The 57671-nt window shown below is 54.9% G+C and carries 43 protein-coding genes and 2 pseudogenes; 24 read left to right on the plus strand and 21 right to left on the minus strand.

Annotated features, from left to right (window positions below; all coding sequences use genetic code 11):
• A partial coding sequence (locus tag BLX89_RS20390) for a Ku protein (protein WP_143523701.1) occupies positions 1 to 315 on the minus strand: 315 nt, incomplete at its 3' end.
• Positions 316 to 881: 566 nt separating this feature from the next.
• Between BLX89_RS20390 and BLX89_RS25495 the strand changes: the two genes are divergently transcribed.
• The 3 genes from BLX89_RS25495 to BLX89_RS20405 all read left to right on the plus strand — a co-directional run bounded on the left by BLX89_RS25495 (position 882) and on the right by BLX89_RS20405 (position 3391).
• Positions 882 to 1160, plus strand: a complete 279-nt coding sequence (locus BLX89_RS25495; protein ID WP_425348628.1) for an ATP dependent DNA ligase — start codon at positions 882 to 884, stop codon at positions 1158 to 1160.
• A gap of 123 nt (positions 1161 to 1283) precedes the next feature.
• Positions 1284 to 1688 carry a response regulator gene (locus BLX89_RS20400; RefSeq protein WP_075292818.1) on the plus strand — a complete coding sequence of 135 codons (405 nt, stop codon included), beginning with the start codon at positions 1284 to 1286 and terminating at the stop codon, positions 1686 to 1688.
• A 71-nt stretch (positions 1689 to 1759) separates the two neighbouring features.
• Positions 1760 to 3391, plus strand: coding sequence for an HWE histidine kinase domain-containing protein (locus BLX89_RS20405; RefSeq protein WP_143523702.1), 1632 nt, complete (start codon positions 1760 to 1762; stop codon positions 3389 to 3391).
• A gap of 453 nt (positions 3392 to 3844) precedes the next feature.
• Here BLX89_RS20405 and BLX89_RS20415 read toward each other — a convergent pair whose 3' ends face one another.
• Positions 3845 to 4081, minus strand: coding sequence for a DUF6894 family protein (locus BLX89_RS20415; RefSeq protein WP_075292821.1), 237 nt, complete (start codon positions 4079 to 4081; stop codon positions 3845 to 3847).
• Between the two features lie 251 nt (positions 4082 to 4332).
• Positions 4333 to 4563, minus strand: coding sequence for a 30S ribosomal protein S21 (rpsU, locus tag BLX89_RS20420; RefSeq protein WP_075292822.1), 231 nt, complete (start codon positions 4561 to 4563; stop codon positions 4333 to 4335).
• Between the two features lie 279 nt (positions 4564 to 4842).
• Here rpsU and BLX89_RS20425 point away from each other — a divergent pair, with 279 nt between their 5' ends.
• A complete protein-coding gene (locus BLX89_RS20425; protein ID WP_075292823.1) occupies positions 4843 to 5832 on the plus strand; it encodes a YihY/virulence factor BrkB family protein in 990 nt (329 codons plus the stop codon).
• A 183-nt stretch (positions 5833 to 6015) separates the two neighbouring features.
• Here BLX89_RS20425 and BLX89_RS20430 read toward each other — a convergent pair whose 3' ends face one another.
• From BLX89_RS20430 to BLX89_RS20445, 3 genes are all read right to left on the minus strand, one after another.
• Complete coding sequence (locus BLX89_RS20430) at positions 6016 to 6735, minus strand: Crp/Fnr family transcriptional regulator (RefSeq protein WP_075292824.1); 720 nt, start codon at positions 6733 to 6735, stop codon at positions 6016 to 6018.
• Positions 6736 to 7245: 510 nt separating this feature from the next.
• Complete coding sequence (locus BLX89_RS20440; RefSeq protein WP_075292825.1) at positions 7246 to 7755, minus strand: response regulator; 510 nt, start codon at positions 7753 to 7755, stop codon at positions 7246 to 7248.
• A 144-nt stretch (positions 7756 to 7899) separates the two neighbouring features.
• Positions 7900 to 10686, minus strand: a complete 2787-nt coding sequence (locus BLX89_RS20445) for a GAF domain-containing protein (protein ID WP_075292826.1) — start codon at positions 10684 to 10686, stop codon at positions 7900 to 7902.
• A 564-nt stretch (positions 10687 to 11250) separates the two neighbouring features.
• Here BLX89_RS20445 and BLX89_RS20450 point away from each other — a divergent pair.
• On the plus strand, positions 11251 to 11496 hold the full coding sequence (locus BLX89_RS20450; protein WP_075292827.1) for a hypothetical protein: 246 nt from the start codon (positions 11251 to 11253) through the stop codon (positions 11494 to 11496).
• Between the two features lie 415 nt (positions 11497 to 11911).
• Entirely contained in the window at positions 11912 to 12406 is a 495-nt protein-coding gene (locus BLX89_RS20460; protein ID WP_075292829.1) for a YciE/YciF ferroxidase family protein, read from the plus strand.
• Positions 12407 to 12502: 96 nt separating this feature from the next.
• On the opposite strand, the gene BLX89_RS23975 is transcribed toward BLX89_RS20460, so the two are convergent.
• From BLX89_RS23975 to BLX89_RS25380, 3 genes are all read right to left on the minus strand, one after another.
• Positions 12503 to 13448, minus strand: a protein-coding gene (locus BLX89_RS23975; protein WP_425348629.1) for an IS630 family transposase whose coding sequence is annotated in 2 segments (ribosomal slippage) — positions 12503 to 13108 and positions 13110 to 13448 — 945 coding nt in all. Because the reading frame shifts where the segments join, the coding sequence is not laid out codon by codon here.
• A 129-nt stretch (positions 13449 to 13577) separates the two neighbouring features.
• On the minus strand, positions 13578 to 13817 hold the full coding sequence (locus tag BLX89_RS20475) for a hypothetical protein (protein WP_143523703.1): 240 nt from the start codon (positions 13815 to 13817) through the stop codon (positions 13578 to 13580).
• 467 nt (positions 13818 to 14284) lie between these two features.
• Entirely contained in the window at positions 14285 to 15100 is an 816-nt protein-coding gene (locus tag BLX89_RS25380; protein ID WP_075292833.1) for a calcium-binding protein, read from the minus strand.
• 210 nt (positions 15101 to 15310) lie between these two features.
• Here BLX89_RS25380 and BLX89_RS20485 point away from each other — a divergent pair, with 210 nt between their 5' ends.
• Both BLX89_RS20485 and BLX89_RS20490 read left to right on the plus strand, forming a co-directional pair.
• The gene (locus tag BLX89_RS20485; protein WP_075292944.1) at positions 15311 to 17377 is read left to right on the plus strand and encodes an ATP-dependent helicase; all 2067 of its coding nucleotides are present in this window, start codon (positions 15311 to 15313) and stop codon (positions 17375 to 17377) included.
• A 246-nt stretch (positions 17378 to 17623) separates the two neighbouring features.
• Complete coding sequence (locus tag BLX89_RS20490; protein WP_075292834.1) at positions 17624 to 18235, plus strand: alpha/beta hydrolase; 612 nt, start codon at positions 17624 to 17626, stop codon at positions 18233 to 18235.
• Between the two features lie 504 nt (positions 18236 to 18739).
• Here the strand turns inward: BLX89_RS20490 and BLX89_RS20495 are convergent.
• Together BLX89_RS20495 and BLX89_RS25110 are read right to left on the minus strand one after the other, a co-directional pair.
• On the minus strand, positions 18740 to 19018 hold the full coding sequence (locus tag BLX89_RS20495; protein WP_245292884.1) for a hypothetical protein: 279 nt from the start codon (positions 19016 to 19018) through the stop codon (positions 18740 to 18742).
• Between the two features lie 94 nt (positions 19019 to 19112).
• Positions 19113 to 19277 (minus strand): annotated as a pseudogene (locus BLX89_RS25110) (DUF3072 domain-containing protein); the annotation flags it as partial.
• Between the two features lie 183 nt (positions 19278 to 19460).
• Here BLX89_RS25110 and BLX89_RS20505 point away from each other — a divergent pair.
• Positions 19461 to 20153: a DUF72 domain-containing protein gene (locus BLX89_RS20505; RefSeq protein ID WP_075292836.1), complete on the plus strand. Its 693-nt coding sequence runs from the start codon at positions 19461 to 19463 to the stop codon at positions 20151 to 20153.
• An 82-nt stretch (positions 20154 to 20235) separates the two neighbouring features.
• On the opposite strand, the gene BLX89_RS20510 is transcribed toward BLX89_RS20505, so the two are convergent.
• Positions 20236 to 23382: a DEAD/DEAH box helicase gene (locus BLX89_RS20510; RefSeq protein ID WP_075292837.1), complete on the minus strand. Its 3147-nt coding sequence runs from the start codon at positions 23380 to 23382 to the stop codon at positions 20236 to 20238.
• Positions 23383 to 23970: 588 nt separating this feature from the next.
• Here BLX89_RS20510 and BLX89_RS20515 point away from each other — a divergent pair.
• The gene (locus tag BLX89_RS20515) at positions 23971 to 24657 is read left to right on the plus strand and encodes an EAL domain-containing protein (RefSeq protein ID WP_280950596.1); all 687 of its coding nucleotides are present in this window, start codon (positions 23971 to 23973) and stop codon (positions 24655 to 24657) included.
• Positions 24658 to 24776: 119 nt separating this feature from the next.
• On the opposite strand, the gene BLX89_RS20520 is transcribed toward BLX89_RS20515, so the two are convergent.
• Positions 24777 to 27419, minus strand: a complete 2643-nt coding sequence (locus BLX89_RS20520) for an ATP-binding protein (RefSeq protein ID WP_075292838.1) — start codon at positions 27417 to 27419, stop codon at positions 24777 to 24779.
• 153 nt (positions 27420 to 27572) lie between these two features.
• Here BLX89_RS20520 and BLX89_RS20525 point away from each other — a divergent pair, with 153 nt between their 5' ends.
• On the plus strand, positions 27573 to 28727 hold the full coding sequence (locus BLX89_RS20525; RefSeq protein ID WP_075292839.1) for an EAL domain-containing response regulator: 1155 nt from the start codon (positions 27573 to 27575) through the stop codon (positions 28725 to 28727).
• Positions 28724 to 29992 (plus strand): pilus assembly protein TadG-related protein, encoded by a 1269-nt coding sequence (locus BLX89_RS20530; RefSeq protein ID WP_143523704.1) that lies wholly within the window; start codon positions 28724 to 28726, stop codon positions 29990 to 29992. The genes BLX89_RS20525 and BLX89_RS20530 overlap by 4 nt, the downstream gene beginning before the upstream one ends.
• A gap of 479 nt (positions 29993 to 30471) precedes the next feature.
• On the opposite strand, the gene BLX89_RS20535 is transcribed toward BLX89_RS20530, so the two are convergent.
• Positions 30472 to 31344 carry a LysR family transcriptional regulator gene (locus BLX89_RS20535; RefSeq protein ID WP_075292841.1) on the minus strand — a complete coding sequence of 291 codons (873 nt, stop codon included), beginning with the start codon at positions 31342 to 31344 and terminating at the stop codon, positions 30472 to 30474.
• 187 nt (positions 31345 to 31531) lie between these two features.
• On the opposite strand from BLX89_RS20535, the gene BLX89_RS20540 reads away from it, so the two are divergent.
• The 7 genes and pseudogenes from BLX89_RS20540 to BLX89_RS20570 all read left to right on the plus strand — a co-directional run bounded on the left by BLX89_RS20540 (position 31532) and on the right by BLX89_RS20570 (position 40654).
• Positions 31532 to 32389, plus strand: coding sequence for a sodium-dependent bicarbonate transport family permease (locus BLX89_RS20540; RefSeq protein ID WP_280950597.1), 858 nt, complete (start codon positions 31532 to 31534; stop codon positions 32387 to 32389).
• Positions 32390 to 32482: 93 nt separating this feature from the next.
• Positions 32483 to 33370: a MerR family transcriptional regulator gene (locus BLX89_RS20545; protein WP_075292842.1), complete on the plus strand. Its 888-nt coding sequence runs from the start codon at positions 32483 to 32485 to the stop codon at positions 33368 to 33370.
• A 255-nt stretch (positions 33371 to 33625) separates the two neighbouring features.
• Positions 33626 to 35572 carry a methyl-accepting chemotaxis protein gene (locus tag BLX89_RS20550; protein WP_075292945.1) on the plus strand — a complete coding sequence of 649 codons (1947 nt, stop codon included), beginning with the start codon at positions 33626 to 33628 and terminating at the stop codon, positions 35570 to 35572.
• Positions 35573 to 35801: 229 nt separating this feature from the next.
• Positions 35802 to 37055 carry a cation:proton antiporter gene (locus tag BLX89_RS20555; protein ID WP_075292844.1) on the plus strand — a complete coding sequence of 418 codons (1254 nt, stop codon included), beginning with the start codon at positions 35802 to 35804 and terminating at the stop codon, positions 37053 to 37055.
• Between the two features lie 227 nt (positions 37056 to 37282).
• Positions 37283 to 38983, plus strand: coding sequence for a putative bifunctional diguanylate cyclase/phosphodiesterase (locus BLX89_RS20560; RefSeq protein ID WP_075292845.1), 1701 nt, complete (start codon positions 37283 to 37285; stop codon positions 38981 to 38983).
• Between the two features lie 525 nt (positions 38984 to 39508).
• Positions 39509 to 39810: pseudogene (locus tag BLX89_RS25115) on the plus strand (YkvA family protein); the annotation flags it as partial.
• 331 nt (positions 39811 to 40141) lie between these two features.
• Positions 40142 to 40654, plus strand: coding sequence for a ferritin-like domain-containing protein (locus BLX89_RS20570; protein WP_075292847.1), 513 nt, complete (start codon positions 40142 to 40144; stop codon positions 40652 to 40654).
• A gap of 76 nt (positions 40655 to 40730) precedes the next feature.
• On the opposite strand, the gene BLX89_RS24885 is transcribed toward BLX89_RS20570, so the two are convergent.
• Both BLX89_RS24885 and BLX89_RS24685 read right to left on the minus strand, forming a co-directional pair.
• Complete coding sequence (locus BLX89_RS24885) at positions 40731 to 40898, minus strand: hypothetical protein (protein ID WP_210187157.1); 168 nt, start codon at positions 40896 to 40898, stop codon at positions 40731 to 40733.
• A 109-nt stretch (positions 40899 to 41007) separates the two neighbouring features.
• Positions 41008 to 41175, minus strand: a complete 168-nt coding sequence (locus BLX89_RS24685) for a hypothetical protein (RefSeq protein ID WP_158025978.1) — start codon at positions 41173 to 41175, stop codon at positions 41008 to 41010.
• Between the two features lie 1640 nt (positions 41176 to 42815).
• Between BLX89_RS24685 and BLX89_RS24405 the strand changes: the two genes are divergently transcribed.
• Positions 42816 to 43133 carry a hypothetical protein gene (locus BLX89_RS24405; protein WP_143523705.1) on the plus strand — a complete coding sequence of 106 codons (318 nt, stop codon included), beginning with the start codon at positions 42816 to 42818 and terminating at the stop codon, positions 43131 to 43133.
• Between the two features lie 180 nt (positions 43134 to 43313).
• Positions 43314 to 43547 (plus strand): DUF6894 family protein, encoded by a 234-nt coding sequence (locus tag BLX89_RS20585; protein WP_075292850.1) that lies wholly within the window; start codon positions 43314 to 43316, stop codon positions 43545 to 43547.
• A gap of 191 nt (positions 43548 to 43738) precedes the next feature.
• Here the strand turns inward: BLX89_RS20585 and BLX89_RS20590 are convergent, their stop codons facing one another.
• Together BLX89_RS20590 and BLX89_RS20595 are read right to left on the minus strand one after the other, a co-directional pair.
• On the minus strand, positions 43739 to 44302 hold the full coding sequence (locus BLX89_RS20590; protein WP_342587605.1) for a hypothetical protein: 564 nt from the start codon (positions 44300 to 44302) through the stop codon (positions 43739 to 43741).
• Positions 44303 to 44332: 30 nt separating this feature from the next.
• Complete coding sequence (locus tag BLX89_RS20595; protein WP_075292853.1) at positions 44333 to 45508, minus strand: zinc-dependent alcohol dehydrogenase; 1176 nt, start codon at positions 45506 to 45508, stop codon at positions 44333 to 44335.
• 409 nt (positions 45509 to 45917) lie between these two features.
• Here BLX89_RS20595 and BLX89_RS20600 point away from each other — a divergent pair, with 409 nt between their 5' ends.
• Positions 45918 to 48086: a bifunctional diguanylate cyclase/phosphodiesterase gene (locus BLX89_RS20600; protein ID WP_075292946.1), complete on the plus strand. Its 2169-nt coding sequence runs from the start codon at positions 45918 to 45920 to the stop codon at positions 48084 to 48086.
• A 396-nt stretch (positions 48087 to 48482) separates the two neighbouring features.
• On the opposite strand, the gene BLX89_RS20605 is transcribed toward BLX89_RS20600, so the two are convergent.
• Genes BLX89_RS20605 through BLX89_RS20615 form a run of 3 tightly spaced genes read right to left on the minus strand, consistent with a single transcriptional unit; the run spans position 48483 to position 49518 of the window.
• Complete coding sequence (locus BLX89_RS20605) at positions 48483 to 48746, minus strand: DUF5985 family protein (protein ID WP_075292854.1); 264 nt, start codon at positions 48744 to 48746, stop codon at positions 48483 to 48485.
• Positions 48743 to 49012: a DUF5985 family protein gene (locus BLX89_RS20610; RefSeq protein WP_143523706.1), complete on the minus strand. Its 270-nt coding sequence runs from the start codon at positions 49010 to 49012 to the stop codon at positions 48743 to 48745. The genes BLX89_RS20605 and BLX89_RS20610 overlap by 4 nt, the downstream gene beginning before the upstream one ends.
• Entirely contained in the window at positions 49009 to 49518 is a 510-nt protein-coding gene (locus tag BLX89_RS20615; RefSeq protein ID WP_143523707.1) for a hypothetical protein, read from the minus strand. The genes BLX89_RS20610 and BLX89_RS20615 overlap by 4 nt, the downstream gene beginning before the upstream one ends.
• A 105-nt stretch (positions 49519 to 49623) precedes the next feature.
• Here BLX89_RS20615 and BLX89_RS20620 point away from each other — a divergent pair, with 105 nt between their 5' ends.
• The gene (locus BLX89_RS20620) at positions 49624 to 55923 is read left to right on the plus strand and encodes a HAMP domain-containing protein (protein ID WP_075292856.1); all 6300 of its coding nucleotides are present in this window, start codon (positions 49624 to 49626) and stop codon (positions 55921 to 55923) included.
• Positions 55924 to 55932: 9 nt separating this feature from the next.
• Positions 55933 to 57606, plus strand: coding sequence for a response regulator (locus BLX89_RS20625; protein WP_075292949.1), 1674 nt, complete (start codon positions 55933 to 55935; stop codon positions 57604 to 57606).
• Positions 57607 to 57671 lie beyond the last annotated feature (65 nt).

The following is a 57671-nucleotide window of genomic DNA, read 5'->3' on the forward strand; positions in this document are numbered from 1 at the left end:
GTCGATCTTGCCGCATGGGATGAAGGCTTCGATGTCGAGCATTTTGTCAGCATCAGGTACAACGGCAGCGACTTCCTCGGGATCGATCATGAGGTATTCCCCGTTCTCGATCTCGAATCCTTTAACCTGATCTTCGCGGGCGACACGTTGGTCTGTTTCGGAATCGACGAAGTCGCGTCTGACCCGATTGCCGGTGGCCTTGTTGATAGTGTGAAAGCTGATGCGCTCGGACGTCGATGACGCCGTGTACAGGCCGACGGCGCATTTGAAGTCGCCGATTTCGATGTGTCCTTTCCATTGAGCGCGATGTGCCATCCGTATCCTCCAGCCGGTTAGATGAGAAACTTAAAACGGGTGCGTTTCGTTCCGCCGCGATTGTTGGAAACAATGCTCCGTGAAGCATCGAGACGCGCCGTTATATCGACCCCGGTCCGCTGCAGGCACTACAGTCGTATTCACAGGCATTCATAAGAATTGTCTGAAGCAACCGCGGCATGTTAAAGCCACTGCGATCACCCGGTATTAAACCTCTGAGTAGATGGCGGCCCGCTGAAAAGTCGCCGCCGCTGGAAGCAGGACCTCACTCAGTCATAGCTGCTCATTGAACCAATGCCAGAGCATGTTGAGGTGCGCCTTGCGGCGTTCCTGACCCCGCCAAGAACGGCAGACGAATGGTCTTAGGAAATAAAATCAAATCGTAGTCGCATATGTGCTTTCATCGGTGCCAGTTGCGGGGAAGTCCACGCACGAGGTGAGCACGGTTAGACATACAGATTTCTTGGCATCGTCCGACCCGGTGAATATCAAGTGCGTAGCAGGCGTTTTCAGCGTCGGATACGGGCCGGTTGGAGGCGCGCGAAGTTTTTGCCCGCTTCTGCTGGGTGTATCGCGATGACCAGGTCGTTTGCGTTGGCAGCGTCGGGACCGTTCAGTCCGAAAAGTGCGAACTGAGCCACGACAAGTTATGGACACCGTCCGACGCAAGACGAAGAACCTTCCTGGCGTTCACGAGTCAGATCAAAAAGCGCGTGTGGCTTCAACCCACGTCCGCCTCGCAGATCGAATATCGGGCGTGGACCCATGAAGTACGACAGCGGCATCCCGCGTATATAGAGTTGAGAGAGCGGCAAGACAGTGCTGATGTGCGCCGGATCGATTAACCTTGTCGCCGAACATTAACCAGCTTGAGACCTGGTCTGGACATTATCTTTTCAAGCGCTAATTCATGTCTGCATGTGTCTCGAGTTTAAATCATTCTCCTCATGAGCTGTTGTGGTCGGTAAATGGATGTCTTCGAAAAACAGCGGGTTCTTATCGCGGAAGATGAAGGTCTCATCCTGATAGCTGTAGAGCAAATGGTGGAAGATGCTGGTTTCATCGTTGTTTCAGTTACAAACGGGGACGATGCAGTACGTGAACTTGAACGTGATGACGCGAATTTCAGCGCCTTGATCACGGACATCCGCATGCCCGGTAAAGGAAGCGGTTGGGATGTCGCTCGCCGTGCAAGACAAATTTCGCCCACGCTCCCCGTTGTCTACATGACAGGTGACAGTGCAAGCGAATGGGCAGCACAAGGGGTGCCTAACAGCACGTTGCTGCAAAAACCGTTCGCTGAAGCACAACTCGTCACGGCTCTCAGCCTACTTTTGAACCAAGTGCCTCCCACAGGTGACAATACAGTCTAAGCTATCCATCATATATTGAGCCGATATGCGCGATATAATTCTTTTGGCAACACGCGCTCGGGGGAGCACGCTTGGTCCGACTAAAGCTATCACAACGCTTGGTTTTGCTGATGTTCGCGGCGATGACCCCGCTGCTGATAGCTCTCGTCTATATTCTGGTTTCGCTCACCGCAACGCGCAACAAGGAGGTTACGGACCAAGCGTTTCAGGATGGAAGGCTCGCGACCCTAGAAATCCAGCGCATTCTGACAGGCTTTGAGAGCGTTCTTGTTACACTTTCGTCAGCCCCTGCTGTGCGGCAGCTCGAAACCGATAGGTGCGCCCTGCTTTTGGCTGAGACGAATCGACGTGTGGCTGGCATTGAAACACTCGGCTTTATTGACAAGGACGGCGTTATCAGATGTCGACATGATGGCCAAGGTTTAGGGGTGATTGTGAAAGACCGTTCCTATTTCCAGGAAGCGTTGCAAACACATCGCCTCGTTATCGGCACCTATCTTGAAAGCCGGGTTACGGGCAAGAAGACACTTCCAATTGCCCTTCGCGTGATGGACAAGGAACGCACTGTTCTCGGCGTTATGGCGCTTTCAATTGATCTTAAATGGCTCCAGAGCCGACTTGCTGAGCGGAGTTATGCTCCTGAGGCGTCCATTACGGTGGCTGATAAGGAAGGTGTTATTATCGCCCGCTATCCTCATCCCGAGCGCTTCGTAGGGACGCCGATACCGGGCACTTACAAGCACCTTGTCGACGCCGGAAAACCGGGTGTCATCGAGGTGACGAGTCAGGACGGAACTGAGAGGATTTTGGCTTATTTTCCGGTTTCGGCGGTTCCGACTGGCCTATACGTCAGTACAGGGGTTTCGACTGATAGAGCATTTGCGCCTGTGAGGTCCGCGAGTACCGCCGCAGTCGTCGCAGCCGTCGCCGCGACGGTCTTGACCCTTTTCCTGTCATGGCAGACCAGCCACGCTGCTATCGGGGTGCCTTTGGCGAGGATCACCGATACGTTGGATCGTTGGCAGCAAGGCGACCACAAACAACGAACCAACATGTCGGCCGAAACCGAACTAGGCCAAATCGGTTTTGCCATTGATAATTTCATTGATCGCTTAGAAGAGGCGCGTCGGCAACAGGAGCTTCTTGTCGGTGAACTTAGCCATCGCGTTAAGAATATCTTGGCCGTCGTCACATCAGTAGCTCGCCAGACATTTGAGACGGGTGCTTTAGGTCAGGAGAAGTTTTCGGCGCGTCTCGCGGCTATGGCGACCGCTTTCGACTTGTTGGCTAACGGCTCTGGACAGTCTGCTAGTTTAAAAGATCTGGTGCTCGCGACGATACAACCGTTTGGGGATCTTGCGCGCTTCAAGATCGATGGTGATGGCTGCCGAGTCGATCCAAAAGCTGCGCTCGCGTTCACCATGGCCGTTCACGAGCTTTGTACAAATGCCGTCAAATACGGTTCGCTATCAGTTCATCAGGGATGGGTCAGTATTGCCTGGAAATCTGGTGCAGACGACAAGCTGAAGTTTGTATGGGCAGAGCATGACGGACCAGCCGTTCAGTCGCCTTCGAGGAAGGGTTTTGGGACGAGTATGATCGAGCGTGTTTGGGCCGCTCAGGTCGGAGGACAAGTCACTACCCATTATGAAGTCAGCGGTTTTCGTTGCGAGGTCATTGTGGAGACAGCGGCGACACACTAAAGCTCCGAGCTCCTGTTGCTATTTCGAACAGCACCGGTACCCCGCCAACCAGGCCATGAACTTCGACGAATCATTTTGGACACCGTAGGGACATGCTCCAATACCAGCGCCTTGTTGGGCCGCGAGGGTTCCCTGCTCAAACGCGCTAGCCAGGTCCGCCTTTCCAACGGGAAGGTCTTGTGCCTTGCTTTCGGTGACATAAAACGTGTTGAAGACGCCTCTGCAGCGATGGCCAAGCATGCTTGGGTTTCCCGGTTTGATTCAGATCAGAATGCAATCATCCACGATGATTGCTGAATCCGGGATGAACTGGGTCTGACAGGAAACTCAGAGCGACACCATTTCACTGCAAGGTTCAATGAATTGACCTTTTGGAGGCTCTGATTTGCAACAAGGCGCAGTTGTGCCTTCTATTGGCGCTACCCGCCACCCTTTGTTGGTTGCACTTTCGGGTCACTGCACCCGTAACACAGAGCGAAATGGCACCGTAGCAACAACGTTGCCGGCCTCATCCGTTATCTCGAACGCCTCGCCATCGATAGATTCTCCTGCGAGCACCATGTCAGACAAAATCTCCCTGGCGGCTTCCGCTGCGTCGGATAACGCGGCTTCTATGGAAGGGAAGTCGATACCGGTCGGATCGGGTTCAATGGCCGAACCTGTGCGAACGTGAAAGTAATATCTGGGCATGCTCTCACCTCCGGCTGCTCAACTAAAGTCTCCCTCGATTGTTCCGATGAGCGAAAACTATCGGTGGCTAGAGGAAGGTTCGCCGTGGAAAAGCAAGGTTTGCGGCGTATTTTAGAGTTAGGAGGGCACGCGCCGGAGGTGCTTTCCACCGCCCTCCGTCAACTCAACCGCTTTCGAGTGTATCTCTACGTTCGTCTGAACTCCCGTTGGCAGATTTCTCCAGCACAAGATGGGTGACTGTAGCGGTAGCGTTACCTGACTGTCTTCGGTGTGGGGGCAATAAGGCCCTCCCGCTGCATTTGTTTGCGGGCGTTTTTCCGGTGACGCCTGACCGCTTCCGCCTTTTCACGAGCACGCTTGACCGATGGCTTCTCAAAAGCTTCACGCATCCGCATTTCGCGAAAGATGCCTTCCCGCTGGAGCTTCTTCTTCAAAACTCTGAGTGCTTGATCAACGTTATTGTCGCGAACCAGTACCTGCATGATTCCTCCTGGAATTTAGTACGGGCAACATAACGTGCTGCGTGTGAAAGCCAAGACCGGTGGTGGAGCAATTAACATGGCGCGGCAACTTCGCTTTAACAGGTTGGGTCTTTGTCTCCAACGCTATCTTTGAAAAAATTCGCAGCGCGCCGGTTGATGGGAACCGCATGTAGCATTTCCCATGTCAACCTTTATTCCAGACAGGCTCGATTTCATGAGCTCCAGGATAGACGAACCGAGCCCGCGCACTACTTGCCCACGAGGAAAGGATGGGAAAGTATGGTCAGCGAAACTAATGGCGTCGTAGCGGCAGAAGCTAGCGAACCGGGCCGGGGCCGGAGCGCAAGAACGCCGAACGAAATTCCTGCCAAGGGTCTCAGGGATGTCGCCTGGCGCGTTTTCACAGGGGCAATGGAAGAACGCGTGACTTTAATTGCCGCCGGGGTGGCATTTTACTTAATGCTGGCGCTTTTCCCCGCTCTTGGTGGGCTCGTTTTCGTTTATGGATTGGTCGCTGATCCCGTCACGATGGCTAAACATATCGCGTTCGCCGCTGATATACTGCCTCCAGGCGGATTTGATATCATCGTCGCACAGCTTAACGCTCTTGTTCAGGCCCGGACGTCTTCCCTCAGCATTGGCGTTTTCGCGGGTTTCGCCGTCGCTCTGTGGAGTACAAACAATGCAGTCAAAGCGATATTTGATGCATTGAACGTTGTATATGGCGAAACTGAAAAGCGGGGGATCATCCGTTTAAATCTTATGTCGCTAACATTTACGGGCTTCGCGCTCTTGTTTGCAGCTGTACTCATACTAGTCATTGGCGGAGTTCCCGCTCTCCTGTCTTATCTTTGGCTAGATCGATGGCAGGAGACACTCATTCGTATCGTCCGGTGGCCTCTGGTCCTTCTGTTCGTAGGTGTCGGCGTTGCGATGGCGTACCGGTTTGGCCCAAGCCGAGAAAAAGCAAAGGGGCGATGGCTTACGTGGGGGGCTGTGTTCAGCACACTCGTCTGGTTTTTAATCTCTCTGTCATTCAGTATCTATTTGCAAACGTTTGCCAATTACCAAGCGACGTATGGTGCTTTGGCAACGTTGATCGGTTTTATGATCTGGATATGGCTAGCGGCTATTACAGTTATCATTGGCGGTAAGCTTAACGCAGAGCTTGAACATCAAACCGTGCGCGATACGACCACTGGGGTTTCGCTTCCTATGGGCGAAAGAGGGGCATTTGTTGCCGACACCGTTGGAGAAGTTATTGACTGAGACAGCCAATAATTCTGGCGATCGGCTTGCTGTTTTAATAATACCGAGAGATGGCCGCTTCCTCCAATACCCCGAGCAGTTTTTTACGTCGGCATGCGGGGACGATAGCGGACGGCGCGAGAGGTTCATTGCTATTTTTGATTATTGAAAGGTCCGTCAGAGCGGGCAATTACCCTTATTTTTTTACCGAGGTTCGTGCGAAAGATTCAGATAGCGTCCGTCAAATTCGGCAATTTCGGCAAGGCGCTCCCAGTTGAGTATGGTGACGATGCGGTCAACCCATCTTACAACACCGTCTAGACGCAAAATCTGTAGCGTCTTATTCAGGTGCACAAGTGAAACTCCCAGGGCATCGGCAACTTCAGCCTGAGACATTGGTAGATGAAAACTCATCTCGCTCACCATTCCAACAACGGTAAGCCGGACGTATAGCTCGCATATCAGGTGAGCCAGATGCGACTTCTTACTGCGACGGCCGATTGCCACAATCCATTCACGATGAATCGCACCGTCGATAACTGTTGACAACCATAACATTCTGGTGAGGTGAGGATTGGTGGCGCTTATTTCGCACAAGTCCCTATGGGCTGCGGATGCAATCCTGCATGGTGAAAGCGCGACGACGCTGTGGTCCATTGTCTTAAGCAAGAAGGCGTGGAGGTCGACGAAATCGCCCGGCACATGGAGGGCAGTGATTTGTCTTTTTCCATCTTCTAGCACCCGGTACCGTGCTGCGACGCCGTCCAACAGCAAAGTACTTTCTGTTGGGCGAGAGCCCTCAATGACAATATCCTCTCCACTTGGAACAACCCGGTCTCGTTTCACGACGCTTTCCAAGGTCGCGATCTCATCCGTCGTTAGGGCATCGCGGGTGCTTAGGGTGAGAATTAGCCGGTCAATCATAGGGTTTTGCTTCTTCTGATCATTTGCACGAAATGGGAAAATCGCGGCTTCTCTAAATCACCCTGCCAGACGAGAAAATGAACATGGGCAGGTTTCTTCGACCTTTATAGTGGAAAGGTGAACCGTGATCACCCGATCGTCAACAACCATCAAAACAGCGACATTGAGGAGCTGTTGCCGTAGTTATATCGCTCGGACAGAATTGTGGAAGAGCTCCACCAACGGGTGTTTAATGACTGAAAAGCGTCTCTTGGAAACAGGATGGAACTGATTCCGGCTGGTTCTTTGCCGAGGATGTCTGATCGATGCGAAGCAACGTCAGCTATCGCTCCGGCGGCGGGTAGTTCTTGGAAACGTGGCTGCCCTATACCGCGGAGCACGATATCAGGCCACTCAAAACCAAAGCTGCGATGGCCGCAGCGGAGCGTCTCGCGGCCCGTAATCGATAATAGAATCGTTAGCTTCCCAACGATTTGAATCTGATTTTTGTGAAGCGGTGGTGCTCTTCACCTAGCGCTTCAGCAGACTGACAATTGCCTCATGGGTATAGGGCTTCGGGACAAAGGAAACTCCGCTCTCCAGGTCATATACGCCGAGCTGCACATGACCGGACGTAACGATAACTCTGGTTTTAGGAGAACGTGCTCGCACGAGCTTGGCAAGCGCCAGCCCATCAGTTGCGCCAGGCATATTCACGTCGGTGAAGACCGCATCAACCGGCGTGCTGTTTAAAATCACCAGTGCTTCATACGCATTGGCTGCTTCCATCACCTCGAAACCAGCGTCTTCCAAAGCGTCCAGGGTCGCAAATCGGATGAGTGGTTCATCATCAACTACGAGCACCTTCCGAATTGGGGTCACGTGAGAGGGCGTTATCGGCGATTGTTGCCTAAGCGATAGATCGCTCCATTCCTGCGCCGCTTGAGACCAATGTTCGCGATCTCGTCCGTTGGGGTGTCCTTCCTCCTGCCACAGTTCGTGTGCACGGCGGCTGATCCAATTGTAAGCTTCGTGATCCATGTTCTTCCTCCTGCAGCGCAGAACGTATTCTGCGGGCCGGAGTTCCTGCGGAAGTGCAACGTGTTCCTTTCAGCAGGTTTGGATCCAAGGTTCGTTTCCGCAACGTCGTTCAATCCCCAAGGAGCATGCGGGCGCGCTTAATCGCTACACGCTGTCCATCTTATTCTTGTCGAGCAACATTTCCACGCGTTTTGCCATCGACGCCATGTCAAATGGCTTTGTCATTACAGCCATACCCGGTCCTAGGTGTCCCTGGTTGAGAACTGCGTTTTCCGCGTAACCGGTGATGAATAGTATAGGAAGATCAGGCATTCGTTCACGCGCCAGATCAGCGAGCTGCCTCCCGTTGATGCCATTGGGCAAGCCTACGTCCGTCAAAAGCAGTTCAATCTTGTGTTCTGCTTCTAAGATTTCAAGCGCCTCCCAAGCATTTGCAGCTTCCAATACCGTGTATCCACGCTCCTCAAGCTCTTCAGCCGTAACCATGCGGATGAGGGGCTCGTCGTCCACAAGTAGGATCCTTTGGCTGTGGGTCTTGGCAGACACCGCTTCTGGCAAGCTCGTCGTTTCAGCATCGACTTTGCCAGCGAATCTCGGAAGAAAAATGGATACCTTCGAGCCTTTGCCCAGCTCAGACTGGATGCTAACGCCGCCTCCAGATTGTCCAGCAAAACCCCACACCATAGAAAGGCCTAGCCCTGTTCCCTCTCCGATAGGCTTCGTTGTGAAGAAGGGATCAAATGCGTGGGATATAACGTCTTGCGTCATCCCCGTGCCGGTATCTGAAACCGAGATCGATACATACTCACCGGGTGTCAGTCGCAGAGTTGCAGCAGCGCGTTCATCGATCGCCTGATTCTCTATGGCTATGGTCAATTTACCAGCAGCCGCCATCGCGTCTCGGCCGTTGATGCACAGGTTGAGGACGGCGCTTTCCAGTTGACCTGGGTCAGCCATGACTGGCCAAGCGGAGGTGGAGTACATAACCTCAATATCCACGGCAGGCCCGACGCTTCGCCTGACAAGCTCTTCCATCGAACCGATCAGCTTGTCCACGTCTACAGGCTTGGGGGCGAGGGTTTGGCGTCTTGAAAACGCCAGCATACGTTGGGTTAAGGAGGCTCCACGCTTAGCGGCGCCCGTGGCTGCAGTCAGATAGCGATCGATCTCGCTTATCCGGCCCTGAGCTAGGCGCGACTGCATGATCTCAAGACTGCCGAGGATCCCGCCGAGCAAATTGTTGAAATCATGGGCAAGGCCACCTGTAAGTTGACCCACCGCCTCCATTTTCTGTGCATGACGGAGGGATTCCTCCACTGCCATGAGTTCACCTGTTTGCTCCACTACGGTTGCCTCCAACGCGAGGTTGGCGCGGCGCAATTCCTCTTGACTGGCTCGTAACTCAGCCTCTGATCTAACGCGCTCAACGTGAGCCCATGACCGGTCGGTGACTTCCTTTACAAGAGCAAGTTCGTGCGAAGACCAATAGTGGGGTTTTTTTTGATGCACGGCCATCAGTGCTGTCAGCCTGCCGCTTTTGACGAGTGGAATACAGATAGTAGCGGCAATCCCAATGTTGCGAAAAGTCTTCGCCTCCTCGAGTGCGATTTCCTCAAGATTGTTGTTGATGACGAGCGGACGTCCCGCCGACAGTTCAGCGACGGCGAGTGTTCCGAAATCCCTTAATCGGTAACGGCCTGTGATGTGCTGGGCGTCGGGTGCTGCCCAATCGCCCCTAATGGTAAATCCATCTTGGTCATCGTCCATATCCGCGTAGGCGCAACTGGAAACTCCTAAGTACTCGCCGAGCATTTTCGTCGTGGCGCTGAGCACCGCGTCGGCATCATTCAGAGAAGATGTTGTTTTCCCGAGGATATCAAGAAAGCCTAGCCGCTCAGTGTACCGCGCCTTGTCGGCTTCCGATTTCGCTCTTTCGACGGCTGACCAGGTCCGCTCTGCAACTTCTGTCGCTAGCGCGATCTCACCGCTTGTCCATCTGTGCGGAGCGGGGTCGTGAGCAAATAACATCGCTCTAAAACGGCCACTCTTGACAAGAGGCACAGCAAGAACAGTGCGCGATCCAATAGCGTGAAATGCTGGTGCCATTCCCCCAACGCGAGCGTCTAAATCGACATCGTCAACGAAAATAATCCGCCCAGCCTTTAGCTCCTTGATAATCGGAGGCCCAAAATCGTTCATCCGATGCATGCCTGCGACACTGGCGATTCGACCATCGGTCCAATCGCCCTTTACAACGACGTGCTCAGCCTCGTCATCAATCTCTCCATATCCAACACGCGCGACTTTCAACGCCCTACCCAGCGCCTCGGCTGCCGTGGCCATAACCGCTTCCGGATCCGCTAGATCCTTGAGGGCTTCCTCGAGCGCAAGATGAAACGACTGTTTTTGTTGAAGCAAAACTCTGTCGGTCGTCTCAGTGACGGCGCAAAACATTCCCCGAACCGCACCGGCGCGGTCTCGAACCGGTGAATAGGAGAATGTGAACCAGCTCTGCTCGTCATATCCAGCGCGGTTCATGATTAAAGGCAGATCTTCGCTATAGGTCGCAATCCCATTGGTTGCTTTTTCGATCAGCGGGTAGATGTCGTCCCATATTTCAGACCAGACGTCCTGGAACCTCGCACCAAACGCTGCGGGATGCTTGTTACCAAGGATTTCGGCATAGGCGTCATTGTATAGAAAAGTTAGTCCGTCACCCCATGCAACAAACATTGGGAAATGGCTCTCTGCCATGAGGCTTATAACGGTCTCAAGCGAAGGGTCCCAACGTTCTCTAGGGCCTAAGGAGGAACTCGCAAACTGGGTCGACGCCAGAAGCTCCACGACTGGATGGCGACGGGTACTCGCCCGATCACTTTCCGAACCAGTCCGCATAACCACTTGGCCATTGCTGATCCATGGATCAGTCATGTTATCCTCCGCTAAGAGTTTTCCTTTCGGTTAAATAATGCCCAAGCGCGCGGTGACTAGTTCAACGACTTATTTTTTGAGCACGAAACCAGGGCGGATAAACTTGGGGCTGCTCGGATCCAGCGCGTGGCTGTTCCCGTCCGGCGACGGGAGTCCCTACGATAGTTTACTTGGCGGTAACTATTCGCGAAACAGCAGGTGAACCATCGGTTCAATCGCACGTTCCGCCACCTTAAGGGGGAAGCATGGACATCGACAGAATCGAATGGTTAAGGAAAGCGCGATGCGTCGGCGGCCATCGGCCTATGTATAGCCTCGCAGTCTTGATAGCGTCCAATACATCCTCCACGCGGGTGGAGCAGCGGTGTGCGGAAATTGCTACGCGCCTCTTAAGCAGTGTAGTTGGGCTTGCACTCGCTGAAGCGACGGATCTGGAGCGTGGACGGGTTGCTTTTTCACAACTGGTTGAAATCGTAGCTGTCGCCGCGTGCCAACCGGAGGAATTTCCTCCATTGCCGGAGAGCAGCTCAGCCCTACCTCCATTGCTGAACTAAGGAGGAGCTAATGCAGAACATTGATAAGTGGCTGGAAAAGCATGTTGACGGTTACCTCAGAGACACAGGTTTCTGTCAATCAAAAGCAGAATTTAGGGACGCTGCTCAAGCGCTTGTCGCACAGGCGCAGGAGCACGGCTTCACAGTCCAACAGGTTAAAGTTGCCTGTCGCGGAGACGTTGAAACCTTCCTGATGGAACGGCAAAACGCGAAAATCGATGCTGAAACGAGCCGGCGGGTCGACGAGGATCGGTAGCCGGCCTAGTGAGCGAACCATATACACGCCGCAATGAGAAGTGCTAGCGCTGCGTTGAGCCCGACATATAAGGCAAGGTCATGATTATTTTGCGAATTCCGTTGCATAGACATTCCTCCTGTAGCGATAACTGAATTAAACGCTTTCAGTTCCCAGTGGTTCCCCAAGGAGAACGATCCATCCCAGCTGTTACAGAAATCAAGAACCTTCTGGCACTCGTGCGTACCGTCAGGGGCGTACATGGCAGAGAGGCCATGGGAGACGATACTGCCGAGCCGTTGCAGCCGCGAGACAAGGTCTTCACTCTTGCTCCTCACGTCCACTGGTGAGGTATTCAATGCTGTGGTGATGTTTACGGAACGATTCCGCGTCCGAAGAATTTCTGGTGCTGATTAAACCGTGAAGGAGACGCACTATGAAAACTCTGGCTGAAATTTTTGAGCACACGCTGCAGGACGTATTCTATGCCGAAAACGCGATCACGAAGGCACTGCCCAAGGTGGCAAAGGCGGCCAAAAGCGCGGAGCTGAAGCAGGCTGCCGAAGATCACCTCGCGGAGACCAAAGACCAGATCAAGAAGCTTGAGCTTGTCTTTAAGTCGATCGGTAAAAAGGCGTCTGGCGAAAAATGCGACGCCATTGAAGGGCTGATAAAAGAGGCAGACGGCCTTATCGAAGAAGCTGAAGGCACCGCACTAGATGCAGGTCTTCTGGCAGCTTGTCAGGCTGTTGAGCACTACGAGATCGCGCGGTATGGCTCCCTGCGTGAATGGGCAAAAGATCTCGGCCACGACGAGGCACATAAAATTCTCAGCGAGATTCTCGACCAGGAGAAGGCCACGAACAACAAGTTGACCAATCTGGCGGTGACTTCGATTAACAAAACGACGGGTCGTGCAAAGGCGGCATGATAGCCCCAAGCCAGTCTCGAGAGCCGGTCAGAAATGGCCGGCTTTTTCGGGCGCTCCTTGTTTTTTTCAATCCACGCACGCTAGAGTCTGTCAGTTTTAGTTTGAACCGTATCCCGCATGTCTGAGGTAGTTGGAGCACTCTTGGGGGCTGAAAGTCTTCAGGAGTTCTCCGATGCGCCTCCATGTTGTTTCGACGGTTCTTTCGTCCGCCTTTCTGACGAGTGTCTTGAGCTTGGCGAACATCATCTCGATGGGATTGAGGTCGGGACTGTATGGCGGCAGGAAGAAGAGGTGCGCGCCGGCATCCCGGATCGCATCTCGGGCCGGTTTTCCTTTGTGGCTCCCCAGATTGTCGAGGATGACGATATCGCCGGCTTTCAGAGTTGGCACCAGGCATTGCCGGACCCATGCTGTAAAAGCGATGCCATTGATAGGGCCATCGAGGACGAAGGGGGCAACGATGCTGTCGCGGCGCAAGCCGGCCAGAAAGGTCAGCGTCTTCCAGTGACCGTGAGGAACTTTCGCGATGAGAGGCTCTCCGCGCTGACACCAGCCGCAGGTGCGCGTCATGTTGGTCTTGACCCAGGTTTCGTCGATGAAGACGAGACGGTCCGGATCAAGCCGATGTTGATGGGTCTTCCATCGCATCCGGAACCGGGCCACCTTCGGGCGATCCTGCTCGCTTGCCATCAGCGTTTTTTTTGAAGGTCTTGCCCTCGTTGCGCAGGAAGCGCCAGACGGTGTCGTGAGACACGTCGATCCCCGCAGACTTCAGCTCCGCCGACAGTGCACGCACCGTCCAGTCGGACTTGACCTGCAGCCGCTGACGCACGGCATCGGCCGCAGCGCCCCTCAGTGTCGGTTTGACATACCCGCCAATCTTCGCCGGCATCAAACCTCGGCCGGACCGATCGAGTTGCCCAATACGGACCGCGGTTGCAGCCGATATCCCGAAACGCTCCGCTGCGGCACGAACCGTCATGCCATCGCTCAACGCTGCCGCAACGCGCGTTCGCAAATCAAGAGAAAGGGGTCGCACCATCATTGCTGGCCTCCAATCCAGCAATGATCTTGAATCACAAAATCAAACCCGAGGGAATCTCATCGCGATTCCGAGTAGCGTTGACAGACTCTAGCGGCATCTTTGCGCTGGGCGATTCTTTACTCCTTCTCATTCGATCACCCCTGCGAGCGGCTTAATGATCAGGCCGGCAATTTTTTCCGGTTTGAGCAGCTTCATAGCTTTGTTGACGTGCTTTGCCGCGTTTGTCTTCTCCCACGGATCAAGCCGATGGTAGAGGGCCGCGCAAGCAAGCTCGATGTGCCGTGGCGGGTTGCCGTGTTGGTACTCAGCGAATTGCTGCTCTGTGATCCCAAGCGCTGCCGCGCCGGCTCGCGGCGAGAAATCCATGGCAAGAAGCCATATGGTCAGCGAGTTATGTTGCAAAGGCTACCTCCTAATTTGACTCACTTGAGTTAACTCCATCAAGGATCCTGCTGCCTCGCACCCTACGCTGACGAAAGCTCAAGAGCGGCAAGTTCCTTGATCTGGAAGGTGCCCATGTGTTGGCTTGCAATGACAGCTAGCTCTCTTAGTCTTCAGTCTTCTGAGGTATCCGGTTGATTCGAATAACGCCCGCCGCAACCATGAGCGCAATCTGCGCTTCATCGTCCGTCGGCTGTTTTACGATCAATGCTTTCCCGCCCTTCCTTCCGCGGCTTCGACATGCGTCGCGGCAGTCGCGATATCGGTTTTGCTACGGAACAATAAGAGCGTGTGTGCTGCTCGTTACAGCAGCCGACCCTTCTCAAACGTTGAGAGCTTCCCGACCTCCCTGCCTGCCCTGAACAGTTCAGCGATGAAGTCGGTGATGCTGGTCACAACACGAAGTACCCCTTTTGCAACGTAATCGCGTCATCTAGGTGAATAGAAAAGTCCGCTTTCCCGTCGCCGTTAACGTCGCCGTAGATGTAGGTGTCGTCGGCCTTTTTGACGTAACGCAACTCACCGGCTTTCTCGGTAAAGGCTTTGCTGCCGATAAACGAAAAAGCGTTGTTTGTTGCGGTCTTTGAATTGGCGTCAATCGCAGACAAGTCAAACCTATCGCCTTTGGAACCGGAAAACCCCCAGATCGTGTCCCGGGTCGATTGGGACGAGCCGTAAGAGTCTTTCACGGATTTGTAGATGAAGGTGTCCCTGCCAGCCTCACCATTGAGGAAGTCTCCTCCGGCACCTCCAGTGAGCTTATCGTCGCCTGAACCTGCTATAAGAGCGTCCTGGCCGCCATTACCCCCGAGCGTGTCATTTCCGCCGTAGGTATAGACAAAATCAGTGCCCTTGCCACCGGAAACGGTGTCCTTGCCTGCCAATGCCTTGCTGATGAGGGCGAAGTCGTCTGTCTTCGAATAGGTTCTTGCAGCTTTCACGATATCCGTTGCGGCAATGCTGATTCCCTCAACGATGAAGGCTCTCACGCCGCCGACCGTGGCTGCGTAGCTTTTCACAGTGCCGGCAACGGGCTCCCCGGACGAATTGTATTTGAAGCCGTTACCTCGGAACTCGTCCGATCCACCGCCGTAGTTCGCCCGGAAGAGCGATGAGCTATACGCGTAAGAAGATGCCTCGTAGATTGCGCTGAAATCGATATCGCGAATATCCAGCGCATAGGCGCTGTTTACAGTAATTGTTGCCATCAAATCCCCCTGGGTGAACTAAGAATGTCATATGACAGTTCTGGGTTGCAGGCAATTTGTTCTGCAACGTAAAAATAATTTCGCTTGGATCTCCACAGAGCTACGTTTGAAAAATGTACTTCACTAGTTCCCTTTTTGTTCGCTTTCTCCTACAACGATGACCACTGCCGCCCTCACTGGTTTTCGGCGGCATACAAACGGTGCCGGACTATGACAGCCTACCTGACCGAACTGAACGACCGCCAGCGAGAGGCCGTGGAATATGGGATTGGAACATCGCACGGTGCGGCCAGTAATCCGTTGCTGATTATCGCCGGTGCTGGATCTGGAAAGACCAACACCCTGGCTCATCGCGTGGCTCACCTGGTCGTCAACGGCGCTGATCCGCGTCGAATCCTCCTTTTGACCTTCTCCCGCCGTGCTTCGTCTGAAATGGCTCGCCGTGTCCAACGCATCTGCCGGCAGGTGCTTGGCGAGAACGTAGCGATCATGGCCGATGCACTCGCCTGGTCCGGCACCTTCCACGGTATCGGCGCGCGGCTGGTGCGAATGTATGCCGAGCAAATTGGCGTCGGCGTTGACTTTACGATTCACGATCGTGAAGACAGCGCCGATCTTATCAATCTTGTTCGACACGAATTGGGTTTTTCGAAAACCGATGGTCGTTTCCCGACGAAGGGGACATGTATTGCGATTTACTCCCGCGTCGTAAACTCTGAAAGTTCTATCACTGAGGTTCTGAAATCGGCCTACCCTTGGGCGACAGGTTGGGAGGAACAGCTCAGGCAATTGTTCGCATCCTATGTCGAAGCAAAGCAAGCGCAGGGTGTCCTGGATTACGACGACCTGCTGCTTTACTGGGCACAGATGATGTCGGACCCGGAGCTCGCTGCAGATGTGGGCGCCCGTTTCGATCATGTACTTGTTGATGAATACCAAGACACAAACAAGCTTCAGTCATCGATCCTGCTCGCAATGAAACCGGATGGCCGTGGATTAACCGTTGTTGGTGACGACGCTCAATCGATTTACTCGTTCCGAGCAGCGACGGTTCGAAACATTCTCGACTTTCCGACGGCGTTCTCGCCTGAGCCTGCCGATGTGATTACACTTGACAGGAACTATCGCTCCACACAACCAATCCTTGCCGCGGCAAATGGCGTCATCGATCTCGCTCGAGAGCGTTTCACTAAAAATCTTTGGACAGACCGGGCTTCCGAACAACGTCCTTGGCTGGTCACGGTGAAAGACGAAACTGAACAGGCAAATTACATTGCCGAGCAGGTGCTGGCAAACCGTGAGATTGGCATCGCACTCAAAAATCAAGCCGTTCTTTTCCGCGCATCAAATCACAGCGGAGCGCTTGAGGTTGAATTAACTCGCCGCAACATTCCCTTTGTAAAATTTGGCGGCCTCAAGTTCCTTGACAGTGCACATGTGAAGGATTTGCTTGCCGTCCTCAGATTTGCACAAAACCCGCGAGATCGCGTCGCGGGATTCCGGTTGCTGCAAATGTTGCCAGGTGTCGGGCCACAGATCGCCGGCAAAATCCTGGACACGATCACAGCAGATCCGGAGCCGCTCCAGTCGCTGGCCGAGATACCTCCACCACCCAAGACAGGTGAGGCTTGGCCGACCTTTATCACGATGGTGGCTTGCCTGCGGGCACGGGATGGCGCTTGGCCGAGCGAACTTGAAACTGCCCGCACCTGGTATGAGCCTCATCTGGGCAGAATCCACGAGGATGCCGAGGTGCGTAAAGCTGACCTGCTGCAGCTTGAGCAGATTGCGGCTGGCTATCCAAGTCGCGAGCGTTTTCTGACCGAACTCACTCTCGATCCGCCCGATGCCACCAGCGATCAGGCGGGAGTTCCCTTGTTGGATGAGGACTATTTGATCCTCTCGACGATTCACTCGGCCAAAGGTCAGGAATGGCGCTCTGTCTTCATGCTGAACGTTGTCGATGGTTGCATCCCATCTGATCTCGGCGCGGGGACTACGGCTGAACTCGAAGAAGAACGGCGCTTACTTTACGTCGGAATGACCCGCGCACGTGACAATCTGGCACTTGTAGTTCCGCAACGGTTCTTCACCTATGGTCAGAACTCGCAGGGTGACAGGCACGTATATGCATCTCGAACTCGGTTCATTCCGGCAACGCTTCTGCAGTTCTTCGAGGTCACCAGTTGGCCGAAAATCTCTCCACACGTCACAGAGCGCAGCGCACGCCAGACGAGAATCGACGTAGGTGCTCGCATGCGTTCAATGTGGAAGTAACTTCTATCGCCGTTTACGTTGAACGTTTGCGTGCAAGCTATCCAGGTGTTACCGATGAGTTGTCGTTGTGGGTGGAACTGATCTTGAATTCCACCATAACTTCTCCTACCTACGGCTCACCTCCCACATTGCCGATAGCCTCCAGCAACCGTGACGGCTGTGCGTTGCTGCCGTGGGTAAAAAGGGGCGCTCCCTGCAAAGGGTCGAGTGCTCTCATTCCTCTACCTCCAACGACATTGAGACCGAATGACTGCAGATCACCTCGTAATCATGTTTCATGGCATCGGCGGTTCCGGAGCACAGCTCGAACCACTTGCCGCATCCTGGCAGCGACATCTTCCTAAGGCGCGGTTCTTAACGCCCGATGCGCCGTACCGCACGAGCTACGGTGGCCATCAATGGTTCAAAGTAGATGGTTTGCAATTTGATCCGGTACGTGTCGTGGAGGTACAGCAGGCGCTCGACCGGATAATAGCCGATGCTCTGAAGCGAGAAGGTTTCGCTGATCATTTGGATCGTGTTGCGTTCGTTGGTGTTTCACAGGGGGCGATCGTTGCACTCGATGCTGTTGCTTCTGGAAGATGGAAGGTCGGGGCACTCGTGGCATTCGCCGGACTACTTCCACTGACATCCCTCTCGACCCGGGATAACACGTCTCAGATGCTGCTTGTCCACGGAACAGACGATCGAACGATCCCTCCAATCGCCTCCACCAGCGCCGCGAGAAAGCTTTTTGACGCCGGGTTTTCTGTCGAACTGGAAATTGAGCCGAACGTAGGGCACACGATTTCGTTGACAGGCGCCGAGAAAGCATTGGGCTTTCTGCAAAGGACCTTGGCCGGCTCGACGACCCGTTAATCATTTGGCCTCGCGGGCGTTAGATTATGTCAGCGGAATGCGGAGAGGGTTCATGAGATCAACAAGGATCAGACTGAGCAACTCCCGGCATTGCCGCCCTTCGCATCCGTTATCGGCTTGAAAGCCATTCCGCGCTCAGGTTCAACAGAGTCTCTAATTGTTCGCTGACCAGTCGGGCGGCGCGAAGCGTTGAAATTCCGACCACCTTGTGGCCGTCATCCAATCCCGATATTTGAAAGACATTCTCGGCATAACGACGCCGAAAAGAATTGTAGGGTCGATCGGTTGACTGTTAATCTCGTCGAGGAACCCCGCGATCGGCTATGTAAACCTGGTGGCGGTTGCTGGCGGCCGGCCGAATTACATCCGGCCGCGGTTCGTCGGGACGATCCGAGCTCTTTCAACGCCGACAGGGGATACGTGGCGGCGCTCTCCGAGCCAAATAAAGTCAAAACGCCACAGGCAGCTCAGTGGTCGGATCTCATGTAACGGAACAGGCGCCACTTATTGAGTGATGCCAGACGCCTCCAGCCGCTTTGCCACAGAGACTGGGATTCCGAGCATCGCCGTGGAGGCCAACGCTATCGACAGACCCAGCTTCATCGGGAATAAAAGCAACTGATCGAACAATGCACCGTCAGCGTAAACAGGGGCATCTACGCGGGCCGCTTGTTGAAAAGGCTGGACCACCGCGTCGGCAGCATCTTGTATGTCTGTGCTGCTGACCGGTTCGATACCGGGAATGCCTTTAGGAATCGCTTCACCAAGCTTCAGGTCTGACATAATCGTTTCCTTTCGTGGTTGACGATCCATAAGTACTGCGATGCACAAAAGTTCCAATTGGTGGTGTAGGCGCGTCAAGTTGACGGCGGATGGATTACTCCAGATCAAGCGATTGCTTGAGCTCATCGATTCGTTTTGACGCTTCGGCCTTGGTAACTTCCGCTCCATACGCGTAGGGCTGGTACGCTTCTTCCGACAACGTTTTCAAGTAGGAGCGCTGCGCGCCCGTTATCGGGTCATCACTGCTGACCCAGTCGCCTGGGTCCTTCTGCGTGTTCGACCATGTATCGGTTTAGGCGTTGTCCATTATAACGATCTCCTGAATTTGTTCTCTAAAGGTTCTTTGCTGCTTGATGGTTCCGACGTTTGAGCTATCGGCGCACGGAACTCGTGTGTGGTCTTCTCGTTTCGCCCGTACATTCCAACTTCAAGGAGAAGGGTATTGGCGATCATTGCTACCGCCGCCTGGTCCGTTCCTAAAAAGGTGGCCAACCGGTTTACGCAGGAAGGAAGTGGCCTTACCCGATATGCATCGGTGTTCGACGGTGTTGAGATCAATTCAACTTTCTACCGTCGGCATAAGACGTCTACCTTCGCGCGATGGGCCGCATCCGTCCCGGAAAACTTTCGCTTCGCGGTCAAGATCCCCAGGGAAATCACCCACGTTCGCGCGATGGAGGACATCGCCGAGCCGGTCGATACGTTCCTCAAGGACATCGCACCTCTGGGAGCGAAACGCGGACCGCTGCTTTGCCAGCTGCCGCCCTCGCTGGTCTTCGACGCTGACAAGCTCGATCGCGCGTTCAAGGTGATGCGGACTGCAGATGCCGGTCCAATTGTCATTGAGGTTCGGCATAAAAGTTGGGCATCAGCTGAGGCATTGGACCTGCTGAAGCGATACGCCATCGCGCAGGTTCTTGCTGATCCTGCGGCGGTGTGGCAAGCGAAAGATTTCCAGACGCCACCGAAGTACGTGCGTCTACACGGCAAGCCAAAAATCTATTATTCACGTTACACCGACGGCGAGATCAAGACGTTCCGGGACTTCTTGGCCGCAGACGGCTGGTGCGTGTTCGACAATACCGCGTCGGGGGCTGCGATCGAAAACGCGCTAGGCATGCTCGACATGCGCTGAAGCATACTCCTCATTCTCCGATAAGTGGTGCCGACGCAGCGGTCCATGCGGCAGCAGGCCCTCGACTGTACCGCGACCGGTATTAGCATTTTCGAATTGCCATCACTTGGGTGACAATGCGCTCGAAGAAATTCAGTTGCTCCTCTGCGGTTTCGGTCGAGATCTCAAATATGATCCGATCTTCGCGTCGAACCGCGCTTTTGTGCTCTGCCAGTAAGGCGATCACCTTTGCCGGCGTTGCTCCCGTCAGCGTCACTGCCAGTGCTTTGGGCCCTGCCTCTAGTTTGGCGATCCCGAGCCGTCCTGCAGCTAACTCCAAACGGGATGTTTGAAGTAGCGACAATACCTCCCGTGGTGGCTCGCCGAACCTGTCCTCGATCTCGTCTTCAAGGTCGCACAAGTCGCTTGGTGCGGATGCGCGAAAGAGCTTGGCGTAAAGATTGAGTCTTACAGCCGGATCAGGCACATAGTCCGCCGGTATTATTCGCAAGACACCGAGATTGAGAACGGCGCGCTGCTGGCTGGCCGAAGGCTGCTTACGCAATTTCGCGACGGCGTCTGCCAGCAGCTTTTGATAGAGACCTGTGCCGATAGTCTTCATGTGCCCGGCCTGATCCTCGGCAGCGATGTCGCCGCTGCCGCGTAGGTCGAGATCTCGAAGGCTGATCGCAAGGCCAGCGCCCAGACGATCATTCTCGACCACAGTTGAGAGACGCAGCCGCGTTTCCTCAGCTAACTCCTTCCCTTCTTCCGTTAGAAGCATTGCCACGCCCTGAACTGATGAACGGCCGACACGTCCGCGCAACTGATGGAGCTGTGCCAGACCAAATCGTTCGGCATGCCAAACGAACATTGTATTGGCGCGTGGTACGTCGAGGCCGTTTTCGATAATGTTGGTGGCGAGAAGGACATCGCCGCTACCTTCGGCAAAGCCGACAACCGCCTCGTCGATAACTGCTGCAGGCATCTTGCCATGAACGACTTTGACCGACAGTTCGGGAACTATTTTCCGCAAGATTTTCCCCACGCCGTCGATATCTTCGATCCGGGGAACGACAATGAAGCTCTGCCCGCCACGACGATACTCCCGCATCAGGCCGGTTCGCAGCGACGCATTGTCAAACGTCGCAAGCGAGGTGCGAATGGGTTGGCGCCTGGCGGGGGGTGTCGTCAGAAGGCTTACCGCGTGCACTCCAACCATAGCCATCTGCAAGGTTCTTGGGATCGGTGTCGCCGACATTGTGAGCGTGTGAAGAGACGGGGCTAACGCGTTCATCGCCCGCTTGTCCTTTATGCCAAACCGGTGCTCTTCATCCACGATCAGCAGTGCGAGACGAGCAAAGCGCACGTCTTTCGCAAGGACCGCCTGGGTTGCGACGATCACGTCGATTTCCCCCGCCTCCAGCGCCGCCTTTGCCCGCTTAACCTCGCTTGGCTTGAGCACGCGCGAGAGCATCCCAACCGAGACACCGGTTCCCTCGAAACGCCGCTCAAACGTTGCAAAGTGCTGGCGGGCTAAGACCGTCGTCGGAGCGATGACAACCACTTGCCCACCGGCAAACGCGACGGCTGCTGCGGCGCGCAACGCAATTTCCGTTTTGCCAAAACCGACATCGCCGCAGACTAGCCGATTCATCACCTTTCCGGATGCTAGATCGGAAAGGACAGCCTTGACGGCTTGGGTTTGATCGGGAGTTTCGGCGAAAGGAAAACGCCGTGTGAAAGCAGTAAATTCAGCGTGAGGTGGCACGAAAACCGCTGCCCGCGAAGCCTGCCTTTGCTTTGCGACCTTGAGTAGGTGACGCGCTGTGGACCGGACATCTGCTGCGATCTGTTCGCGTTTTTTCTGCCATGCATCGGTGTGAAGGCGGTCGAGCGTGACAGCCTCGGGTTCAGAGCCATAGCGCCACAGCTTTCCAAATTCCAGCATTGGGACCAGTACGGAGTCCTCGTCGCGATACTCCAAGCGGGCGGCGTCGCGAGAAACACCGTCGACTAAAATGCTCTCCAGGTTTTTCAGAACTCCAACACCATAGTCCTCGTGAACAACGACATCACCTATCCGAAGCTCTGGCTCCGCCAGAAGTGGAACGGAGTTGCTAATCCTGCTGGTTCCGTCGGAAACAGCAACGACGACGACATTCTGCGCCGCATCGATAAACCCTTGTCGTAAGCCAGCGGTGATCTTCAGCAGGCTTCCCGGTTCGGTCTTCACCACGGCTTCCCAGCTCTCAATGGCTGAAGCTGCCGCACCGGTTGCGTTGAGCACGCGCCGGCAAAGTGCACCAGAGGCTTTGCCATTTCCGGCTATCACAACCCTTGATCCGCGTTGGAGGCAGTCCTGCACGAACCTCACCAACACGTTGCGCGTGTTCGCTTTGGCTTTAAGAGGGGGCAGCTCACTGCCTCCCTCGATATCTATTGTAGATGCACGCTTGGCGCGCCGCTCCCAAGCGTTTCGATCAAGGTAAAGGGAGCGAGAGAAGGGAGTGCCCATTTCACCCAAATTTTTGTGCGACTCGTGAGCGTCTTCGATGATCTCCAAATACCGCATAAGCTGATCCGTTGCTCCCGGTGCGAGAAGCATGGGTGCATCGTCAATGATATCGAACACGGTCGGCATATCTTGATAATGGCGCAACAGCCGGCGTTCCATGGTGTCGGTCTTGAGGGGAGCAGCACCTGCGCTGCCCTCGTCAAGAATGGCTTCCGACGCAGGACCGAAAGTTACGCTTTCGAGATAGCTCTCCGTCCGTTGGGAAACGCGGTCAAAGCCACGCAATTCCTCAACTCGATTGTCCTTCGAAAGAACGATCCGCATCGGACCGGGGGCGCCCGCAGGATAGATGTCGATAACATCGTCTCGAACCGCCACTTCACCAGGATCGTCTGCAACGCCTTCTTGCACGTAACCCGTTCTGTGAATGAACATAAAGAACGCATCACGATCAAATGGTTTCCCCACCTCGAGTTCGAACCGGGTGTTTGCAATGACTGATATTGGCGCAATACGTTGAAGCGTGGCGTCGAGGGAGGTCAACAGGATTTTTGGAGCATCACCGAGCGCCTGCCATATCCGCATAGCATCCATCCGCCGACCCATACAATGCGCAGAAGGCGGCACACGATCATAGGGTAGGCAGTCCCAAGGCGGTAAAATAACGAGCGCGAGATTGGGAAAAAGGGCGTTGAAGAATTCTGCAATCTCGGCTGCTTGGCCCTCGTTCATCGCGACATAGCAGAGAGCGCGTTGCGTGCGTTGTAACGATGTGCCTAATCTTGTCGCAATGAAACCTAGCGGGACGTTACCAGCTTGCACGGTCCCAAGCGGAACTTCAGGCACTGACACGGTTCCGATTCCAGACGCAACGCTCACCTAAACCTGCCACTCCATCTATCAGCGCCTATTGCAACTGACTCGCGGTCATTCTGTTCCACTCGCGTGTGGTGAAGTGACGAACGTTGACCCCTAGCGCCGACAACTGACCCTTGTGCGGAATTCGTGATACCGAAATCTACGAAGACGAACGAAACGATACGGTCGCTGCTTACGAGCGTGCATCGGGTTCCGAGGATGTAAACTCGCAGTCTCACGCGTGCTTTATCAAAGTGCGCCAGGATGAGCTTCCCCGCGAGACTAGATTGAGACGACCGCGATTGGCGACGTGACCTCGCGAACTCCAATGACAAGTCTCATTCCAGAATAATCGCCTGCATTTCGTTCGCTGCAGTTGCCATGAATGGATGCGCGTTCGCTGTGGTCGTGTCGCCAGCATGCACGATTGCTACCTGGTAACTGGGATCAGCGGCATCTTCCGTGGAAAAGGATATCAGGTTTTCGTGGGCCGGACGCTGGCAGCGAGACGACAAGTCCTTTGCACCGCCTGATCGGTTCATTCAGGTTGCCGAGGAAACAGGGCTCATTACCGCCTTGTGCGAACACTTGCTACGTCAAGCGTGCACGGACGCGTCAGGATGGCCCGACGGGCTTATTCTATCATTCAACCTCTCGCCCATACAAATTGAAGATCGACTCCTGGTCAGCAGAATTGGCCGAATTTTGCAGGAGACCGGATTGCCAAGTTCCCGGCTCGAAATCGAGATTACTGAAAACGCGTTGATCGGTGATCCTGATCGAGCTGCCAATGTTATCGAGCAGCTTCACGCCGTTGGGATACAGGTGGCACTGGATGATTTCGGGACTGGCTACTCCAGTTTATCACAACTGGCGCGTTTCCAGTTCGACAAGATCAAGATCGATAAAAGCTTCGTCTCCGGGTCCGCTGCAAACCAAAAGAACGAAAAGATCATCGATGCCATCATGGGGTTGGGTCGTAGCCTCAATCTAAAGATCACTGTCGAAGGGATCGAGGAAAACAAACAGCTTGCCTACTTCATGGGGCACGGATGCGACGTAGGACAGGGATATTTGTTAGGAAAAGCAATGCCGTCATTTGAAGTGCTGTCATTCCTAGACGCTTACAGTCAGGCGTTGAAAGCCTGACATGAAAGAGCATCATCCAAAATGAGCAGGAAAGTCTCTTCCATATGGCATGAAGCTCGGAGTTCCAGCGCAAATAGGTAAGCCAACCTGAGGCGTAAGGAGGTTGCCTCGAATACGAGTTAATCCATACCGATGCTTCCGAGCGGCTCTAAGTCATTCATGGCGTGTATAGTATCGGCAAGCACTGATTGAAGATCGTAAACAAGCGCAAGGTCGACTGGACGAAAGTTGGAAAGCAGATCCTCGACCCCCTGGCAAATCGTCGTCGCTCTTGCTGCCCCCGCGCTCGAACAGTTCGACTTCAGGGCGTGCACGAGTTTTTTTGCGTCCGGACCCATGCCGATGATTTCGGCTTTTGCTACATCGAAGGACTGCATAACGTTGTCACGGAACATCCTGAAGACCTTGGAGCGAATATCTGTGCCCGTTGCCGTTCTGATAGTGTCAAACATCTCCAATGCTTCGGGGGACAGAAGCGGCGTCGTTTCGGACCTGTTGCCTGCGTCGTTGGCGACCGCAGATGCAACTTCCGGGCTTTCGCCTATGCCGAGCTCCTGAAACAGAGCTGTAAGCTGGGTGATGTTGAACGGCTTTGAAAGATAGCCGTCCATGCCTGCGTCCCGCCACGGGCCGCTATCTTTACCCATCACATAGCCAGTCAGGGCGACGATGCGGCTCGCGATTGCTTTCATGTTTTGTTCGACCATTCTAATGTGGCGGACCGTTTCAAAGCCGTCCATGCCTGGCATAGAGCAGTCCATAAAAACGATATCGTAGGCTTTATCACGGCAGAATCGGATGGCTGCCTCGCCACTATCGGCAAGGTCGCAGACGATACCGAATGTGCCGAGGGCTTCGCTCAGAACCTCCCGATTGACGGCAATGTCATCAACCGCCAGCACTCGCAGATGGGAAAGATCGATCGGCACGGGCTTTGCGCTTTGATGAGCCTTGATATCAAGCTCGGTTATCATTCCGGCTTCTATGGCGCGGCAAAGCTGATCGAACATTTGTCTTGAAATCGGAGCAGGCAGATCTATTACCGTATGCCCTCCCGGCAAGGGTCTTGTCGTTGCGGCAAAGGGTCTAACTAGCAGCACGGGTACAGAAGCGTCGCCACAGAAGCTCGCAACATCATCGGCCGCTCCGAGGATCAGCACATCATGCGGATCCTGCACATCGGTAGTCACCTTCAATCCTCGGGCTTCCAGAGCGCTGGCAAGTGCGTTCCGGCTAATTTTGTCATTATCGACAATTGCCGCCGTCAGGTTCTTTATCGCCGTGAACGGTGCTGCTTTTTCCACAACTTGGAGCGGCAAGGCGACGATGAATTTGGAGCCAAGACCGACCGTGCTTTCCACGCGAATTTCACCACGCATCAGTTCGGCAAGCTGCTTTGAAATCGATAGCCCGAGCCCCGTTCCGCCAAATCTCCGGGTGATGCTGGAATCGGCTTGGGAGAAGCGGGTAAAAATGCGATCTATTTGCGATGCTTCGATGCCAATACCGGTATCCTCGACAACGACCGTGATCCCATCTCGCGGATCGGTTAAGACATTAACTGCAATCTTAACCCCGCCGCTTTCGGTGAATTTGAGGCCGTTATTGACGAGATTGCTCAGTATCTGGGTCAGCCGGACAGGATCGCCCAAAACTCTAATCGGCACATCCGGCGCGACGAAAACCGCAATAGACAGACCTTTTTCCCGGGCTCGCTCAGCGAAAAGACAGGCAACATCCTCGACGATCGCATCGAGCGAGAATTCGATGTTCTCCAGCTCGATCTTCCCGGACTCGATTTTCGAGAAGTCGAGGATGTGGTTGATGATGTGCAGAAGGTTTTTACCGGAGCGGGTGATGATATCCGCATAGCGCAAATGCCGAGGCGATAGAGGAGCTGCCGCAAGCATTTCGGCCATCACCAGCATACCGTTCATCGGAGTGCGTATTTCGTGGCTCATTGTCGCAAGGAACGTCGACTTCGCCTCGTTAGCGGCATCGGCCTCTTCCTTGGCGAGACGCAACTCCGCGGTCCGTGTCTCGACTGTCTCTTCTAGGGTCTCGCTGTGTTTGCGCAAAAGTTGGTCCCTGTCATCGATATGACGGAACATCTCGTTGAAGGCATCGACAAGAACACCAACCTCGTCATTACGGGTCTTGCGCAGTCGCCGGGTTAGATCCGAGCGAAGGCCGATGTCACGAAACTCGTCCGAGAGAGCGGTAAGCGGTCGTACAACGCGAGCGATCTGCCTGCGTGCGATGAAGGAAGTCACAAACACCAGAGAAAGTCCGAGCGATACAGAGTAACCGAAAGCACGCAGATATCGGTTCAAAAGGCCAGTGACTTCGGCATGAAGGACGAGCGACCCGATCTTTCTTCCGGCTTTGCGGATTTCCGCATCTACTTCGACGGATGTCGGTAGTGCAAACATCGATGTGCCAGAGCCAACGAGACTCGCACCTGCCCCGATCTCAGCCAGAACATCACCTCGTTCCGTCCTAGCCGCGATATAGACGACGTCCGTAAGCTCCCGGACGCCACGCAGGACTTCCATAACCTTGCGCGGGTCATGCGCAAGCGCCGCTTCACTGGAAGCTGCCGCGAATGCATATGCGGCGCTCTGGTAGCGAAGGGTCTCGTTCTTTACCGCCTGTCGATAGTCAAGGAAGAGAAAAAGGCCGACACTCGCAGTCACACCAAATGTGGCGGCCGTGACGACGACCGTAGAGACGCGCGTGGCAATGGAATTGCTTTTCTTCACCGGATCATCCCTCGTCTTTTCTGTAAGATGACAAAGAAGCGTTAATCCTTCTTAGAAGATTGGCGTTCCTTGAGTGACGGCACTCTACCGCGCCAGCGTTCCGTAAGGACTTATTAGACTTTATCCGGTTGTCTGACATGGGTAGGAGATGCCATGCCGAAGCCGCTCAATTGTCTCATCGTTGATGACGATCCGATGTACTCGGTCGTGGCGAGCAGCATATTGGCGTCGCTCACCACAGGCTTTATCGAGACTGCCGGCAGCGGAAGCCTGGGTCTAGAAAAATTGCGCGGTTCGCTCAATCCAGTCGATCTCGTATTCCTTGATCTCAACATGCCCGATGTCGACGGGCTAGCTTTCATGCGCGCTGCTGCCGAAGCAGGCTATTGGGGGCATGTCGTTATATCCAGCGGTGAATCAAATGCGGTTCTTCGCTCCGCAGAGGCAATGGGGAAGATGCTGGGCATTTCCCTGTTGGGTACGCTCAAAAAACCTCTAACTGTCGAAAGTGTTGCCGACATTCTCGATCGGTCCAAGATTGCGAATGCGAAACCAGCGTTTGACGTTGGTGATGGAGCCACCGACTTTGAGCTAACGCCCTACTATCAGCCTCAATATCAGTTGCAGGGACATCGTCTCGTCGGGTTTGAAGCACTCATTCGTTTAACGGCCAAGGATGGGCAGGTAAGTGGCCCGAACCAACTTTTCGCAAACATCAAACAACCGGGTGAACTCGCCTCAATATCACTGGCCATAGCGGAAAAGGTTCTGACGGAATCCCAGGATTGGCTTCGGCGGGGAGGCGGACCTGACATTTCGATAAATTTCGATGCCTCCGTGCTGGAAATGCCTGATGTCGTTCTAGCGCTTCAAGACCATGTGAAGAAGTTTAATGTCGTGCCTGATCGACTTTGTCTTGAGGTAACGGAGAAATCATTACCAAAGGATCCTTCCCGGCTGGTTGAATCACTGACAAGATTGCGGATGGCGGGTTTTCGGTTGTCGCTCGATGATTACGGCATGGGGGCATCCAGTTTTGAGCTGCTTCGGCTCTGTCCTTTCTCTGAGATCAAGGTTGATCGATCCATCATTGCGGCATGCACGACCGACCACGTCACTCGAAAGTTTCTGCATGCGGTGGCAGGGTTGGCGCGCGACCTTGAACTTGCTTCCGTAGCGGAGGGTGTAGAGACTCGGGAAGAACTCGCCGAAGTAGAGGCCGCTGGAATGCAACGTGTGCAGGGCTTCCTATTCTCACGACCAGTTCCACCCTATCAGGCTATCGATTTGATAGGTGAGACGCTGTGAACACCGGTCTGTTATGCCAGCTGTTGTCTAAACTTCCAAGCTTGGTACGCTCTCGTGATGGCAATTTTGCATTGATGGGCGCTTTGACATTGCCACTTCTACTGGCGCTAGGGGGAGGTGTAGTCAACGTCAATTCTTACTTTGCCGACAGATCAGCGTTACAGAGCGTGGCAGATGCTGCAGCGCTTGCTGCAGCGAAGGAAGCCTCGCTAAACGGCTGGTCCAAGACGTCCGCGCTTTCGGTCGCGCAAGGTTATTTGATGGCTCATCGGGATGCGCGGGAGCCGCTGCCTTTGCTTGAAGTTGAGGTAGATCCGACGCTCAAGCAGGTTAAGGTCACGGTCGTACAGGATCATAAGTCTTATTTCGTTGCGGGATTCTTCGCCGACACCCCAAATATTGTTGTTTCCTCTACCGCCCGCACGAACAGTTCATCCAATATTTGCGTTATCGGCCTTGAGAAAACGGGCACGGCTACAATATCGCTTGAAACAAATGCGGTTATCTCTGCGGACCGCTGTGCAGTTTATTCGAATTCATCAAGTGTGTCGGGGTTGACGTCTACAGGAAACGCAAGCTTGTCCGCGCAATTGACGTGCACAACAGGTGGATACGTCGGCGCCTCAAAAAATTTCAAGAACGGACTGCCACTGACAGATTGCCCGGTCGTAATCGACCCTCTGGCCGACCGGCCAATGCCGGAGGTGACCTCATGCACAAAACAGAATGCCGACTATCAACATTACAGGGGAACGCTTCAGCCGGGGACTTATTGTGGCGGTCTAATTATTCGATCAAGCTCCCAGGTCAGTCTTCAGCCGGGAGTTTACATCATCAAAGATGGTCCGCTGGTGGTTGAAGCAAACTCTGCAGTCAATGCCAAGGGTGTCGGATTTTTCTTCACGGGTGAAGATGCAAGACTGCTATTTGCCAGTGGTTCAAGCGTCGACATAGAAGCGCCTGTCAAGGGGCCGCTTGCCGGCATAGCAATGTTTCAGGATCGGGAAAGTGCTGAACAGGATTTCGTAATTACCAGCAACGATGCAAGAAAACTCATCGGTACCATCTATCTTCCAAATGGAAACCTCATCATCGATGCCAATAATAAGGTGGCAGATGAATCAGCTTACACTGCAATTGTCGTGAAGCGTCTGCGCCTTTCCAAAGGACCCAATCTGGTGCTGAACACCGACTACGAGCAAACGCTCGTCCCGGTTCCGGAAGGCGTTGGCCCCCAGGCATCAAATGTTCGGCTGCTTCGATAGACCTAGAGTTTTTTCTGCGATGCCAACATAACGTGATGGAATCTTCACCTCTGATAAACACGATAGAACGTGTTCGCGTTTTGAAGGCGTAAACAGGTATACCGGCTGACGGCTAGTCTCGCCTTGGAATTGGTAGAGATCCCTATCTCGCAGTTTCGGCAAAGTTTGCTTTGCGAGACTGTTTGAAGGCAACGAACTTGCTATCGTCGTTCCTCTGGAAGACGGCCGCACTAGGCAAACCTGCGGTGGTTCCGCAGCCTTGATTGCCGCAAGCGGCCTGATAGCTGGCATTTGAGCATCGATCATTAACGCGGTAAGCCGGTCCGCCGTTTGCTTAATCATCTAGCTGAACGAGCCTGAAAAATTGGCGATCTGTACTCAAGGCAATCAATTCGCAACCACTAAGAGGTGCGGGGCATGCGACAGAGCCCACATCGCTACGGCGACCATATTTCGTTGTTTCGGCGAGCCGCCGGACACTAGGCTCGCCACGCCGCAGAGATGAGTTCCTTGACCGCGCGGTTGGGAAACTGGCGCTTGACGGTGAGTGCGACGAAACTTTCGCGAATTCCTGGCAAGGGCACGACTTCTACCAATGCATTCGCGAATAGCTCGTCGCGGACCACAATCGGAGGTAACGGCGCGATCCCGATTCCCTCGCGGGCCATGAGGCGGAGCATCGCCATGTCATCGACCTCCGCAACGATCACGGGTTTGACGGAAAGTCGCTGACACAAAGCGTCGAACTCGATGCGGATGTTATTGGCACGGGTAGGGAGGATAACAGGTTGCCCATTAAGTGCGTCCCCTATTGAGCTGCCGACATAACCCAGGTGGGGCGCCGCAAACAGGCTGATCGTTTGCTGGGCAAGCGGATGCACCACGATCCCTGACGCACCTTGCGGCAACCCATTGCACAGCACTACATCAAGGTCGAGACTTCGCAGTTGAGCCTCAAGTTCTGGAAGACTACCGGATGTAAGAACGATTTCCAGATCGGGCCGGCCCAGGCAGGGCTTGAGGAACTCGATCTGGAAGTTGCGAGACAAAGTTGCAAGGGCTCCGACGCGGAGTATGTGGCGGCGCCCCTCTGCACGCAGTGTTGCAACGAGATCTTCACCGACAGCAAAGATTGTGTTGGCATGTTCGAGTGCTATGCGGCCAGCCTCCGTTAAAACCAAGAGCCTCCCAGTGCGCTCAAATAACGGATGACCCAGCCGCTCCTCAAGAACCCGTATTTGCGTCGAAAGAGCTGATTGCGAGATGGCTAGCCTCGCCGCGGCACGCGTGAGGTTTCCCTCTCGTGCCACCTCCCAGAAATAGCGCAGGTGACTGAAGTTAAGTATGCTCATAGTTCGTTTTTATAGAACGTTTCGTTTTAAACAATGAATTTATCAGAATGATCATAGTCGCATATATCGCGCATAACTGTGGCTAGTGGTGAAACGATGGACACTCTTTTTTCTCCTATGATTCTATTTTTCGCGCTCGGTGGGTTCGCAGCGCTCCTACGCAGCGATCTCGTAGTACCAGAGACAAATCAGCAGAGCGGTCGCACTCTATCTGATGGCAGCCATCGGGTTGAAGGGTGGTGTTCAATTGTCGGAGTCAGGTTATAGCCATGAGCTATTCATTGCAGGGGTCTTGGGAGTTGTTCTGAGCCTACTGCTGCCGCTTCCAGCATTTTGGTTTGTCAGCCGGATTGGTAAGCTGGATCGCACGAACGCTGGCGCTATCGCCGCACATTACGGCTCGGTGTCAGTCGTGACATTTGTTACAGGTGTTGAAGTGTTCGAAGCGGTTGGCCTGGCCGCAGACGGCTTCATGGTGGCTGTGATGGCGCTCATGGAAGCTCCAGCAATTCTGGTGGGAATTTGGTTGGCCCGAGCCGGAACACCATCGCGGCAAGGTAACGGCGCTCGTGACGTCGTCGAAGCTTTTAGCAATGGATCGATTATTCTTCTCGTCGGAAGCTTTTCGATTGGTTTGGCTGCGGGCCGCGAAGGCTTTTCTCCCGTGGCGCCGCTTTTCGAAGGTGGCTTCAAGGGAATGTTGTGCCTTTTCTTGCTCGATATGGGGCTCGTGGCCGGCCGTCAGCTGCTTGGGACACGTTGTCTCACACCCAAGCTGGTGGTTTCTGCCGTTGTCTTGGCCGTTTTTAATGGTGTCGCTGGCGTCGTCTTTGGAACGTTTGCCGGGCTTGAAGCAGGATCCGCTGCAGCTCTAGGGATTCTCGCTGGAAGCGCAAGCTACATTGCCGCTCCGGCCGCGGTTCGGCTCGCGATCCCAACCGCGAACGTGGGGTTGCCGCTAGCGATGTCTTTGGGTGTAACGTTCCCCTTCAACATCATGTTCGGGATTCCGGCTATCATCGCTGTGGCGCGGTGGTTAGGCTAGACCGCGTACTCGAAAGCCGTGCAACCAAACCGCTGTTGGAACTCCACATCACTTTCGCAGTTGGAATAACAAGTAAACTTAACGGGTTTCCAATTGCCGGACGCATTCATCTACACAATCGGCGACGTTTCCAACCTGACAGGGGTTCCAAAGCAAACCCTGGATGCATGGGAACGGCGCTACGGCCTATTGCAGCCTTCAATAGGTCTAAATAATCGGCGGCTTTACAGTATGCGGCAAGTTGCTCGCGTTCATTTGCTGAGGGATTGCGTAGAAGGCGGGCAGCGGATTAGTACGCTGGTTCATCTGTCCGACGCCCAGTTGCGCCACTTGGCCCGCCGCGACACAGCGAGTGAGGTTCAAATTCAAAAACTCATTAGTCTCGTCGCGGAGATGAAGGTGGATGAGCTTGAGGCATCACTCGGGCTGCATCTCCTGACGATGGGCACGATACTTTTCGTGGAAGAGCTTGTTGTGCCAGTCATGGAGGAAGTGGGAAAACGATGGGAAAACGGTTCGATACCCGTCGCTGCTGAACACCTTTTAACTGCCTCGGTCAGAAACCTCCTTGTTTCAACGTTGCGTTTGGCCGGCCGTAGAGGTTCGAAAAAGCGGGTAATGTTCGCCACTCTTGACGGTGAACATCACGAAATCGGCCTACTGTCGTCTGCACTGATTATGGTCAATCATGGAGTAGACCCACTCTACCTTGGGACGGGTGTGCCTGCAAAGGAGGTTGCGTGCGCGGCCTCAAAGACCGGTGCTGTCACCGTGGTGATTGGCTCGACCATGGCAGATGCCGATCTATTTGCCGAAATCTTACTGGATGTACGTCGGCAACTCCCTCAGCAAATCTCGATCATCGCCGGTGGCAAGCCGGCAACGCATATTCGATGGCAAACGATTGAAGGCGTAGCTGCATTCGACTCGATGTCAGGCTTGAATGATTACATGAAGCGAGGGGGATTTGACGCGTCTTGAGAAAAAAGCGCGTAAAAGAAACCAATCGCGATTTCTAATCCTCTTCCGTCTGCATTCGTCGCGCTTGCAGACGAGAAAACATAATGATCGGCTGCGTATCGCCGCCAAACGCGGACTTTGCAGAGCAGCCATTGCTGTCGTGATTTTTTCCTCCGCCATCACTAAATGCTCCGCTTATCACTTCGTAAACCTTACACCCTCTGATTAGAGGCACGGCTCCTTGTAAAGAAGCCATTGATCTCACTGGGGTTGGTCATGAAAAATATATCTATCATTGGAAAGTTCATGTCGGTCATGGCGGTTTTTGGCGCCTTCTCCGTCGCAGTCGCGTTGTATGCCGGCTTTCAGCTTAAAAGCATCGATACCGGTTACAGTAATCTTCTTGCGCGGGAGGCTGCTACGGGCACGAATACCGTCCGTATGAACAGGGCGCTGCAATCGGCTCGTGCCAGCATCGGCGACATCATCATGTCGCGGACGGAAGAGGCTTCAAGCACCGCAACGGCCGACCTGGAGTTAGCGAGAGCTGATTTTGAAAAATTTGCTGATGCGGCAATAAAAGCCTCTCAAAATGATCCGGAACTGCAGGCGCTCAAGGCGGAAGGCCTTAAGCTGCTTGATGTGGTCTGCAAAGGAACAATCCTTCGCGGAGCGGCCGCTCGTGACGATACGACCATAGCTGCTGCCCAGACAGAATTTCTTGCGCAATGTCAGCCGGGATTGAAGCAGATCAGTGCCCAGTTCATTTCCAAAACGAAAGCGGTAGTGGACAGTGCGGAGGCAGGTAGCGGCTCGCTTTCAGAAACCTCCGACGTAACGGTCACCACGACGATTACACTTGTGCTTGTGGGGCTTGCGCTGGTGGTCGCAGGTGGCTTCTTCGCCATGCGGATCTGGTTGGTCCATCCAATCAAGAAACTGGCGGATACGATGGTTGGTCTTGCCGATGGTGATCTGTCAATTGCGGTTGAGGGTGTAGAACGAAAGGACGAGATCGGAGGCATGGCTAAGGCCGTGCAGATCTTTAAGGAGAACGGTTTGGCAGCCCGCGAGCTTGAGCGCGAGGCGAATGCCCAGCGCGACATGACTGAAGAGGAGCGCCGTCGCAACGCAGAGAAGGACCGTGCTCGCGCGGAAGATATGGCGCATGCGACGGATGGTTTGGCTAACGGCCTCAAACATCTTGCCTCCGGAGATCTTACGTTTCAGCTCCAAGAAGCCTTTGCGGCGGATTTTGAAAGCTTGCGTTCTGACTTTAATGGCGCGGTGGCTCAGCTTTCTCGGACACTTGCAGCTGTTTCACAATCCACGACCTTGATCGATGGTGGTACGCGCGAGATCAGCCAGAGCGCGCAAGATCTCGCCAAGCGAACGGAGCAGCAAGCGGCTTCGCTCGAAGAGACGGCAGCGGCATTGGACCAGATAACGACAAATGTTGCTAATTCATCGAAGCGCGCAGAAGAGGCTCGATCCATAGCCGCACAGGCCAATGCAAGTGCCGCTCAGTCCGGAGCTGTTGTCGCAAACGCGGTAAACGCCATGCAACGCATAGAACAGTCCTCAAACCAGATCGCCAACATCATCGGGGTGATCGACGAGATTGCGTTCCAAACAAACTTGCTCGCCCTTAATGCGGGTGTCGAGGCAGCGCGTGCTGGTGAAGCCGGCAAGGGGTTCGCGGTCGTTGCCCAGGAGGTTCGAGAACTTGCGCAGCGCTCTGCGCAGGCGGCCAAAGAGATCAAAGGGTTAATCCAGAACTCTACTGTAGAGGTCTCGGGTGGCGTGAAACTTGTCAGTGACACCGGCGAGGCGCTTAAAGCAATTGAAAAATTCATTGTCACCATCAATGAGCATATGGAGGCGATTGCAACCTCTGCACGTGAGCAGTCGGTCGGGCTTGCCGAAGTGAACACCGCCGTCAATCAAATGGATCAGGTGACGCAACAGAACGCGGCGATGGTGGAAGAAAGCACGGCCGCAAGTTCTTCGCTCGCAACTGAAGCTGTGAAGCTGAAGGATTTGGTTGGTGAGTTTCGGCTGCCTGCGGTAGGTGCGGACCGTACGTCAATGCCGCGCAGCGCGCCGTTTGCCGTTAGCCAAGACCAAAATCCCGCTCCTTCGCCAGCGCGCAAACTCGTGAACAGGATTGCAGGCAGTTTCGGCTCATCGGCGGTTGTACATTCAAACTGGGAAGAGTTCTGATAACGTCGTTTTGCAGCTCGGCTTGGTACCGTACTCCTTTCGTCAACGCGTTGCGCTGACCGCCCCATCCGCGAAAGTCGCGGATGGGGTTCGTTATGCCGCCTTTGTGACCAGGTTAAGCGGAACGATATCATGAGTGAGAATTTTAACCTGTTACGCTGACCCAACCTTCGCATTGGGGTGTTCGCCTATGGCGCGAAATGATCACTTTTGAGCAGGAGTAACGTTTGTGCTAGTTCATGGATGGGAGGTAGATACCTATGCTGTTGCCTTGGCAGGCGCCGGCTTCCTGATCGCTCTCGTTGTATGGCTACCACTTGCGTTGAAACGTCTTCCTCTTTCGCTCCCAATTGTTTGCCTCTTCCTTGGATGGCTTATCCACCTCTTACCGCAAATGGAGCTCAATCCATCACCCGCCTTGCACTCCGTCGTGACCGAGCGCCTCACCGAATTCGTGGTTATCGTCGCCTTGATGGGAGCGGGCTTGAAGATCGACCGCCGTTTTTCATTTAAGAACTGGGGAGTGACGTGGCGATTACTCCTGATCACTATGCCAATCAGCATCATCGCGATCATGATGATCGGCACAAGTGTGTTGGGTCTGAGCGTGGTGGGAGCGCTTCTTTTGGCATCCAGTCTTGCACCGACTGATCCTGTTCTTGCGGCCGACATTCAGGTGGCGGGGCCCCAGGAAGGTGGCGAAGACGCAGTCCGCTTTGCACTAACGTCCGAGGCGGGCCTAAATGACGGCTTGGCATTTCCATTCGTAAACCTAGCCATTGTCCTTAGCATCGCGGCGACCACTGGCCAGTCTTGGATTGGTGAATGGGTGACCCTGCACGTATTGTGGGAAATAGCTGCCGGAATCGGATGCGGATGGGTCGTTGGAAAACTTTTCGGCTGGATAACATTTAAAATGCCGGGTGATACCCTAGCGAAAACAGGTGATGGCTTGGTGGCAATCGCCGCAACCTTTGTGTCCTACGGCTTGTCGGAGATGCTTCACTGCTACGGCTTCTTCGCGGTTTTCGTGACTGCCTTGACGCTCCGTAACTCGCACAGGGATCACGATTTTCAGCGTGACATGCATGACATCACCGAGCAGATCGAGCGTATTGCGATGATGCTGATGTTGCTTGCGTTTGGCGGTGCTGTTGCAAATGGTTTATTGGCGCAAATTGGTTGGCGTGAGATCGCCGCCGCGTTGCTTATCTTGCTCGTCGTGCGGCCAGTGGCCGGAATGATTGGACTTATCGGGATGCAGGCCGTCCGAGGAGAGAAGCTCACTATCGCGTTCTTCGGGATCCGCGGCGTGGGATCGTTCTACTATCTCGCATACGGCATCAACCACGGAAATTTCGAGGAGGACGAAAGGCTCTGGGTTGTGCTTTCGCTCATCGTGCTCGCTTCAATTTTGATGCATGGCCTTACCGTTACGCCAGTGATGACAAGGCTGGATCGGCGGCAGGGACGCAGCGCCTGATCGGTCACATTTCGGTTGATGTTAGTGATGGTAGATGAAAAGTCTATACTGGCTGATCCGCGGGATCTCCGAACAATCGAATTACGCTTAGCGTGTAATGCTTTGTACCGAGCCCGTCCGCTGGAGTAGCAGTACGCGACCTTATTGTCGGGAAAACCAGTTTACTGATCTATAAGTCGTCTGCGCTATTCTGTCCTTGGCTTTGGTTTGAAGATCGGTATCCTAAAATGACAACTCGACGCAATGTTGCCGCGACCGTCGCTAAATTCGCCGAGGCGACAAATTACGCTCTGATTTCCATCGACAGCGAAGGCAAGATCGAGTTCGTGAACCCTTCTGGGTGCGCACTATTTGGATATGAACGTGACGAGATGATGGGGCATCCGATCACGATCATAATCCCGGAGCGAATGCGCGGCTCGCATATGATGGGTTTCGCGAGGGCAGCGGCTGGCGCGGCACCGAATCTTGGCGGAAAAACCGTAGAAGTCTTTGCCCTTAGAAAAGATGGAAGCGAATTTCCGATCGAAATTACGCTGTCGGTCTGGCGTGACAGGAAGGGGTTTAGCGCCGGCGCAATCATAAAGGATATCTCGGAGCGGCGAGACCGAGAGAGCCGCTTGCTGCGCCTGGCATCTCAAGACGATCTGACAGGATTACACAACAGACACCAGTTCATGCAGATCCTCGACGATAGCCTCCAAAACGGAGAGGGAGCGGCCGTAATTCTTATTGATCTTGACGGATTTAAAGATGTAAACGACTCCCACGGGCACGCCGTCGGGGACGCTTTGCTTCAAGCTGTTGGTGTACGCCTCCCGTATCTCCTTGAGCCTACAGCCGCAATCGCCCGCCTCGGCGGTGACGAATTCGCGGTGTTTTTGCCAGGAATGGCCGATCCGCTCGCTCTACAAAAAGAAGCTGCGAAAATCCTTGATGCGTTCCGACGGCCGTTCAATCTCGGCGGGCTCGTGCTCGACTTGGCTAGCAGCATAGGCATAGCAATATCACCCCACCATGGACGTGATAGTTCAGAGTTAGTGGCCAGCGCGGACTTTGCGCTTTACCGTGCCAAGAATGCAGGTGGTCGCTGTTCCCGGTTATTCGATCACACCATGCGTGGGGAAGCCAATGCCCACCGCACAACACGCGACGAACTGCGGACTGCCCTGAGAGAAGGGCAACTCGCTATGTACTATCAACCCCAAATCAACCTCCCGACTAAAGAGGTAATTGGATTCGAAGCCCTTATCCGATGGCATCATCCTGTAAAAGGTTTGCTCACTCCTGGAGCGTTTCTTCCTTCGCTTGAGCAGAGTGCCCTTGCATTGGAAATCGGGTGGTGGACGTTAGACCAAGCTTGCGCGCAAATTTCACGTCTTAACAGATCTGGTTCAACGTTCCGGATTGGCGTGAACCTGTTTCCCTCCCAGTTCCGCGCTTTGAACTTGCGCGACAAGGTTGAGGCAGCCATCTCGAAACATGCCATTCGCGCGTGCGATTTGGAATTAGAAATCACTGAGGAAGTTGCATTAAGCTCGGACGACCGCTCTCTCCAAACACTTTGCGAGATCAGGGAAATGGGTGTGGGAATCGCATTTGATGATTTTGGAACCGGTTTTGCGTCCCTGAGCTCACTACAACGGTATCCAATCACCAAACTGAAAATTGACCGAAGCTTTGTCTGCAACATTCAGTCAAGCAAATCCGACGCGGCTATCGCTCGTGCGTTAATTTCATTGAGCCGCGATCTTGGCGTTGAGACGATCGCTGAGGGGGTCGAGACCGATGAGCAGGAAGAGATGCTGCAATCACTGAGCTGCCCTTTAGCGCAAGGATTCAGATACGGTCGGCCTATGGCTGAAAATGAGCTCCGATCTTATCTCGAAAGCCGCGCCATCGAGCCGTTGAAAAGAAACTTTTTGTGAACATGTCAGGTATCCTGACGACATAGCCCGCGAGCGTTAGCCCAACCAGTCCCCGCGTCATGTAGAGATCGCCCGATTTGGGCCACCGGCTAAGTCGGTCTATCCGACCACAGAACCTACCGCCACAATAGCGGCGGCGATGATGAGTGGTTATGGAGCTGGACACGAGCTGCGACACAGTCCCAATGAATAGGTTTAGAGGGGTTCCTCGGGTTCGATCCTTCGGCGTGAGCGAGGCGCATATTGAGAAGAACCTTCTGCAAAAGTTTCCAGCCTACCTGCGTATTTCCCGCGTCAAACGCGGAACCTTTATGCTATCGCATTGTTAGATGCGCACGACGGGTGCCCACTCGTCGCGTTCCCTGATGGGGGCGCTTCTCTGTTCCCGGGAAGCGCCCCTTCTTTTTGCGATATTGAGCCAACCCCAATCTGATCTCATTGGCGCTCAAGGAGACGACTGTGAGCCTACTGAGGTCTTATATAGACCCACAGCCGCCCTCCGCACGCTAAAACACCGATATGCAGATGGCGAAGGGCATTGCAAAGACTCATGGAAAGCCGGTTAGACAGCTTAAGATTCCAGACGCGCTCCTGAAACGCTATGTCATCGCGCTTTGGATCGCTGCTTGTGACAGGCATTCCTGCAATCGCGAAGTTTGTCGCGGGCTGTGTCGCCGCTTACGCGCGCTCCCCGATCGACCTTGTCCCGGATTAATCCCAATCCTCGGGTATCCTGATAACCTGCTGCTCGTGCCGCTCGGGCTCGCCTCGCGATCCGCTCATTTCCTACAACTTTGATGGCCGAGTTTCGAGCTCGTGTAGAACGTTGACAGGAGCGGCAAACCAGTTGTGCGAGGCTGTCGGGTATAGTCGCGATCTGGGTGGCCAGCACCGCATCGGCCCTCTATCTACTCTGGCAAAGCCATTCACCAAGCTAACGCAGCGTTATGCGAAACGGCAGACGATTAGTGGGTGGCTAATCCGAAAGTTGTGCTCGCAATCGAAGTTTTAGATTATACCGGACAAGCGATTGCTCAAAAACGTGTCAACCTCGACGTCGTTCTAAAGGAGCGGGTGTCTGAGGTGATACTTCAAGCTCGATGGAACAAGATCTGAAACGCGTTGTTTTAAGCGCTCCAACAAGAGAAGGATGCACTTATGTCGGACGACAAAACCCGCGATATCTTTGTTTATGGCCTGCGCAATGCCCACGCGATGGAAAATCAGGCGCTATCCATCATGAAACCGCAGCTTGAGCGGATTGAGAATTATCCAGAAGTGGCAGCCAAGCTTGAGCAGCATATCCGCGAAACCGAGGGCCAGATCCAGCGCCTTGAGGACATCCTGGGTGGACTAGCAGAAAGCCACTCCTCGCTGAAGGACATGGCCTTGTCTTTCACAGGCGCAATGGCGGCGATGGGCCATTCAATGGCAGGCGATGAGATTCTCAAGAACTCCTTTGCCAACTTCGCCTTCGAGAATTTCGAGATTGCAGCCTATAAATCACTCCTGACGATCGCAGAAGAGGGTGGCTACACCGAAGCATCCACCGGGCTACAGGCGAACCTCCGTGAAGAACAGGCGATGGCGGTATGGCTGGACGAAAACCTGGCAAATGTCACGCTCAAGTTCCTGTCCCTCAAGGAAGCGGGCGAAACGGCTAAGATCTAGTGCTTTGGACTGACCCCACGTGCGGGTCAGTCCACCTCTTCCCGCGGCGCATGCGCGACAGCGCTGATTTCGCTCATCAGCCTGAGGAACGATTGTTCGACAGTGCGCAATTGGCGGGCTCCGAGATCGGCTGGTTGATGAAGGGCCCTGCCCACTGACGAACACCACATCCGAGTAACCGTACTTCCTCCGGCACGCCCTTCACGTCGATCGCCCGGACGGCAAGCTCATAACTGTGCCGCACACTGCGCTGTCCGTTCGCCATCGCGAGCCAATGATGAAGTTCGAAAATCACTGGAGCGTCCAAATGAGTACATGTAACACGGTGTTGAAATTTACCAGGGTAACCAGGATCATTTTCTAGCAGGTGGTTCTTGCGCCTGCCGCAACGCGCGGAGGCGCTCGGTTTTTTGACGATCGGCTTCCGTCCGGCGTTCTTCTTCCTCACTCGCGACCTGCTTCGATTGCTCGAAATTTCCTAGGGCAGACTGCCCCCTGATACGGCGTTTTTTCTCTTCCATCATGAACCTCCGTCAGATCTCATAATGAGCCGGCGTCGTTGTGTCGGCATTTAACCATTTACATATTCATCATGTTCGGACCGACAAGCCGTAATCGCAGCATTGGCTTTTGGTAGGGTGAAGTGTGGAATATGAAGTGTGGCAGATCCACTCGGTAAGCAGGTCAGGATCCCTCAACAGATCGCCTGCGAGCCGGGTGCGTGCCGGTTTTTGAGAAGCCAGATTCAGAATGAGAGCTCTATGCAGTCACATGCCGTCTTTCAGAGCGTTCTCGTTCGCTTTTTGCGATCATTCGTGCGGGGACGATCAACCTTCTCTGAAAACGAATTGAGCGTTCAAAATTGCTCACAAGGCCCATAGCAGGGTGCGGCGCTCGTCAATGAGCGTGAGCTCGCTCCTTACCGAACGGAGAAGGACGCGATGGTGTTAACGTTGAAGAACACTAGGTACCTTGCGCCTTGAATTCGGCAGATTGGCAGCTCACATCTCTGGTATGGACCGGGCGCGTCGTGGGCTAGAGCCCACCTTGGGCATTCCCTTCGGGTTGAGTGCCCCCTCTTTTACATAGCAAAGGGAGCTGGGATTGCACCATTTGGGCTGCGCTAGGGAATATCGAATTGATGAGTTTGCAACGATTTACGGCCATCGGATCGCCGAGGCAGCCGATTATCATAATCGGTTCGAGCCGTTGCGCAAAGATATCGACAAGTTCATGGAGGTTAAGGCTGAGTCTGACGAAAACAGACGACGCTCAAGGTTTAAGAGCGATACGGGCGACTGGTAGCGAACGGTCGGAAACGGTCAGCGCCGGCTGCTTGAGCCGGCGCTATGCATGGAGATCCAAGGAATCATCAACCCTTCGACGACTTAGACTTCGATCCTGATTTTGCCGTGGAACTTCCAGACTTGCTATTGCTTGACGACTTAGAGCCGGAGTTCTTGTGACTCTGTTCACCTGCCTTGACGTGCTGTTCGTGGTTTCCGCCCTGTGGCATAGGATTCTCCCTTCTTATAAGACCAGGATTGGTCTCTTGCTTAATCACTGATCACGGAATGCGTTCCATCCGCGGAAAAAAATAGCGGCTCTGACGGCCCACCGATATGTGTTTAGTCCCTGGAGATAATCTGCGTTGGCCCTATAGCGATGAAGGCGAGGCCGTATCAGCCGGCACGACGGATGATGCGAATTCCGCGTGCATTGTATACGCGCTGAACGGCGGCCGTCTTTTTCGAGGGGATTTCCCTCGACGACGCGATCAATCGCATGACAGGTGACAAACCGCAGCGCCAGCTATGACATGATCTCGACCTCCCACACATCGCCGCAGATGCCATGGCTGTGCCGCTCGCAGCCGAGCTCACCTCAAGGCATCGAATGCACAGCGACAGAAAGCCTTTGCCAATCGCGCACAACTGCCGGGAGCAGCCGTGCATCAAGCGCATGTGCGGATAATGACGCCGATCCTTAGCACCCGTGCAGAACGACCCCATCCGTCTGCGACTGGTTTGATAGCGAACGACCTTGTGTGAAACGATGTACGTCGAAAACTAACCGGGCCGGTTCAAACAGCCTCAGCAACGAGCAACTTGTGGGAACAAACTTCGCAAGCGCTAGTTTGGGTGGCCAAAAGGAGGATGTCATGGATGAGATTGGAAAACCAGTCCCGAAGGGCGTGGTCGACGTCAGTCGTGACTTTGTTGGTGTTGAAGAGCACAATGTCAACGTTGAAAAAGAGCTGAGCCGGTTGAGGAAGCAAGTTAGTCATTTGCGAACGCGGGCAGAAAATCTTGGTCTTAATGCTCGCGAACACGTCGGCACTTCAAATGCTTTAATTGCTAGCTGTATGTTCTCAGGGATTCTGTGCGCCTTTCTGGCTTTGGGCCAAGGCCTTGCCGTGGCCCGGCGACGGAGACGGCGCACTTTTCCAGCCATGAAGTACCTACGGATCCAAAGCTAATGATGCGATCCGCTGGAGCGGCGGTCTGAGGCCGGCGCGCACGATCCAGAGATTTCAGTAACGCACAAACGACGTGAACATTGCTTCAGGCTATCGCAAGCAGTTTGAAGATTAATTGAACGCGAAGGCTGTGCGGCGCCGCAGTATGCCATAACGATATACCGTTATCCGGAGTTTCAAATGAAGATCCATTTTACGTACGATGAAGGCCGCGGCGTTCAGCACGATGGAACATATGAGTTCACGGACATTGCCGCTGCGAAGGCCGAGGCTGTGAGATTTATAGCCCAAACATTAAGCGATAACACCGTAGGGGAGAAGACGTCAGCGTGCGCCGTCGCCGGCTTTGATGAGACCGGCAGTCCAATTTTCACCGTTCGCATGGATCTAGTGATTGAGGATGCAGCAATTTGATGCTTTAGGTCCCTGCCGTTGCGATCATCAGCTTCAACGCCTTTGCCTGCAAAGTGACAGCAATGTTGCGGCAAAAGCTCGAGGTCAACGGTTGCATCGCATTATAGGTGGCTTTATCCGACCAGTGATATCAGTAAGGGCGCCTCCGTTGGTTGCTAAGAGCCACCTTAAAGTCTCCTGATATAGCTCCCTCAGGTGGCATTGTCGCCAGATTTTGTTCCGCTTCCTGCGCCAGCTGATATGTCTTCCTTGTCTTGGAGCTTTTTGTGGCTGGCATAGCGCGCTGCCTCTATACCCTGCGGAAAGCCGCTGCGGTCGCTATAGCTGCGGACCTTCCCATTTTCCCTGCGGTGCCGTGCTGCAATAGCGCCCTTTGCAATGAGATCTAAAAACGTCACGCCGGCAACTAATAACAGTGCCAAAGCCGCATTGCCGCGCTTGCGGTTGTCGGGTCGCATGGCGGTTGCCAAAGTGGCGATGTCCAGAGCGTCGCCCACGATGCGGCTTTGCAGCCCAGCCTGCCGATCGACAGACAGCGTCATGATCCCCGACGCTACCTCACGAACGCCAAAGGCGCGAACCAGATTTTCGTTGCCGCGCATGCCGAGCGCGCCTGTGATCTTCTCTGCTGCAAAAAGCTCTACTAGTCCTAATCCGATGCTGAACCAGCCGAGATCGCGGGCCAGTCGATCTGCGGACCCGAACGAGCTTGGGCCGGCCTCAATTAGCCGCGGATCGCCTGCCGGGCGGCTCATGGAGTTGAGAAATATCATATCGAAATCTCCTTACGGTTTCAGAACAACCTTGATGCAGCTGTCTCGCTTGTCGCGAAAGACCTTGTACATTTCTGGCCCCTCTTCGAGGCTGGCGGTGTGCGTGATTACAAAAGAGGGGTCGATTTGTCCTTCCTCGATGCGGCGCACGAGGTCGTCGGTCCAGCGACGCACATGTGTCTGCCCCATCCGGAAGGTCAGACCCTTGTTCATGGCCTGACCCATAGGAATTTTGTCAACTAGACCGCTATAGACCCCGGGGATCGAAATGATGCCGCCAGGGCGGCAGACGTAGATCATCTCACGCAGGACATGCGGCCGGTCGCTTTCCAGCATCACCATCTGCTTGGCGCGGTCCAGGAGAGTGTCCGGTTGACCCATCGACACATGACTCTCGAGACCTACGGCGTCGATGCATTTTTCTGGTCCCTTACCTTGCGTCAGTTCGTTGAGGCGCTCTACAACGCTTTCCTCCTCGAAATTGATGGTCGTTGCACCTCCGGCTTCAGCCATGGAAAGCCGCTCCGGAATGCGATCGATGGCAATCACCTGCTTTGCTCCCAGAAGTACGGCACTGCGGATCGTCATCTGACCAACCGGCCCGCAGCCCCACACGACGACGGTATCGGTCGGCTCAATGTCGCACTGCGCGGCCGCTTGCCAACCCGTCGGAAAGATGTCGCCGAGAAACAGCACCTGCTCATCGGTAAGACTGTCCGGCACCTTGATGTGGGTCTCGTCTGCGAAGGGTACCCTAAGATATTCGGCCTGACCGCCAGGGTAACCTCCTGTTAGATGGGTGTAGCCGAACAAACCCGCCGTCGTATGGCCAAACACCTTATCCGCCGTTTCCTTGTTACGGTTCGTGCGCTCGCAGACGGAGAAGTTGCCGCGCTTGCATTGCTCGCATTCACCGCAGTTGATCGTGAAGGGTACGACGATACGATCGCCCTTCTTCAGACGTCCGTTCATCTGCGAGCCGGTCTCGACGACCTCTCCCATCATCTCGTGTCCCATCACATCGCCCGGCTTCATCGCGGGGATGAAATTGTGGAACAGGTGAAGGTCGGAGCCGCAAATCGCACAACTCGTCACCTTGATGATCGCATCGCGGGGATGTTCGATCTCAGGGTCCGACACAGTATCGCATCGGATGTCTTCTTTGCCATGCCAAACGAGTGCGCGCATCACAATCTCCTGCCGCTGTTTCGTTGATCGCTGGTGAGTGGTCTGCGTCTTGAAGTGAAGAGACACGCATCACCGACCCATCGCTAGGCCGCCAACAACAGTGTTTCGCAGAAGTTCCCTGAAGTTTTTTATCTCTGCGCGGGGTGAAGGAAGTCCACTCTTCACCCGGCTGAGCCATCCATTCGTTAAAGGTGCCGTCGGCCGTCAGGCCAGACGCTCCTAAAGCCTCCACGGCAGGCCAAGCGCACAGGAAGGTTCCGCTGGCAAGGTCCCTTGGTACGCTATCGCACAGTGCTGATTTAAGTCGGGATTAACGAGAGGGAAGATAACGTACGTCACCAGCGTAGAACGAGGCATGACGCCGACTGGGGCCCATGTTCAGCCGGGCAACAATAACTGGTGCCCTATCGTGAATACGCCCAAATACCTCGTGAAATTCCGCCTGGCAGTGGTGATTGTCAGTTGCCTTCTCATCATCACGTATCTCGCAATTCTTGGCCTTGTTGTTTCTGGCGCCTTTCGCTCGATGGCCGACACTGCGGACGCAATTGATGACAAGCGGGCGATTACTGCAGCAAATGGCGCGCTTGAATCTCTACGCACGCATCTCGGGGCAACCGTGCGGGATAACGCGTATTGGGATGACGCCTATGAGAAGATGGGGGCTCCAGATGCCGTCGAATGGGCGACGGAGAATTGGGGATCGACCACGGTCGACTATCCTCTCTACGATACCGCCGTGGTTATCGACCCCGAGGGCGAACCGCTCATAGCCTATCACAAAGGTGAACCGCTCCCGGATCTCGTAAGGTTCTTTAAAGGGAAGCTTGAGCCGATATTGTCGGCTGCACGGAAGCCGGACCCAGGTCGCGACGCGCTTCCGGTTGCGTTCATCGAAACCCGCGAGGGCATAGCCGTCGTTGGCGCAGCCGCCATTCAGCCGTATGAGTTTGAGAAGGGCAGCACGCTCGCCAATCTGAAAGTGCTTCTATTTTCAAAGCAGCTTACCGAGGACGTCGTCGCGGATATCAGCAAAACGTTCACGATTGCAGGCCTGTCACTTGAGAGGTCTGTCGATGAGCGTTCTCTTCACGCATCTCTCCGGGATATCGCGGGGCAGGAGATTGCCTATTTCGCCTGGCCCCATGTGGCCCCAGGATCCACGAGCTATGTGCGCGTTCGTCCGGTGTTGATCGTATCGGGGCTTATGCTCTTGCTGCTTCTCGCAGGGATTGCCGTCGCCGGGTATGGGATTTTCCGTGCGGTCAAAAGCGGAGAGCGCGCGGCTGACTACAGGGCGAAACATGACGCCTTAACGGGCTTGTTGAACCGCGCCGGCTTTTTCGAGAAAATGGACATAGCGTTGGAGACAGCTCCAGCAACGACCAGCTTGCACATGATCGACCTGGACGGATTTAAACCCGTTAATGATGCTTGGGGGCATGCAGTCGGCGACCAACTGATACAGGCAGTTGCGGAACGGCTTATAAAAACCCTTCCCAACAATGCCGTGATCTCTCGGCTGGGCGGCGATGAGTTCGCGGTGGTTGGTCGTGGCCACGCCGATCTTGAACGTGATACGATCCATTTGATCCTCAGTGCTTTATCAATACCGTTTGTAATCGGCGGGAGGAGCATCGAGATAAGTGGAAGTATTGGTACGTCGAATACGCGGCAAACGGAATTGGATGCATCTGAACTTCTACGTCAGGCAGATCTCGCTCTTTACCGCGCGAAAGACCGTGGACGTGGAACCAGCGTCTTATTTGATGTGTCGATAGATGAAGACGTCACCAAAACTGCGTTGCTAGAGCAAGAACTGCGCAGGGCACTTGTGAACGGAGATGTCCGTGCCGTGTTTCAGCCTCTAATGGATGCGGCGTCGCGCGAGGTCAAAGGCGTGGAGGCGCTCGCTCGTTGGACGAGTCCCACCCGCGGCGACCTGCCGCCTGATGTATTCATCAAGGTGGCAGAGAAAGCCGGACTGATCGATCAGCTCGGATTCTCAATCCTCAAGAAAACAGTCGCGGAAGCCGCGCGATGGCCGGGTATCGGCGTATCGGTTAACGTCTCACCTTTGCAGTTGAGCAACCCTTATTTCGCCGCGGAGGTTGAAGTCATCTTGACAGCTGCCGGCTTTGACCCGGCGAGACTGACGGTTGAAGTCACGGAAGGTGTGTTGATCGCTAGTCCCGATCTCGCTAAACGTACGTTCTCGACGCTGCGAAGCCTCGGGATCAAAATTGCGCTAGACGATTTCGGAAGCGGTTTTGCTAGCATCGGCGCCCTTCGGGAGTTTGGGTTCGATCGGATGAAGATCGATCGGTCGCTCGTCAAAGCCCTTGACTATGACGGGGATCACAGGCAGGTCCTACAGGCAACGATTGCGCTAGCGAAGGCATTGCGGCTACCGGTCACGGCTGAAGGCGTAGAGACCGAGGAACAAGCCGTAATGGTAAGACTGTCAGGCTGCGATCAGCTTCAGGGCTTTCTCTTCGGTACACCCAAAACCGCTGATGAAATCACATCTTTGTATTTCGCTTCTCCAGATGCATTGGCAAGCCACAGACCTCAATGACCGACAGCCTTCTTCAGGTTCAAAAACCGGAGATTGAGGTTTCCTATGTCCGATTATATTCAAATAAATGCGTCGCTAACGCCAAAGGCCGCGATGCCAATCATGACGGTTAAACCCCCGATCCACTTTGCGCGTCTAACCCGCCGCGTATAAACGCCTTCCCGGTCGTAAGTCATTTTCACTCCTTCATGGCGTAGCCGGTCGTACTGACCTTCCCCGCAGCAGGGGCGCCGCGTGCGAGATATCAGCCTGAAGCTTGCGCCAGACTAGATTTCGCTGTGTCCGATAACGTACGATCACTGCTGCGGAAGTTGCTGGAGCGGCGGTTTTTGCCCCATCGCCGCCTCGATCATGAAAAGGGGCCTCAAAAACTTCTCGCGCCAAACTCGGCGCTCGCTACACCGAACGCCGGTTCTTCAATACGATCGCAAGGATGATCAAGATGAACGCGGCAAGACGTAGGAGATAAATCCAGCTTCGTTCTTCAACTGGCAGATTGGAAAGCGCAAGCAAGGCCTGATTGGCGGCCAGCAGCCAGAACGCGGCGGCAAAGGCCACGAAAAGCGCATCGCGGGTTCGCGCCCAGAACCGGATGAAGAACAATCCGGAAACTAGGAAACCCATCGTAATAAGGCCAGAGACGAAAGCAAACGTGCTCATTCCGACTCCCAAACGAGGCCAAACAGCAATACGCTGACGGCTACCAAAGAGGCTCCATGACGCCAGATCTGGAAGTCGATCTCGGGGAAGATCAAGATGTCAAACAACACCGCGAGGTTGTTGAGCGAGAGAAATGTAAAGCAGAGGCCTGCCCAAAGCAGAAGGCGGGTTTGAGATCGCCGGTACCCTCTTATTAGCAGCCATGAACAGGTGCCGCTCGTGAGGAGGCATAGAAGGTAGATAGCCACTTGAACGATCTGGTTCACCGAGGGGGTTTCCTTAAAAGGAAGGCGTCCGAGAATGACGTGAGCTTAGCGCTCGTACGCCCGAAAATGATGCGTCTGATGTAGTTGGGACGAGCGCGGTATTCTTCCTCCAATTTTGTTACAAATGCAGCGAGGTCAGGCGATACGGCGGCGTAGCGGACAGTCTTTTCATCCAACTCCACCAAGAGGCCTGCGCCACCCAGGCAATGCACCGATTGTGCGACCACCAGGTCGCTGCTTCGCAGTTCGATTACCAGATCTGTTTTTGTCCAGACGCGATCTGGTTGAGAATAAACAAGGAGCAGCATGTCCAGCGACCACACCGAATCAAGACAGTTCTCAACCATCTCGACAAAGTTCGATTCGGGCGGCACGCTTTGCGTCATCCCCAACGGTTTAAAATTTCGCGGCGATCGGATCAACCCGTCGCGTTGAAATTGTGCGGGCGCAGCGCAAAGTACCAGTCGGTTCAGCAAGAAACGTCGCTGTTTTCGCGTCGTCTTCATAAAAATTTTAGGGCGCGTTTCGTACGGTAGATGACGCTGGAAATGACGCCATGGATTTATTCTCCACCCGCCCTAATTACGGCCCGTTGAGTGGAGGGGTTTTCAATGGGCAGGCAAGGCAGCGAAGTTCAGCGCGATCAGAATACGGACGGATTTGATGAGCGCGCGGCGGCGACAATTAAGGGCAGCGATGCTCGCGCGCTTCTTGAGGCGCTGCTTGCCATGCGCAATGGCGATTTCACGGCCCGGATGCGCTCGGACCTGACGGGCATAACCGGTAAGATCGCCGATACGCTCAACGATATTATCGCCGCCAACCAAAAAATGGCCTCCCAGCTCGAAAATGTCGGCCAGGTCGTAGGCCGGGACGGGCGGACAAGCACCCGGGTTCGTCTAGGGCTGGCAGGCGGCTCGTGGTCGGACATGGAAGTCTCGATCAACACGCTCATCGATGATCTTGTCTGGCCTACGGCTGCTGTGACCAGAACGGTTACCGCCGTCGCCAAAGGCGACCTGCTTCAGACAGTCCCGCTCGACGTCGATGGGAGACCGCTGAAGGGGGAATTTCTTCGCTCTGCGGAAATCGTCAACACGATGATCAAGCAGTTGAGCGTCTTTACCTCGGAAGTAACGCGCGTTGCTCGCGAGGTGGGTACCGACGGCAAACTTGGCGGACAGGCTCAGGTCTCAGAGGTGACTGGGGTCTGGAAGGAGTTGACGGAGAGCGTGAACTCCATGGCCTCCAACCTGACGGCGCAGGTGAGAAACATCGCAGAAGTGACGATCGCCGTCGCCAATGGCGACCTTTCTAAGAAAATCACCGTCGACGTGAGAGGCGAAATCCTGCAGCTCAAGGAAGCTATCAACACGATGGTGGACCAGCTTCGCTCTTTCGCATCGGAAGTCACTCGCGTCGCCAGAGAAGTTGGTACCGAAGGAAAGCTTGGCGGCCAGGCACTTGTTCCGGGTGTTGCGGGCACATGGAAGGACCTGACGGACTCGGTCAACGCTATGTGCGGCAACCTGACGGCACAGGTGCGCAACATCGCCCAGGTGACAACGGCGGTTGCGCGTGGCGACCTATCACGCAAGATCACAGTGGATGTTTCGGGGGAAATCCTTGAGCTGAAGGAGACCATCAACACGATGGTCGACCAGCTCAACGGTTTTGCCGGTGAAGTGACGCGTGTGGCGCGCGAAGTGGGTACTGAGGGGCGTCTTGGCGGTCAGGCTCAAGTGCCCGGAGTAGCCGGCACCTGGAAAGACTTGACCGACAACGTCAATTCCATGGCGTCAAATCTGACCGCGCAGGTTCGTAACATTGCGGAGGTGTCAACAGCGATCGCGAACGGCGACTTGTCGAAGAAGATTACCGTGTCGGTTTCAGGCGAAATCCTTGAGCTGAAGGAGACCATCAACACGATGGTCGACCAGCTCAACGGCTTTGCCGGCGAGGTCACGCGGGTGGCGCGGGAAGTGGGCACTGAGGGACGCCTGGGTGGACAAGCGCAGGTGCCGGGGGTGGCCGGAACCTGGAAAGACCTGACCGACAATGTGAATTCCATGGCATCGAACCTGACTGCCCAGGTCCGCAACATCGCTGAGGTTTCGACCGCAATCGCCAGTGGTGACCTATCCAAGAAGATTACCGTAGATGTAAAAGGTGAGATCCTTCAGCTCAAGCAGACGATCAACACGATGGTGGACCAGTTGAATGCATTCGCCGGCGAAGTCACTCGCGTGGCGCGTGAGGTGGGAACCGAAGGGCAGCTGGGGGGGCAGGCAAACGTTCGCGGTGTGGCGGGCACCTGGAAAGACCTGACGGATTCAGTGAATTCGATGGCCTCGAATCTCACAGGGCAGGTGCGAAATATCGCCGAAGTCGCGACGGCCGTGGCTCAGGGCGACCTGTCTAAAAAAATCACGGTGACCGTTTCGGGGGAAATTCTGGAGCTGAAGGAGACCATCAACACGATGGTCGACCAGCTCAACGGCTTTGCTGGCGAGGTCACCCGTGTAGCGCGCGAAGTCGGCACTGAAGGACGGCTTGGCGGTCAGGCGAACGTGACCGGGGTTGCCGGCACCTGGAAGGACCTGACTGACTCCGTCAATTCTATGGCCGGCAACCTAACGGCCCAAGTCCGCAATATCGCCGAAGTGTCGACCGCGATCGCCAATGGCGACCTTTCTCGCAAAATTACCGTCGATGTGAAAGGCGAGATTCTGCAGCTGAAAGAGACGCTGAACACCATGGTGGATCAGTTGAACCGGTTTGCCTCGGAAGTCACGCGTGTGGCGCGCGAAGTCGGCACGGAAGGGAAGCTTGGCGGTCAGGCGCAGGTGCCGGGCGTCGCGGGAACGTGGAAGGATCTGACGGAAAACGTCAATTCCATGGCGTCCAACCTGACCGGTCAGGTCCGCAACATCGCCGAGGTGACGACTGCCGTCGCGCGGGGCGACCTTTCACGCAAAATCACTGTGGATGTGAAGGGCGAAATTCTCGAGCTCAAAAACACCATCAACACCATGGTGGATCAGCTGAACGCATTTGCAGGCGAAGTGACACGCGTCGCCCGCGAGGTCGGGACGGAAGGAAAGCTTGGCGGGCAGGCGCAAGTGCCCGGTGTTGCCGGTACATGGAAGGACCTGACCGACTCGGTCAACTCGATGGCGGGTAACCTGACCGCGCAGGTGCGCAATATCGCTGAGGTCGCGACGGCCATCGCCAATGGCGACCTCAGCCGAAAAATCACCGTCGACGTGCGTGGCGAAATCCTGCTGCTCAAGGATACGCTTAACACCATGGTCGATCAGCTTCGTTCATTCGCAGGTGAAGTCACCCGCGTGGCGCGTGAAGTGGGTACGGATGGCCGTCTGGGTGGCCAGGCCGTGGTGCCGGGGGTTGCCGGTACGTGGAAGGATTTGACCGACAACGTCAACCTGCTAGCGGCAAACCTCACCACGCAGGTCCGCAATATTGCTGAAGTGACGACCGCGGTGGCGCGCGGCGACCTTTCGCGCAAGATCACCGTCGATGTGAAGGGCGAAATTCTCGAACTGAAAAACACCATCAACACAATGGTGGACCAGTTGAATGCGTTCGCCGGCGAAGTAACGCGCGTTGCCCGGGAGGTCGGAACCGAAGGAAAGCTGGGCGGACAGGCGCAAGTGCCTGGGGTTGCCGGCACATGGAAGGACTTGACCGATACCGTGAACGTCATGGCCGCCAACCTGACAGAACAGGTGCGCGGCATCGTCAAGGTGGTCACCGCGGTCGCCAACGGGGACCTCAAGCAAAACCTTACGGTCGCCTCCAAGGGCGAGGTTGCGGCACTTGCCGAGACCATCAACAACATGACGAACACTCTTGCGACCTTCGCTGATCAGGTCACCACTGTGGCGCGAGAGGTGGGCGTCGAAGGGCGGCTCGGCGGCCAGGCGAATGTGCCGGGCACAGCCGGGACCTGGAAGGACCTGACAGGCAACGTCAATCTTCTGGCTGCGAACCTTACCACCCAGGTCCGTGCCATCGCCGAGGTCGCGACAGCCGTTACCAAGGGCGACCTCACACGTTCGATCCAGGTCGAGGCACGCGGCGAAGTGGCTGAGCTGAAGGACAACATTAATACGATGATCGGCAACTTGCGTCTCACCACCGACCAGAATACCGAGCAGGACTGGTTGAAGACCAACCTGGCGCGCTTCACCAACATGCTGCAGGGCCAGCGGGATTTGACGCTGGTCGGCAAGTTGCTTCTGTCTGAACTGGCACCCCTCGTCGGCGCGCATCAAGGCGTCATCTATAAGGTCGATGCTGATGAGTCCGTGCCGTCGCTCTCGTTGCTCTCGGCTTATGCCAATGGACTGGAGACCGCGCATCCTCCGCGGCTGGAATTCGGGCAGGGCCTTGTCGGTCAGTGCGCGGTCGATACGCGCCGCATTCTGGTAACCAATCTTCCCGAGAATGTGGTGCCGATCAGCTCAGGCGTCTTCTCCGCGCTGCCGAGAAGCGCGATCGTCTTGCCTGTTCATTTCGAGGGGCAGGTAAAAGCGGTCATCGAGCTTGCCTCTGCTGGCGACTTCACCGATCTGCAGCTGACTTTCCTAGACCAGTTGACCACCTCGATCGGTATTGTTCTCAACTCGATCGAGGCGACGATGCAGACCGAAGGTCTGTTGAAGCAGTCGCAACAGCTGGCGACAGAGTTGCAAACGCAACAGCGCGAACTGCAGCAGACCAACGAACAGCTGGAGCAGAAAGCGCAACAGCTTGAGGAGCGCAATGTCGAAGTCGAGGCGAAGAACCAGGAAATCGAACAGGCACGTCACGCGCTCGAAGAGAAAGCGACCGAGCTTGCCTTGACGTCGAAGTACAAATCGGAGTTCCTGGCAAACATGTCGCACGAGCTGCGTACGCCGCTCAACTCGATCCTGATCCTCGGCCAGCAGCTGGGGGATAATCCCGATGGCAATCTTTCAACCAAGCAGGTCGAGTTTGCAAAAACGATCCATGGGGCGGGAACCGATCTCCTGAACCTCATCAGTGACATCCTCGATCTGTCAAAAATCGAATCCGGGACCGTTTCTGTCGATGCTGAGGAAATCTTCATCAACAACCTTCTCGAAATGATGTCACGGCCTTTCAGGCATGAAGCGGACAACCGTGATCTGTCGTTCTCCGTCGAGGTGGGGCCGGAGGTGTCGAGAAGCATCATCACGGATTCCAAACGCCTCCAGCAGATCCTCAAGAACCTGCTGTCCAATGCATTCAAGTTTACAGCACAAGGTGGTGTGACGCTGCGTGTTACGTCCCCGGCGGAAGGATGGACGGTAGACCACCCATCGCTCAAGCACTCTCCATCTGTCATCGCCTTTGAGGTGACGGACACCGGCATAGGCATACCGACGGAAAAGCAGAGGCTTATCTTCGAGGCTTTCCAACAGGCCGACGCGTCCACGAGCCGCAAATATGGCGGTACTGGACTTGGTCTTGCCATCAGTCGCGAGTTGGCCAACCTGCTCGGCGGCGAGATCCAACTGCGCAGCGCCCCTGGCGTCGGCAGCACGTTTACCTTGTTCTTACCTCTGACTTATGTCGGTGCAGCGTCAGCGCCTGCAAAAACCGGGCCTGAGCCAACCAACGTCGTTCAACTCGCCGAAGCCGCTGCCGCGCGCCGCGCCGAAAAAACGGTCGAACAGGTAGAAGACGATCGCCAAAAGCTTCAAGCTGGAGATTCGATCCTTTTGATCGTCGAGGACGATGCCCACTATGCCAGGGTGCTAGTCGACCTCGCCCATGACAGCGGCTTCAAAGCCGTCGTTGCAAGCCGCGGCAGTGAGGCACTCGCGCTGGCGCAGGAATACCAGCCGGCCGCGATCTCTCTCGACATTTTCCTTCCCGACATGCTGGGATGGACCGTTCTTAGCCAGCTCAAACAGCAGGCTTCAACCCGCCATATACCCGTCCAGATCATCAGCCTCGACGAAGACAGGCAGCATGGTCTGACCCGCGGTGCCTTCGCCTTCATGACCAAGCCGACGACCAGTGATGGCGTCGGAAAAGCTTTTTCGCGGCTCAAGACCTATGTCCAGCCTCGACGAAAAACCCTTCTTCTCGTTGAAGACAGCGACGCAGAGCGCGTGAGCGTTACGGCGCTACTTGGACACGATGATATCGATATAAAGAGCGTGTCCACAGGCGCAGATGCCTTGGCCGCTCTTAAGGGGGGAACCGCCGACTGCGTTGTGCTGGACTTGTCGTTGCCTGACATGTCGGGTTTCGAGGTTCTCGAGAAAATCCGCGACGATGAAGAGATAAGTGAAGTTCCCGTGGTCGTGTTCACGGGTAGGGAGCTGTCTCCGGAGGAAGATGCCCGGCTCCGCACGATGGCGCGTAGCGTGGTCGTAAAGGGGGTGGAATCGCCCGAGCGCCTGCTCGACGAGACAGCGCTGTTCCTGCATCGCGTGGTCGCCGACATGCCACCAGCAAAGCAGACGCTGCTTGAAGAGTTACACAGTTCCGATGAGGATCTGCTTGGCGAAACCGTGTTGCTGGTCGACGATGATGCCCGTAACATTTTCGCACTCAGCAGCGTCTTGGAACGCCGTGGCATGCGGGTGCTGACGGCAACCACCGGCAGCGAAGCCATAGCAGTGCTTCAAAATGAACCCTCGGTCGCCATCGTCCTTATGGATATCATGATGCCGGGGATGGATGGTTATGAGACAATGCAGGTTATTCGTGCGGACCCGACCTTCCGTCGCCTGCCAATCCTTGCGCTGACGGCCAAAGCGATGAAGGGAGACCGCGAGAAATGTCTGGAAGCCGGCGCTTCGGACTATCTAGCAAAACCGGTCAATACCGAGCAGCTCTTGTCGGCTCTCCGGATGTGGCTACACCGGTAGGATATGATCATGGACCCTGTGAACATTTTGCTCGTAGACGACCAGCCGGCAAAGTTGCTGAGCTACGAAATCGTCCTCCAGGAACTCGGAGAAACACTTCTCAAGGCGCATTCCGGTCGGGAAGCGCTGGAGCATCTGTTGCGCAACGAAATTGCGGTCATTCTTGTCGATGTCTGCATGCCGGAACAGGATGGTTTCGAACTCGTCAGCATGATCCGTGAGCACCCCCGCTATCAGAATACGGCGATTATTTTCGTTTCCGCCGTCGCGATGGCCGAACCAGATCGCTTACGGGGCTATGCAGCCGGAGCCGTCGACTACGTCTCCGTCCCAATCGTTCCGGACGTTCTGCGTGCCAAGGTACGGGTTTTCACGGAGCTTTATCGAAAGACCAGGGAGCTCGAGCGTTTAAATGCTGAACTTGAGAAGCGCGTTAAGGAGCGGACGGCGGAGCTTGAGGCGTCTTCGGCCGAACTGCGTCAACTTAACGAGGAACTCGAACAGCGGATCGATCAGCGAACGCGGGAGCGCGAAGACGCACTTGCGCAGTTGTTCGAGGCGCAGAAGCTCGACACGATCGGTCAGCTGACCGGGGGTGTCGCCCATGATTTCAACAATCTGCTGATGGCCGTGCTGGGCAGTCTAAACCTTTTGAAGAAGCGCCTCCCTGCGGATGAAAAGACCGAGCGTCTCGTCAATAACGCTATACAGGCAGCAGAGCGCGGTGCTTCCCTCACCCAGCGTTTGCTGGCGTTCGCACGCCGCCAGGAACTTAAACCGCAAGCGGTCGATTTCCAAATCTTGTTCAACAATATCGAAGATTTGCTTAGCAAAGCTCTGGGTCCGACTGTGGGGGTGGAACATCATATCCCGAAGAATTTGCCGCCGCTTTTGATAGACGGCAACCAACTTGAACTTGCTTTGCTCAATCTGTTTGTTAACGCGCGTGACGCCATGCCGGACGGCGGGACGATCGTTGTGGCAGCCACCGAGGAGTCGCCACACCGTCCAGCCGCCTTGAGGCCGGGGCGGTACATAAAGATATCTGTTTCCGATAACGGTGTGGGCATGGACGAGGCGACTGTGCTGCGCGCCACGGAACCTTTCTTTACAACCAAGGGATTGGGCAAGGGCACCGGACTTGGCTTGTCTATGGTGCACGGACTTGCAGCGCAGTCCGGCGGGGCACTCGAACTCGCTAGTGTCGAGGGAAATGGAACGACAGTCTCAATTTGGCTGCCGATCGCTGAACGGCAGGAGCTTTTGCTGCCTGAAGATCTCCAATTGCCAAAGGACGGTTCGCCGCCCGGAGTTCCCTTGTCAGTTCTCGTTGTTGACGACGATGCGCTTGTCTGCATGGGCACGACTGCAATGCTGGAGGATCTCGGCCATGCCGCGCTTGAAGCGTCGTCCGCTTCAAGGGCGCTCGAGCTGCTGGCATCCGGTCAAAAATTTGATCTTGTAATCACGGACCATGCCATGCCGGGCATGACGGGTGCCGAGCTTTCACGCGTCATCTTCACGTCATTTCCGGAGTTGCCTGTCATCCTCGCGTCCGGTTACGCGGAACTGCCGGATGGTCACGGCCTTACGGGTCTGCTGCGAATGACCAAACCGTTTACGCAGGAACAATTGCAAGCGACTATACAGCGGGCGTTAACGGAAAGGGCGAATGCGGCATGACCATCCGCACCGATGGATTTGCATCTATCGAAACGTTAATGGAAGACTAGCCATGCGGTCGTGCC

The organism is Pararhizobium arenae, from assembly GCF_001931685.1.
In the GTDB taxonomy this organism is placed as follows: Bacteria; Pseudomonadota; Alphaproteobacteria; order Rhizobiales; family Rhizobiaceae; genus Pararhizobium; species Pararhizobium arenae.

Bases quoted from the DNA above. Each gene is read 5' to 3' on its own strand.
- BLX89_RS20490 (WP_075292834.1), top strand. From the start codon at position 17,624: ATGACTGCAGATCACCTCGTAATCATGTTTCATGGCATCGGCGGTTCC.
- BLX89_RS20415 (WP_075292821.1), bottom strand. From the start codon at position 4,081: ATGCCCAGATATTACTTTCACGTTCGCACAGGTTCGGCCATTGAACCC.
- BLX89_RS20525 (WP_075292839.1), top strand. From the start codon at position 27,573: ATGCCGAAGCCGCTCAATTGTCTCATCGTTGATGACGATCCGATGTAC.
- rpsU (WP_075292822.1), bottom strand. From the start codon at position 4,563: ATGCAGGTACTGGTTCGCGACAATAACGTTGATCAAGCACTCAGAGTT.
- BLX89_RS20430 (WP_075292824.1), bottom strand. From the start codon at position 6,735: ATGATTGACCGGCTAATTCTCACCCTAAGCACCCGCGATGCCCTAACG.
- BLX89_RS20425 (WP_075292823.1), top strand. From the start codon at position 4,843: ATGGTCAGCGAAACTAATGGCGTCGTAGCGGCAGAAGCTAGCGAACCG.
- BLX89_RS20510 (WP_075292837.1), bottom strand. From the start codon at position 23,382: ATGAACGAGGGCCAAGCAGCCGAGATTGCAGAATTCTTCAACGCCCTT.
- BLX89_RS20460 (WP_075292829.1), top strand. From the start codon at position 11,912: ATGAAAACTCTGGCTGAAATTTTTGAGCACACGCTGCAGGACGTATTC.
- BLX89_RS20560 (WP_075292845.1), top strand. From the start codon at position 37,283: ATGACAACTCGACGCAATGTTGCCGCGACCGTCGCTAAATTCGCCGAG.
- BLX89_RS24685 (WP_158025978.1), bottom strand. From the start codon at position 41,175: ATGGAAGAGAAAAAACGCCGTATCAGGGGGCAGTCTGCCCTAGGAAAT.
- BLX89_RS24405 (WP_143523705.1), top strand. From the start codon at position 42,816: ATGGATGAGATTGGAAAACCAGTCCCGAAGGGCGTGGTCGACGTCAGT.
- BLX89_RS25380 (WP_075292833.1), bottom strand. From the start codon at position 15,100: ATGGCAACAATTACTGTAAACAGCGCCTATGCGCTGGATATTCGCGAT.
- BLX89_RS20440 (WP_075292825.1), bottom strand. From the start codon at position 7,755: ATGGATCACGAAGCTTACAATTGGATCAGCCGCCGTGCACACGAACTG.
- BLX89_RS20595 (WP_075292853.1), bottom strand. From the start codon at position 45,508: ATGCGCGCACTCGTTTGGCATGGCAAAGAAGACATCCGATGCGATACT.
- BLX89_RS20590 (WP_342587605.1), bottom strand. From the start codon at position 44,302: ATGAGCCGCCCGGCAGGCGATCCGCGGCTAATTGAGGCCGGCCCAAGC.
- BLX89_RS20605 (WP_075292854.1), bottom strand. From the start codon at position 48,746: ATGAGCACGTTTGCTTTCGTCTCTGGCCTTATTACGATGGGTTTCCTA.
- BLX89_RS20585 (WP_075292850.1), top strand. From the start codon at position 43,314: ATGAAGATCCATTTTACGTACGATGAAGGCCGCGGCGTTCAGCACGAT.
- BLX89_RS20625 (WP_075292949.1), top strand. From the start codon at position 55,933: ATGGACCCTGTGAACATTTTGCTCGTAGACGACCAGCCGGCAAAGTTG.
- BLX89_RS20445 (WP_075292826.1), bottom strand. From the start codon at position 10,686: ATGACTGATCCATGGATCAGCAATGGCCAAGTGGTTATGCGGACTGGT.
- BLX89_RS20550 (WP_075292945.1), top strand. From the start codon at position 33,626: ATGAAAAATATATCTATCATTGGAAAGTTCATGTCGGTCATGGCGGTT.
- BLX89_RS20535 (WP_075292841.1), bottom strand. From the start codon at position 31,344: ATGAGCATACTTAACTTCAGTCACCTGCGCTATTTCTGGGAGGTGGCA.
- BLX89_RS20620 (WP_075292856.1), top strand. From the start codon at position 49,624: ATGGGCAGGCAAGGCAGCGAAGTTCAGCGCGATCAGAATACGGACGGA.
- BLX89_RS20400 (WP_075292818.1), top strand. From the start codon at position 1,284: ATGGATGTCTTCGAAAAACAGCGGGTTCTTATCGCGGAAGATGAAGGT.
- BLX89_RS20475 (WP_143523703.1), bottom strand. From the start codon at position 13,817: ATGGATTTCTCGCCGCGAGCCGGCGCGGCAGCGCTTGGGATCACAGAG.
- BLX89_RS20615 (WP_143523707.1), bottom strand. From the start codon at position 49,518: ATGAAGACGACGCGAAAACAGCGACGTTTCTTGCTGAACCGACTGGTA.
- BLX89_RS20450 (WP_075292827.1), top strand. From the start codon at position 11,251: ATGCAGAACATTGATAAGTGGCTGGAAAAGCATGTTGACGGTTACCTC.
- BLX89_RS20485 (WP_075292944.1), top strand. From the start codon at position 15,311: ATGACAGCCTACCTGACCGAACTGAACGACCGCCAGCGAGAGGCCGTG.
- BLX89_RS20495 (WP_245292884.1), bottom strand. From the start codon at position 19,018: ATGTCAGACCTGAAGCTTGGTGAAGCGATTCCTAAAGGCATTCCCGGT.
- BLX89_RS20570 (WP_075292847.1), top strand. From the start codon at position 40,142: ATGTCGGACGACAAAACCCGCGATATCTTTGTTTATGGCCTGCGCAAT.